The sequence below is a fragment of the Amycolatopsis sp. NPDC004772 genome (assembly GCF_053601215.1).
Genome location: NZ_JBSGBK010000038.1, coordinates 1 through 55334, shown reverse-complemented (window position 1 = coordinate 55334; position 55334 = coordinate 1). Strand labels below are relative to the sequence as shown.

Genomic DNA, 55334 nt, shown 5'->3' with positions numbered 1-55334 from the left:
GGCTCACCACTCTGCCGCCGCAACCGGATCGACGCCTAGGTCGCCATCCGTGTTACTAGCCGATCCGGTGAGGAAACAGCTCGTCCACTGTGGACCGATCTCATGCGCTTTCCAGCCTATCGCCGTCGAGGGGGTGCGGAACCCCTCGTGGTGAATCTGTGGACAACTCGCCGATGATCGGTGGCCCTGTGGACAACTCGGGTCGATCGCCCGTTTCTGTCGGAGCCGTCGTGCATGATCGAAAGCGCAAGAAGATACGGCCTGGAACCAGCATCGTCGAAGGGAGGTGAAACGAACGGCGGTGCGTGTCATCCAGGCTGCAGTGCCTCCAACGCCTCGCGCAGCTTACCGGAGACCGGCGTCGGCCGGCGGGACTCGCGGTCCACGAAGACGTGCACGAAGTGCCCTTCGGCGACCAAGGACTCGTCGGCTGTGTACATCCCGATTTCGTAGCGGACGCTGGACTTCCCGAGGTGCGCGACCCGCAATCCGACCCTCAACGAACCAGGAAAGGACACCGATGCGTGATACCCGCAGTGCGACTCGACGCACAGCCCGATCACCGCCCCGGCTTGGATGTCGAGGCCTCCTTGCTCGATGAGCCAGGTGTTGATCACAGTGTCCATCAGCGAGTAGTGGACGACGTTGTTCACGTGCCCGTAGACGTCGTTGTCCTTCCAGCGCAACGGAACCGTCTGCCAGTGCGGGTACTCGCTCACCACAGCGACACCGACTCGCGCAGGATGCCCGACAGGTCGTCGGCGGATGCCTCTCGTGGCGCGGTGGCCAGCAGACGCTGCTGCTTGAGCGTTCCCTCGACGAGGGAGTCCACATCGGACTCCGTGTAACCCACGGCACCGATGCCGTCCGGGATGCCGATCTGGCGCATCAGGTCGATCAGCACCGCGGGCAGGTGGTCGGCGAAGTCGCCGGGCCACTCGAAGTCGGGCGCCAGCAAGCGTGCGACCCGCAGGTGGCGGTCCGGGGCTGCGTCGAAGGTGAAGCGGAATGCGGCGGGCGCGGTCAGCGAGACAGCCATACCGTGCGGGACCATGGGTTCTTCGCCCGGGTACCCGTCCGGGTGGAAATCCCTGACCTGGCCGGCGATCGGGTAGGCGTTCGCGTGCGGGATGTGCACGCCGGCGTTGCCGAAGCCGAGGCCGGCGAACGTCGCGGCCAAGGCCATGGCTTCGCGGGCCTTGAGGTCGGAACCGTCGCGCACGGCGGCCGGGAGGGCCCACGACAGCAGCCGGAGGGACTGCTCGGCGAACATGTCGGCCAGCGGGTTCGAGCCGCAGTACGGCACGCGCTGCTCCGGGCGCTTGCGGTCGAACTCGGTGTACGGCTTGGCGGTGTAACTCTCTGCCGCGTGGCAGAGGATGTCCATGCCGCTGGCGGCCGTCACACCGGGTGGCTGGCTGACCGTGAGCCGCGGGTCGACGACCGCCAGGGTCGGGCGCAGCCGCAGGTGGCTGATTCCGCTCTTGACGCGCAGGGACAGGACGTCCAGGACGCAGACCGTGGTGCTCTCCGAGCCCGTACCGGTGGTGGTGGGGACCGCCACCAAGGGCTTGAGCGGCTGGGCCGGTGCGCGGCCGCCGCCGACGGGGGCGTTGACGTAGTCCATCAGGTCGCCGTCGTTGCTCGTCAGGAGGTTGGCCGCCTTGGCGGTGTCGATGGCCGACCCCCCGCCGACGGCGACGAAGGCGTCGTATGGACCCGTTCCGCGGGCGAAGTCAACCGCCTTCTGCATGCTGACATCGGTGGGTTCGACGTGTACGCCGTCGAAGATCTCGGTCTCGATGCCGTAGCCCGCGATGCCGTCGGCTACGCGGCGGGGCCAGCCTGTCGCGGCCACCTGCGGATCCGTCACCACGAGCACGCGGTGGGCGCCGTACTGGGTGAGGTCGTAGCCGATCTCGTCGCTGGCGCCGGTGCCGTACTTCAACGCCGGTGCGCCATAAGTAAAAACAGTTTCATGTTCGGTTGCGGCCAAGTCGGTGGTCCTCGCTCCCTTGATCGGCTTGCAGTCGGTCAAAGCGGACATTCGGCCTATCCTTGTCCGGTTTCGGTGAAGATCACTTGACTGCACTGAACGGTGCCCGCCTAAGCTCTCCTCATTAGATACCAACTGGGAGCGACCGTCGCCCAGACGGCCGTGCGGATCCTGACCGAGGCGCGTGTCCGCCGCGTGTACGCGGTGGTCGGTGAGTCGTTCCTGGAACTGCTCGACGCCCTGCAGCGGGAGCGGGAGATCACACTGGTCTCGGCGCGCCACGATGCAGGCGCGGCGTTCATGGCGGAGGCCGAAGGGAAGCTCACCGAACGTCCTGCTGTGCTGCTCGCGAGCCGGGGACCGAGTGCGGCGAGCCTGGCCATCGGCGTCCAAACGGCGTACCAGGACGAGACGCCGATGGTCGTGCTGCTGGAGACGCCGGCGACTGAGCCGGTGTGGTCGTCTTCGGGGGAGCTGCCGACGTCGGACCTCACGGCCATGTTCGAGTCGATCGCCAAGTCGACATTGCGGGTGACCGACCCGGACGGGCTGCCGGGGCTGCTCGCGCACGCGCTGACGACGTCGCAGGAAGGGCGGCCGGGGCCGGTCGTGCTCGGTGTGCCCTGCGACATCTGGGGGATGCCCTACGACGCGGCGAAGCCGATGGCGCGGGTGCGGCCGCCGGCGTCCGGGACGCTGGGCCGTTCGGCTGACGCCGTGGCGCAGCTGGTGGACGAGGCGAAATATCCCGTGGTCATCGTCGGCGGGCGGGCGCGGTCGGCGCGGGACGAGCTGATCGCCGTCGCCGATGAGCTTGCGCTGCCCGTCTACAACGCCTTCCGGCGGCAGGACGCCTTCCCGGAAAACCACGCCCGGTACGCCGGTCACCTGGGGCTGGGCATCCCGGCGCGGCAGCTGGACGCGCTCGAGCGCGCGGACCTCGTGCTCGCGCTCGGCACCCAGCTCGACGAGGTGACCACCCAGGCCTACCGCTACCCGACGGCGCAGCAGACACTGGTCATGGTCGGCACCGGCATCGACGTCAGCCCGAAGCGGCGGGGACTCACCTTCCGCGTCGACTCCGAGGTCGAACCGTTCCTGCGGGAGCTGCGGGAGGTGGCGTCGCCGCGGACGCGGCGGGCCTCGGCGGCGAACGCGGCCGTCCACACCTTCATGACCCCGCCCGACACCAGTGGGAACACGCGGGTGCACCCCGTGGACGTCGTCCGCGCGCTGCGGAAGCTCGCGCCCGAGGACACCATCGTGACCAGCGACGCCGGCAACTTCGCGCAGTTCATGCACCGCTACTGGTGCTTCACCGCGCCGCGCAGCCAGCTCGGTCCGAGCAACGCCGCCATGGGCTACGCCGTTCCGGCCGCCGTCGCGGCGAAACTGGCCGAGCCGCGGCGGACCGTCGTGGCCATGGTCGGGGACGCCGGGACGCTCATGACCGGCCAGGAGATCGAAACGGCCGTCCGGTACCGGGCGCCGGTCATGGTGGTCGTCTTCCAGAACGGCGTCCACGGCGCGCTTGCCATGCATCAGGCACGCACCTACGGCCGGCTCACCGGGGTCTCCATCCCGCTGACCGACTTCGCTTCGTGGGCGCGTGGGCTGGGCGCGGCCGGGTACACCGTGGACGATCGTGAAGAGCTCGAGCCGATCATCGCCAGCGCTCTGGTGCGGCAGCGGCCGTGCGTCATCGACGTGCGGACGGACCCCGATGTCGTGACCCCGGACGTGCGGCTCTCGGCTCTGCTCGGGCAGGCTCGTCCGCAACCTCCCGCCCAGTAACGGTTTTGCTCTGTTTCGTTCCGGAAAAGCTGGGAATGTCGTGTGGTAGCAGGGCGTTGGCTCGGGTAGCCTGACGGTGTTCCGGTGGTGGTTCGCCGCTGAACCTTCCCGGCCGGGTCCCGGCGGGAGACAACCGGTTTCTGTCGGTGCCGCATGGCACCATCACGGTCATGACCCGCGCCGAAGCGGGCAGGGAACGAGGGGAGTTTCGACGTGACCGATCACCAGCACGCATCCGAACCGCGGAAGTCCTCCGGCGTCGTACCGGTGCTGTTCAGCGCCAGCTCAGAGGCCCATGACGACGCCGTGGTCGCCGCCGATCGGGACGCCGCCTGGCGCTCGCCGTTCGCCACCGAGGGGCTTCGCCCGGCGAGTGGCGAATAGCTCACCCCGCCCGGGTGAAGACTGCTTGTCCGCCCTGGTCAAGGTGTGCTTTACTGCTTATGGTCTCGACTTTTGTGTTCGTGATGAGTCACGCTCGCAGAATTCAGCGGGCGTAGTGTCTCCTCGCCGAGGAAGCAAACCGTCCGGGTGCTGACCCGGGTCGCCGAAGTGGCTTCCTGTTTTGGTGTTACACATGGAGATTTTTGATGACTCAGGGCACTGTGAAGTGGTTCAACTCCGAGAAGGGGTTCGGCTTCATCACCCCCGACAACGGTGGCGGCGACGTCTTCGTTCACTACAGCGAGATCCAGGGTAACGGCTTCCGTACCCTCGAGGAGAACGCTCGCGTCGAGTTCGAGATCGGCCAGGGCCAGAAGGGCCCGCAGGCCACGTCGGTCACCGTGATCTGACTTTGATCTTGGGAAAGGGCCGTCACCCGTTCGAGGTGGCGGCCCTTTTCGTACGCTGCGCACCATGATCGAGCACGGTTACACCGTTTCCAGCATGAACTGCGGCCACTGCGCCCAGTCGGTGACCGAAGAAATCGCGGCGCTGCCCGGAGTGGCCGAAGTGGACGTCGACGTCGCGGCCGGCCGAGTGCTCGTGCGAGCGGAAACCGCGCTGGCCGAGGACGACGTCCGGGCTGCTGTCCGCGAGGCGGGCTTCACCTACGAAGGCGTCGCCGACCTGGTCCGGTAGCCCGTTGCCGGGACCCACCTGCGGTTGGTTCTTACCCGCCCGTCGCTCCGGGTAGGACTGTCCACTGAAGATCACTGGGTGAGACGCGCAGTGTGATCTCCGTCGCTTCGGCCGCGTGCCCGCGCTAAGACTGCACCACCAGCACTGCAACGCCCTGCAACCCTTCCGCTCCGCCCGATCGCGGAGTCTCCTGTTCTCCGGTGACAGAACGGGAGGTCAGGTGGGTGAAACGGTGGCGGGGATCGTCGCGAACCCCGCTTCGGGGCGGGACATCCGCCGGCTGGTCGCGCAGGCGTCGGTGTTCCCCACCGCGGAGAAGGCGAACATGGTCCAGCGGCTGCTGGCGGCGTTCGCTGTCACCGGGCTCGACCGGGCCCTTGTCTCGACCGACCTCGGCGGCATCTCCGCCGCGGTCCTGCGTGCCCTCGGGCGCGGTGGCTCCTGGCCGAAGGTCGACTTCTGTGAGGACGACGCTCTCACCGGCACCGCCGCGGACACGACGAACGCCGTGCGCCGCATGGTCGAGGCCGGTGCCGGGGTCATCGTCGTCCTCGGCGGAGACGGGACCGCCCGGGTTGCCGCCAAGGCTTGCGAAGACGTTCCGCTGCTTGCCCTCTCCACCGGGACCAACAACGTCTTCCCGCAGGTGCGGGAGGCGACCGTCGCCGGCCTGGCCGCGGGGTTGATCGCCACCGGGCAGATCGACCCGGACCTCGTCACCCATCGCGTCAGTGTGCTCGAAGTCGTCACCAAAGCCCGCAGGGAGATCGCGCTCGTCGACGTCTGCGTGTCGCTGAGCAGGCACATCGGGGCGCGGGCGCTGTGGGACCCGTCCTCACTCACCGAGCTGTACTGCACCTTCGCCGAGCCGGACGGAATCGGCCTCACGAGCGTTCCAGGCCAACTCTGTCCCAGCCCTCGGTCGAGCCCGGACGGTGTCGCGCTGCAGCTCGGGCCGGTCGGGGAGACGCCGTACGTCGTGCACGCGCCGATCGCACCCGGGCTCGTGCGGCCGGTCGGCGTGCGCGGGTGGGGGCTCCTCCGCCCCGGGGTGCGTGTCGAGCTCGCTGCGGCGGGCGGTGTCATCGCTCTCGACGGTGAACGCGAACTCGAACTCAAAACCGGTGAGAGCGCGTTCGTGGAGCTCAAACCAGACGGGCCTTGGGTCGTCGACGTCCGGGCCGCGATGGCGGAGGCGGCGCGAAAAGGGCTCCTGCGCACGGACACCGAACCGGGGAAGGAGCGCCGGAGATGACGGACGCCCTCCAGGGTGCGTATCGCGTGATGCGGACCATCCGGGCCGTCGAAGAGCAAGTCCGCGCGAGCGGGCACCCCTACGCCGGCGAGGAAGCCCTGGCCGCGGGCGTCTGCCTCCACCTCGACAGCCGTGACGCCATCGCGGGCACGCACCGCGGGCACGGGCACCGCATCGCCAAGGGCGTCGACGTCCGGGCCGTCCTGGCCGAGATCCGGCACGACCGGCTGCTCACGACGAACACGCGAGGCGGCGTCCCCCTGCTGATCTGCGGTGCCGCGATCGCCGCGAAACAGCAGGACCTCGGTGGCGTCGGCGTCGCCTTCCTCGGAGACGGCCCCGGCACGACGCTCGAGGCGCTGAACCTCGCGTCGGCCTGGCACCTCCCCGCCATCTTCGTCACCGAGGACACCGGTTACGCCGATCGGGTGGCCGGGCTCGGTGTGCCCGGGGTCGTCGTCGACGGATCCGACTTCTTCGCCGTGCACGAAGCGGCCGGAGAAGCGGTCGGCCGGGCCCGCGGCGGCGGTGGCCCGACGCTGATCGAGGCCGGCTTTCCCCGGCACGTCGGGGACTGCCTCCAGCGGTTCCGCACTCGCGTCACCGACAGCGGTGAGCTGCGCGAACAGGTCCTCGACGCGATCGACGCCGAAGTCGCCCGGCTCATCCAAGCCTCGATCTCCGCCCCGAAATCCGCCCCGGACGAGCTGGAGACCGACGTCTACGTCTCGTACTGACCGCACGAACGACCCGGGGAAACCGCGACGTGCGCCACCTACCGATCATCCGGCCGAAACGGCAGACTCCGAGGAGGCACAGCACTAGGAGCGGCGGTTGGGGCAGCGAGACCTCGAGGCGGCGTTGCCGGCCGGGGCGGATCCCCGGCGGCACGCCCGTGTCCTCGCGCAGGTGCACGAAGCGGCCCTGAACGGCCAGGCGCTGCCCAGCAAACTGCGCCCCGTCATCGGCGCGTCCTGGCAGCGGATGCGCCGGCTCGGCATGGACCCCGACAGCCGGGCCGCCGCGCCCGTCCTGAGCTTCGAGCAGCTGGAGACCCGTCGCCGCGCGAGCGGGCTGGCCGACGCGCTGCCGATCCTGCGCGGCGGCCTGATCAGCCTCGCCGAGCAAGCCGCGCACATCATGGTGATCGCCGACGCCGGTGGCGCCGTCCTCTGGCGGGACGGCAGCGCCGCGGTCCGCCGCCGCGCCGACCGGCTCGGGTTCGTCGAAGGCGTCGACTGGCAGGAGGAAGCCGTCGGCACCAATGCGATCGGCACCGCGCTCGTCGCGCGCAGCCCGATCCAGGTCTACTCGGCCGAACATTACGTCCGTGCTCAGCACTCCTGGACGTGCGCGGCCGCGCCCCTGCACGACCCGCGCGACGGCAGGCTGCTCGGCGTCGTCGACCTCTCCGGGCCGGCCTCGACCGTCCACGCGACGACGTTGGCGCTGGTCGACGCCGTCACGCGGCTCGCGGAAGCCCAGCTGCGCACCACCCACCGCACCGAACTGGAGAGACTGAGGGGCTTCGCCGTCCCTGTCCTCGCGAAGGTCGGCGGCCGCGCCATGGTGGCCGACGAACACGGCTGGGTCGCCGCGGCCGCCGGGCTCGCGCCGGTCGACCGCGTCGCGCTGCCCACCGGCCTCGGGCCCGGACGGGCCTGGCTGCCCGCGTACGGCGGCTGCTCGGTCGAGCCGGTCCCTGGCGGCTGGCTGCTCCGGCTGACCGAGAACGACGCCGCGCCGCCCACCCGCGTCGTGCTCGACGTCCGGTCGCCGCGCGAGCCCGAGCTCACCGTGGCCAGCGCGGCCGGGACCTGGACGCACCGGCTCAGCCCGCGCCACGCCGAAGTCCTCTACGTGCTGGCGAGCCGCCGCGACGGCCGGTCGGCGTCCGAGCTGTCGGCCGACCTCTTCGGCGACGCCGGCCGGACCGTCACCGTCCGAGCCGAAATGTCCCGGCTGCGACGGCACTTCGGCGGCATCCTCGGCGCGAAGCCGTACCGCTTCGCCGACGACGTCGAGGTCGTGGTGCGGCGGCCACCGGACCCCGAAGCCGTGCTGCCGCACTCGCTCGCCCCGGCCATCCGAGGCTGACTTCCCGGCGAAGCGGGATCATGGACGCCGTGCCGAAACGCCTGCCCGACACCATCGCGCCGAGCTGGCTGGTGGTGCAGCTGCTCGGCACGCTCTTCTTCGCCGCCACCCTCCTCACCGCCCGCGAAACCGACCCGCGCATCTGGACCGCGTACGGCGTCGCGACCGCGGGCTGGCTGGGCTTCGTCCTGCAGACACGGCGACGGCCGAAGACAGCGGCCGCATTGCTCGCCGCCGCCAGCGCGCTGCCGGCGGCGATCGTCGGCTGGGCGGGGGACTCGTCGGCCATCCTGCTGTCCGTCATCGCTCTCGGCCGGCTCGCGACGCTCACCTCGGTCAGCGTCGGCACGATCCTCGCCGCCGGCCTCCTGGACGTCGCGCTGGCCGTCACGTCGCACGCGCTCGCCGGGTACTCCCTCGGCGAGTCGCTCGCCGACGCCGGCGTGATGCTGCTGCTGGTGCTGCTCGGCCTCAACCGCCGCCAATACGAAGTGCAGGCGACCCAGAGCCAGGCGCTGCTGGAGCAGACGCGGCTCGCCCAAGCCGAGCACGCCCGCGCCGCCGCGCTCGACGAACGTGCCCGGATCGCCCGCGAACTCCACGACGTCCTCGCGCATTCCCTTGGCGCGCTGGGTGTGCAGCTCGAACTCGCCGAAGCACTGCTGGCCGAAAAGTCCGATGTAGACGGTGCATTGCGATCCGTCCGGCGATCGCGGAGTCTCGCTGCGAACGGGCTGGCCGAGGCGCGCGACGCCGTCGCCGCGTTGCGCCAGGATGTCCCGCCGCTGACCGAAACCCTCGCCGCGGTGGCCGCCGCGCACGCCCGCGACCACGGCGTCGCCGTGGACTTCGCCGCCGACGGCGCACCGCGGCCGCTCCCGTCCGCGGCGGTCGTCGCCCTGGCCGGAGTCGCACGCGAAGCCTTGACCAACGCCGGTAAGCACGCCCCCGGCGAGGACATCCGGATGCGGCTGAGCCACGCGCCCGGCGTCGTCCGGCTCGACGTCCGCAACACGCTCGCGGCGTTCACCCGGACAGGTGAAGGATTCGGCTTGGCCGGCATGCGTGAGCGGCTCGCCCTCGCCGGCGGAACGCTGACGTCGGGCCCCGGCGACGGCCACTGGCGCGTCCTGGCGGAAGTCCGGACCTGATCACCGGTGTGCCCGGGAACACATCCGCCCAGATCACGTGCTGATGACAGCGGGCGGTGCCGGTGGCTGCGCGCGCGGCGACTCGGCTACCTTCTGCGGGTACGGCTCACAGCGATCTTTTTCGGGGGCTCCGGGAGGCGAAGCCCCCGGCCTGGGGCGATGCCCCGGATGGCAGGGGGAGGAATTCGGGGATGACCAGCACCGCGACGGCCCCGGCGCCCGCGCCGGGAGCTCCGCCGTCGCCACCGGACAACCGCGACCGCACCGGGGGCCGCAGCGGCCTGCTCGGGCTGCTCGACCTGCCGGGCCAGGGGGGCCGCGCGGTCATCCGGTCGGCCGCGACCACGCCCGGCCGGCTCACCGTGATCGCCGTCGGGCTGGTGCTGCTGGCGCTGGTCGCCGGGCTCGTCGCGACGCTGTCGGTGCAGGACCGCGACGACACGATCAGCGGCGTCATCGACCGCCGCGAGCCCCTGGCCGCCGCGTCGCAGCAGGTCTACCGCTCGCTCTCGGACGCCGACGCGACCGCCGCGAGCGCGTTCCTCTCCATCGGCACCGAGCCGCCCGAACTCCGCCAGCGTTACGAGCGGGACATCGCCGAAGCCGGCGCCGCGCTCGCCAAGGCCGCGTCCGACAGCGCGGACGTCGCCGCCGCGGCCGCCCCGGTCGACATGCTGAACCAGCAGCTGCCCGTCTACACCGGGCTCGTCGAGACGGCCCGGGCGAACAATCGGCTCGGCTACCCGGTCGGCGCGTCCTACCTGCGCGAGGCGTCCGAGCTCATGCGGGCGAAGATCCTGCCTGCCGCCCAGGACCTCTACCGCGTCGACACCGAGCGGCTCATCGAAGAGCAGGACAGCGCCACCGGATTCCCGTGGCTCGCCACGATCCTGGTGGCCGCCCTCCTGGCCGCGCTGATCGTCGCCCAGGTCTACCTGACCCGGCGCACCAACCGGCTGCTCAACGTCGGGCTCGTCGTCGCGACGGCCGCCGTCGTGGTGTCGCTGCTGTGGGGCGCGGTCGCGCTGATCGTGCAGGGCAGCCTGGTCGGCAGCGGCCAGGACGACGGTTCGCACCGCGTCGATGTTCTCGTCCGAGCGCGGATCGCCGCGCTGCAGGCCCGCGCAGACGAAACGCTGACGCTGGTCGCCCGCGGCGACGGCGGCACGTACGAGAAGGACTTCAGCGCCAAGGCGGTCCAACTGGTCGGCGAAGACGGCCAAGGTGGTCTGCTCGGCGAAGCCCGCGGCCTGATCAAGGACGGCGCCGGCGCCACGAAGATCGCCGACGCGTCGGCGGCCGCGACAGACTGGCTGAAGGCGCACCGGCAGGTGCGCGCCCAGGACGACGCCGGGGCGTACCAGGAAGCCGTCGACTCCGCCGTGCAGGAAGACGCGAAAGGTGGCTCCGCGCCGGCGTTCCGGCGGCTCGACGACAGCCTCCAGGCGGCCATCGACGTCGGACGGCAGGACTTCGTCGACGACACCCACAACGGCGACCGCGCACTGACGCTCCTCGCGCCCGGTTTGGCCGTGCTGGCGATCGTCGCCGCGGCGGGTGTCACCATGGGGATCCGGGAGCGACTGAGGGAGTACCGGTGAACAGGCGCGGGAACACGGTCCGGGCGGGTGTGCTGGCGGTCGTCGCGCTGCTGGCGGCGTCCTGCGGCAGCCCCGGGAAACCGGTCGACCCGGCGCCGGTCGGCAACGCGGCCTGGCCGCAGCCCGCGCACGTCGGCGGCCCGGACGCGACGGCGGGCGGGACCTCCGACACGAGCTGCAACCCGCTGGCCAGCCTGTCGCCGACCAGCACGACCGTCCCGGACAACTCGACGATGTCCGACATCCGCAAGCGCGGCAAGCTGATCGCCGGCGTCGACCAGACCACCTACCTGTTCGGCTTCCGCAACCCCACCTCGGGCAACCTCGAGGGCTTCGACATCGACATGGTCAACGCGGTCGCGAAGGCGATCTTCGGCTCGGCCGACGGCCACGTCCAGTTCCGCGCGATCCCGTCGTCGCAGCGTGAAGAGGTCCTGAAGAAGCACCAGGTCGACATCGTGGTCCGGACCTACAGCATCACCTGCGCGCGCAAGAAGGACGTCGAGTTCTCCTCGGTGTACTACGTGGCGGGCCAGAAGATCCTGGTCACCAAGGAGTCGAAGGCGCAGAAGCTGGCGGACCTGAGCGGCAAGCGGGTGTGCGCGACCAAGAAGTCGACGTCGCTGGCGAAGATCGCGACGGATCCCGCCAAGCCGGTGCCGGTTTCGGTGGACAACTGGTCGGACTGCCTGGTGATGCTCCAGCAGGGCCAGGTCGAAGCGGTGTCGACCGACGACACCATCCTCGCCGGGATGGCCGCCCAGGACTCGACGCTCGAGGTCCGCGGCGAGCGGCTGACCCAGGAGAACTACGGCATCGGCGTGCCGAAGGACCACGAGGACATGGTCCGGTACGTCAACGCGGTGCTCGACCAGCTCCGCGGCAACGGCGTGTGGCAGGACAGCTACCGCCGCTGGGTGGAAGCCCGGCTCGGCCCGGCTTCGCCGCCGTCGCCCCAGTACCAGCAGTGAAGGTAACTCAGCGCGACTAGGATCGATCTCCGCACGTCGCAGGGGATCCGGGAGGTAGCAGTGTCGGAGGAGCCGCGCCGTCCTCGGCACGCCGCGCCGGACGACGAGCCGCAGCAGGTGGCCACGCCGAGCTGGCAGCCGCCGCCACCGGTGCGGTGGGAGACGCCGGAGCCGTCGATCTCGGGCCGCCTCGACGACGGCGAACCGGCCGGGCAGGCACCCGGGCGCCGCCCGCCGACGCCGCCGCGCGGGCAGCCCCGCCCGCTGATCCCGGGCGCGGAAGATCCGACCCGCCCGCCGGGCAGCATCGCCCCGGTCGCGCCGCCGACGCAGGCGTTGCGCCCCGACGGAGGGGCGCCGCAGCCGCCGAACGTGCCGGTGGCGCCGAACGTGCCGGTGGCGCCGAACGTGCCGCAGCCGCCGAACGTGCCGGTGGCGCCGAACGTGCCGGTGGCGCCGAACGTGCCGGTGGCGCCCTCGGCGCAAGCCATGCGCCCGAACTCCGACGCGCCGCAACCGCCGACGCAGGCCGGGCGGCCGAGTCCCGATGCGCCGCAGCCGACGCAGGCCGTGCGCCCGAATTTCGATGCGCCGGTCGTCCCGTCGGCGCAGGGCGTGCGCCCGGATCCTGATGCGCCGCAGCCGACGAGCGTTCTTGCCGCGCCGGCGCCGGAAACCCAGAGCATCATGCCGCCGGTGCCGCGGCCGGACACCGGGCCCGGGGCGCCGCTGCCCGATCCGGGCACCGAGAGCGTCCTGCCCGAGCGCACCAGCGAAGGCCGGCACACCGGCACCGGCACGGGAACGGGCACCGGAACGGGGACCGGCAGCGGCTCGGACTCCCGGTCCGGCGCGTTCCCCGGCACTTCGCGGCGGACGTCGTCGCGGACGTCGCGGTCCCGTCGCGGCCGGCTCGGGGCCGGGCTGGTCGAGGTGCCGCCGGTTCCCGCGCGCGATCCCGCGTCCGCGGTGCTGACGAATCCGGTGGTGTCGGAGGAAAAGCGGTTCTGCGGCAGCTGCAACGCGAAGGTCGGCCGCGGCAAGGACGGCAAACCCGGTTCGCCGGAAGGAAAGTGCGAGAACTGCGGTGCGCCGTTCTCGTTCCTCCCGAAGCTGCAGCCGCACGAGCTCGTCGGTGGCCAGTACGAGGTCCTCGGCGCGATCGCCTACGGCGGTCTCGGGTGGATCTACCTGGCGCAGGACCACAACGTCAGCGACCGCTGGGTCGTCCTCAAAGGACTGATCGACACCGGGGACGCGACGGCGATGGCGGCCGCGGCCAACGAGCAGCGGTTCCTCGCCGAGGTCGAGCACCCGAACATCGTCAAGATCCACAACTTCGTGCAGCACCCGGACGCCCACAGCGGGACGACCACCGGCTACATCGTGATGGAGTACGTCGGCGGCCAGTCGCTGCGGCAGCTCGCGCTGGCGCACCACCGGGAAAGCCGCCGTCCGGAGCCGCTGCCGATCGGCCAGGTCATCGCCTACGGGCTGGAAATCCTGCCCGCGCTCGGCTACCTGCACAGCCAGGGCCTGCTCTACTGCGACCTCAAGCCGGACAACGTCATCCAGACCAACGAGCAGCTCAAGCTGATCGACCTCGGCGCGGTCCGCCGCACCGACGACTACGAGAGCCCGCTGTTCTTCACCACCGGCTACAGCGCACCGGAACTGCCGACGCAGGGCGCGTCGGTGGCGTCGGACCTGTTCACCGTCGGGCGCACGCTCGCCGTGCTCAGCTTCGAATTCACCGGCTACACCAGCAAGTTCAAGACCACCCTGCCCGGCCCGGACGCCGTCCCGCTGTTCGCGCTGTTCGGTTCGTACCACCGGTTCCTGCGGCGGGCGACGCACTCCGACCCGGACCGGCGGTTCCTCTCCGCCGAGGAGATGTCCGACCAGCTCACCGGGGTGCTGCGCGAGATCATGGCGCTCGGCACCGGCAAGCCGCGGCCCGGCGTGTCCACGGTGTTCGGCCCGGAGAGCCGCACGTTCGGCGTGCAGCTGGTGGTGCCCGAAACCGGCGCCAGCGTGCCGCTGCCCGGCGCGGACGAGGTCGTCGCCGGGCTGCCGATCCCGCAGGTGGACACGGACGACCCGGCGGCGGGCGTGCTCGCCACCACCACCGCGCTCGACCCGCGGGCCGCCATCGAGGCGCTGGCCGGCGCGCCGCGGGAGTCGATCGAGGTGCGGCTGCGGATCGTGCGCGCCCGGATCGAGCTGGGCGAGTTCGCGGAGGCCCAGCGGCAGCTGCAGGCCGCGCAGTACCTGGCCATCAAGAACGGCTTCCCGCACGACTGGCGGATCGACTGGTACCGCGGCCTGATCGAGCTCGCGGGCGGCCGTTCGCGGGTTGCGCACGTCGCGTTCGAAGCGGTGTACGACGACCTACCGGGCGAGATCGCCCCGAAGCTCGCGCTGGGCATCAGCGCCGAAGGCGTCGGCGACTACTTCGCCGCCGCGCGGTTCTACGAACTGGTCTGGCGCACCGACCGCACCTACGTCAGCGCCGCCTTCGGCCTCGCCCGCGTGTACCTGGCGCAGGGCGCGCGGGCGAGCGCGGTCGAGGTGCTCGAAACCGTGCCGCCGTCCTCCACCCACTACGTCGACGCGCAGGTCGCGGCCATCAAGATCAAGACGACCGCGACCAAGGCCAACGGCCGCGAAACCCCGGTCACCGAGCACGACCTGCTCGACGCGTCGGCCCGGCTCGAGCGGCTCCGCTTGGACGCCGAACGCCGGACGCAGCTGTCCGCCGGTGTGCTCGAAGCCGCACACGAATGGCTCAAGCAGGGCAAGCCGACGCCGGGCGCGCGGGTGCTCGGGTGCCAGCTCGAGGAACGCGAGCTGCGGTTCGGCCTCGAACGGTGCTACCGGGCGCTGGCGCGGCTGGCGGGCACGGTCGACGAGCGCATCCAGCTGGTCGACCGTGCCAACGCGATCCGCCCCCGCACCCTCACCTGACGCCCTCGTGAGTGGTAAGGCGGGTTAGAACCCTCCTTACCACTCACGACCAGCAGCGGAAGAGGCTCAGGGGTTGATCTCCCAGTCGCGGGCGCCGCGCTCCCGCTGGTTCTTCTCGTGCTGCGCGGCCAGCTTCTCCAGCGCCTGCGAGTCACCGTGGGTGCTGAAGTGCTCGAAGCCGACGACGACGAACAACGCCCGCGCGCTGACCGCGATCGGGCCGTCCTCGGCGTCGAGGCGGCCGTCCGCGCTGACGTAGATCTTGCGGCCCGCGATGCCGTCCAGCCGGGTCTCGATGAACAGCGTCGAACCGACCGGCACCGGCCGCCGGAAGTCCGTCTCGAGCTTGCCGGTCACCGCCGGGCGGCGCATCAGGTTGCCGACCGTCGAGCCGAGCGCCTCGTCGAACGCGCAGGCCAGCAGCCCGCCGTGAGCCAGCCCCGGCGCGCCCTGGTGGGCCTTGGTGACGGTGAACCGCGAGTGCACCACCTGGCCCTCGCCGACGGTCGAACGCAGCTGCAGCCCGGCGTCGGCCTCGTCGCCGCACCCGAAGCACTCCCGGAAGTGCACGCCGAGCTCGGTGCCCGGTTCCGGCGCCTTCGGGTGCGGGACCGCGGGCTCCACCGCCACCGGCGGCCAGGGTTGAGGAACACGACTCATGCGCTGACGTTAACCGGCGGGTAACCGCCCCTCGCGCGCGCCCCGGCCGCCCACCTCTCTCAGTAGCCGGAAAGTTCCCCACCGTAGACAATTCACGGCTCAGACTGCCGAGGTGGGAGAGCCGGTCAAGACTGGGCTGATGAGCTCGAACGGCCCAATGGGCACTGCACGGGAGGAGTCGTCGCCGGCATGAGCGAACCAGCAGCAACGACGGGCAAACCGTCGGTGGACGAGAGAACCGTCAAGCGCGCCGTGTGGGCGTCGGCCATGGGCAACGCCACCGAGTGGTACGACTACGGCGTCTTCACCTCGGGCGCGATCGCGGTGAGCATCGGCACCCAGTTCTTCCCCGGCGAGGGGAACGCCGTGCTGAAGTCGCTGGCGCTGCTCGCCGTCGGGTTCATCGTGCGGCCGTTCGGCGGGGCGTTCTTCGGGCCGCTCGGCGACAAGCTCGGCCGCAAGCGGGTCCTCGCCATCACCATCCTGCTGATGTCCGGCTGCACGTTCCTGGTCGGCGTCCTGCCGACGTACGCCGGCAGCTACAGCATGGGCATCGCGGCGCCGATCGCGATCCTGCTGCTGCGGATCATCCAGGGCTTCTCCACCGGCGGCGAGTACGGCGGAGCGGCGACGTTCATCGCCGAGTACTCCCCGACGAAGCGCCGCGGCTTCTTCGGCAGCTTCCTCGAACTCGGCACGCTGGCCGGTTACGTGCTCGGCAACCTCGTCGTGCTCTCGGTGACGCTGTCCCTGTCGGCCGACCAGGTCGACGCGTGGGGCTGGCGGATCCCGTTCTTCGTCGCGCTGCCGCTCGGCCTGATCGGGCTCTACCTGCGGAACAAGCTCGAGGACACCCCCGAGTTCCGCCGGATGGAAGCTGCGGGCGAGGCGCCGAAGAAGGCACCGCTCAAGGAGATCTTCGTCCGCAACTGGCGGATGATCCTCAACCTGATCGGCATCGTCCTGCTGCTGAACGTCGCGGACTACCTGCTGCTGACGACGATGCCGACGTACTTCACCGACACGCTGAAGATCAACGACAACACCTCGACGCTGATCATCATCGCGGTCGAAGTCATCCAGATGGCGATCATCATCCCGCTCGGCGCGCTGTCCGACCGGATCGGCCGGAAACCGCTGCTGCTCACCGCGGCCATCGGGTTCCTGGTGCTGAGCTGGCCCTGCCTGAAGCTCATGCAGTCCGGCAGCATCCTGTGGCTGTTCGTCGGGTTCCTGATCGTGGCGATCCTGCTGGTGTTCATGCTCGCGGTGATCGGTTCGACGTTCCCGGCGATGTTCCCGACGCGGGTCCGCTACGGCTCGTTCGCGATCGGGTACAACGTCTCGACGTCGCTGTTCGGCGGGACCTGCGGCGTGATCGTGACGGCGCTAATCAAGAGCACCGGCAACGAGGACTGGCCGGCGTACTACCTGATGGCGGCGGCGTTGATCGCGATCCTCCCGATCATCAAGATCCCGGAGACGTCGCAGGTGCCGATGGACGAGATCGACACCGAGGACAGCGGCGGCAAGCCGGCCTCCGCGGCCGCTCAGCGCTGAGCGGCCGCCGGACAGCCGTGTGCCCCGCCCGGATCACCGGGCGGGGCACACGTGCGCCGGAGGGTCAGTTCGCGTCGTGGCGAGGAGTGAAGCGCTTGCGGGACCAGGCGGCGAGCGCCCCCGCGACCACGACGGCAATTCCGGTTTCGACGATCAGTGCGGCGAGCACCATGTGCTTCCTCCTCGGGTTCTCGGGCCGGCGCGAGGCGTCCGGCTGAGCAGGTTGTCCGGTGTCCGAGCGGAACACCACCGGACATATCGCCACCAACCCGCCGGATATTTCGCCGGAAACCCACAAAAGCGCGGTGATCTGCACCACGGCTAACGCGTGGTCGTCGCCGTCGGGGCCGCGGGCCTGGTCGCGTCCGGGGTCGAGGAAGGCGTGGGCACCCGCCCTGGGCGGGACGTCTCCCGCGGGCCCGCGGACGGCGCCTGCGGAACCGACGTCCGCGACGAGCGGGACCGGGTCTGGCCCGGCTCGGCCGTCGGCGACTCCGGCGCGATCGACGTCGCCGGCACCTCGGCCGACGTCGGGGGAGTGGTGCCGATCGTGGACAACCCGGGGCCGGCGGGCTGCACCGGCTCCGGCGGCCCCACCCGGTGGCCGGCCAGGAAACCGGCCACCGCGAGGACGACCGCCGTCGCGGCCGAAGTGCCCACGACGGCGAAGCGCTTGCGCCGTCGCCGGACCCGGCCGCCGCGCTCGATCACGTCGGCGGCTTCGAGGCGCATCGGCGGCTGCGGGCCGCCGGCCGCGCCGGTCAGGATCGCGCGGACGTCGTCTTCGGGGTCCATGTTCGTCACCTCCCCTCCGTGGGTGCGCTGAAGGTCAACGCACCGTAATGCGGACCGAGCCGCTTGCGCAGCGTGGCCAGGCCGCGGGAGGCCTGGCTCTTCACCGTGCCGGTGCTGCAGCCGAGCGCCTTCGCCGTCTCCTCGACGCTCAGGTCCTCGAAGTACCGCAGCACCAGCACGGCGCGCTGCTTGGGGGCCAGCACGGCCAGAGCCTGCCGGACCAGTTCGTCCTGGGGGCTCGCGGCGGGCTCCGCCGGGAGTTCCGGCGGAGCGTCGGTGAGCCGCTCCCGTTTCCACCTGCTGCGCCGGTGCTCGGCGAGGAACGTGCGCAGGACGATCTTGCGCGCGTAGGCGTCCAGCGTGTCGTGCCGCGACAGCCTCGGCCAGGCGAGGTAGAGCTTGAGCAGCGCGGCCTGCGTGAGGTCTTCGGCCTGGTGCCAGTCCCCGCAGAGCAGGAAGGCGGTCGATCGCAGGCTGTGCGCGCGCTCGCCGAAGTACCGGGCGAACTCGCCGTCCCACGGCGAGCCCGGCCCGGTCGACGGACGGGAGCGGGAGATCACCTGGTTACCGGGTCTCCCACACGGCCGGCAGGTGCAGGTCACCGGTGGGGCCGGCCGGGACGGCGCGGGGGACGCGCGGAGCCTGTCCGGTGCGGGCCGGCCGGGACGTCTCGCGCGGTGCGGGAACGGCGCTCGGCGTCTGCGGGCGGGTCCGGGTGGGCTCCGGGGCGGGGGCCACGGTCGGCTCGCCCGGCCGGGTCACCTGGGTCTGGGTCGGGGCCGGCGCCTGCGCCTCCGAAGCCAGCGCGATGCCACCGGTCAGGGCGCCACCGGCGAGCACGAGCGCGCCGAGGGTCAGGGCGATGCGGATACGCAAGACAGCTCCTCATTCTCGCGGGCGCGGCTGGGATCGCTGCGCCTCTGCCCTTAGTCATGCGGCGGGTGATCACCGGGGTTGCATCGGGTTTCGGGAATCTCGGGGGAAACGCGAACGGCCGGGAAGCCCGCAGGGGACTTCCCGGCCGCCCGGTGTTCGACGTCGGCTCAGTGGGCGAGCGCCGACAGCTTCTGCCAGCTCGCCCAGTCGTAGGTCCAGTCGCTGTAGTCGCCGTCCTTCGCGCTCAGCGTCTGCGTGCTGCCGGTGATCTCGACCGGGTCGCCGGTGAGAGCGCCGTCGAAGTACTCCTTGGCCCGCGCCGGCGAGAGGTTCAGGCAGCCGTGGGAGATGTTCTTCTTGCCCTGGGCCCAGACCGACGCCGCGAGGCCGTGGATGAACTCGCCGTTGTTGGAGATCCGGACCGCCCACGGCACGTTGACGTCCGTGTAGTTGTACCGGGGGTTGCTCATCGAGTAGGTCGCGTGCTTCGACATGACGACGTGCACGCCGCTGTGCGTGACGCGGCCCGGGTCGGAGTCGAGGCCGTAGCTCACCGGGTAGTCGGCGATCTGCTGGCCGTCGCGGATCACCTGCATCGTGTGCTGCGTGGTGTTGCCCTTGACGATCTGCGACCGCCCGATGGCGAAGCTGGCCGAGACGTCCTGCTTGCCGTACACGCCGTCACCGATCTTGACGCCGTAGATCTTGGCGTTGACCTTCACCTGCGTGTTGGGCTTGAAGTACTCCTTCGGCCGCCAGTGCACCGAAGCGTCGCCGGGCATCCAGGCCCACGAGCCCTCGGTCTTCGGCGTGGTCTCGACCGACAGCGCCTTCTCGACGGAGGCCTTGTCGGTGACGCGGCTCGGGAAGTTCAGCGCGATCGGCATCGCGATGCCGTACGTCTGGCCGTCACCGACGTTCAGGCTGGCCGCCATCTGCCGCTTCGGCTTGACCGTGGTGAACGCGCCGGCGATGGGGACGTTCTTGCCGTCGGCACCCTGCACCTGGCCGGTCCAGGTGTAGGTCTTGCCGTAGCCGAGCTGCTCGGTGGTGTTCCAGGTCTTCTTGTCCGGCGACGTCTGGCCCTGGACCTGCTTGCCGTCCGGGTTGGTCAGCGTGACGGACATGATCGTGCCGTCGGTGACCTGGACGCCGACCGGTTCGCCGGGCGCGACGTCCTGGGCGCCGCCCGCCGGAGTCACCGTCAGCTTGGCCGGTTGCGCGGTGGGGGCGGGCGAGCTGGTCGGGCCCCCGCCCGACGAACCGCTCGCCGAGACCGTCGGCTCGCTGCTGCACGCCCCCAGCGTGAGCACGGCGACCAAGCCCAGTGCCACGGCAGCGCCCCGGCGCCGCGTGGAGATCCTCACCGTCACACCCATTCCCCTTTGCCCCATTTGGTGCTTCCCCCTTCGAGACGCCCCGTGGACCAAGTACGTTGAGCAACCTTGGCGTGACTAACGTCACAATGGCCGGGAGGGGCTTTCACGGAGGGGGCACGGCCGACTCCGAGCCGTATCCGGTGATCACGGTGTCGCTGTGCTGCGCCAGACTAGCCGGTGGGTACGACAGAACCGGGCGGGTGCCCTACGACGTTCCGGTGACCTTGGTGCGCAGAGCCGGTTTTCGCCTCGATCACGGGGTTCAACTTTGGCCAGATCCCGGTAGTCTGCTCTCAGGCCGTCGTTTTGCGTGTTCGTGGCTTCACACTCGCGGAACTTCTGACGCGAGCCATGGAGCCGACCCGCTCTTGACTCGTCTCGTTGGAACCGCCCGGGACGGTCGGGGTGCCGCTTCGGTGGCATTCGAAGCGGATCTGTGTAACGAGGAGTACAGCGGTGGCGCAAGGCACTGTGAAGTGGTTCAACGCGGAGAAGGGCTTCGGCTTCATCGCGCAGGACGGCGGCGAAGGCGACGTGTTCGTTCACTACTCGGAGATCGAGGGCCGCGGTTTCCGCACCCTCGAGGAGAACCAGCGAGTGGAGTTCGAGGTCGGCCAGGGCCAGAAGGGTCCGCAGGCCCAGAAGGTCCGCGCGATCTGAAACTGAGGCTGAACAAGCCTCACAGGCCCGTTGCGCGTTTCAAGGCCTGAGCGAAGGGCCCCCGGCTTCCGCCGGGGGCCCTTTCTCATGGGGTCTGGTGGCGCGTCAGCGGCGTGCCACGGCCGGCGCGTCGAAGGCGTCGGCGGGGAAGTGGAACTCGTCGGTGAGGTCGCTGACCTCGCCGACGGCCTGCTGCCGCTGGTCGTGCAGGGAGGAGGCCTGGCCCTCCCAGTTGAGGCGTTCCAGGATCCATTCCTGGGCCAGCGCCTGCGGGGAGATCTGCCGCTCGGCGGCGATGTCCTTGAGCTGCTGGTTGGCGACGAGACTCATCCGCAGCTGGATGACCTGGGCTTCTCCGAACCGCTTGCCGGATCCGGTGCTCTCGAGGTCGTTGTCGGGGGCCAGCGCCGCCAGGTACGACGTGAGCTCAGTGTCCTCGACAACACCGTCGTCCACGGGCTTCGCGGCACCACGATGACGCCCGGAAGACGCGGCGGCTTTCAGGTTCGTGCGGCTGCTCAAGCGGCCAAGGGAGGGAAGAGGCACGAGGGCCACGATAACGTTTGGATCTCGCCACACAAACCACTGTGAGCTACAACACGCCACAAACATTCCCCATTCAGCCCAACCCCCACCCATTCAGCCCAACCCCCCACAACAAAGAGCAACCCCCAAATAACCCACCGAGTCGATCACCCCAAAACACCCCCGCCGAGGCGTCGCGAGCCATCGGATCGGGGCAAAAGGATGACGAGGGCACCCGCCAACGCCACCGACAGGGACCGCGGGTCACCAGAGGCGGGGTCATCAGACGCGGGGTCACCAGCAAGCGAAGCGCCAGCTTCGCGAGGCAAACAAGGTCCGACTCACCACCCGACTCGGCCAGACCCGCCAGGGCGCGCAGCGCCCGAGGCGAAAACGCAACCACGCTGGGTCGGCAACAGGCCGCACCGTGGGGGGTCCGGGGGGCTCGGCCCCCCGGGTCAGCACGCCGAAATGCTTGGGGAGGCGCAGGGCGAAGCCCGAGCACCCCCAAGAAATGGAGGACCCCCGCGCCAGGGGGAGGAACGCGGGGGTCGGAGGGGATCTCCACAGGCGCTGACCGGGGGTGTGTCAGCACTTCGATTGTTGCACGAGTTGGGTGGTTGGGCGAGTGGAGAGCGGGAAATTTCCCGGTGTGGTGTCACTTTGGGCGGGGGTGACGTTCGTTCGGGTGGGGTTCGTCTCCGGGTGTGCTGATTGCGCTGCGTTGAGCGGAGCGTGGCCTCAGGTTCACTCTCCGGGGGGCTGTGTGTGGTGGCCGGTGCTGGTTAGCCTCGCGGCCAAGTTGTTGTGAGCCGTGTGGAGGGGCTATGAGCGGGTCTGTTGAAGTGCGGCAGTTCCTCCTTCGGTACGAAGGTGCCGATGGGGGGAGTGCGCCGTTTGCCGGTGCGTTGCCGGCGCAGCGGAGTGGGGCGGCGGATGCGCAGCGGGTGTCGGATGATCAGGTCCGGCGGGCTCGGCTGGCGGTGGCGCATGGGGCGTTGGGGGTTGAGGACTGTGTCGAGTTGTTGGAGATGCTGGGGTTGAACCTGGATGAGGACGGGCAGGCGCCGGTTCAGCGTTGAGCGGGTGGGTCCGGCGTGGTGCGCCGGGCCCGTCCGGTGATATTTCCGCTGGTTGTGCTGCTTTTCTGGGAGTAATTGCCGGGTGGTCGTGTGCTGTTTGACGCAGGTTTCGTAACAGTGTTACGGTTGCTGTGTCGAAAGGGGCGGACATGACGACGGTCGAAGGTGTGGCGGGTCTAGCGAACCGGATCAGGCCGGTGGTGCAGGTGCTGGGCGGCAAGTTCATGACGTCGCCGGAGCTGGCCGCGGTCGAGGCGGAGGTCGGGCTGCCGCCGCGTTCGTTGTACGTGCGGGGGCGGTCGGCGGTGCTCGGGGACGTCCCGCCGAAGGTGGCCGCGGAGCTGTTCGGCATCTTCCCGCACTGGCTGTTCGAGTACGTCCTGCCGCCGGCGACGGCCGCCCTCGACGCGCCCGCAGCGGTCCGCGCCTACGCCGAGTCATCGGCCCGGTGGTCGCGCGTCAGCCTTTCGGCCGTATCGGAGCCCGCCCGCTTGGCGGAGCTGTTGTTCCGGGTCGTGGACGCCGCCGACGCGAGCGGCCTCGCGCTTTTCGCAGGATGGAAGAACACCGAGCGTCCGACGGGGGACGTCGAGCGCCTCGGCTTCGCGTTGATGGTCTTCCGCGAACTGCGCGGCGGCCTCCACTTCGCCGCCTTGCGGGCGCTGGGCCTGTCGATCCCGGAGGCGGTGATCGCGGACCCGGAGGGCGGCCGCGCGCGCCTCCTGCGCACGGCGTGGCCCGAGGACGCGGCCGACGAGCTGGTGACGTCGGCGGAGCGCAAGCCGGACCTGCGCGAACGCTGGCAGCGAGCCGAAGCGCTCACCGACGACCGGATCGGCGAACTGCTGGCGTCGGCGCTGCCGGAGCCGGAGCTGGCCGAGTTCGATCGCCGCCTGGCGGATCTGGCGGCGTTTGCGCAGGTCTGAGCTTCGCCGAGGGCTTAAGGAACCCCCGGTGCAAAGCGGTGGCGGCGTGCCCTATGCTTGTAATCGCTCCCAGGGGAACCTGAGAGCGCGGTCGGTCGGTCACCCGAAACCGGCCGGGCTCCCATCGTTCAGCGGCCTAGGACTCCGCCCTTTCAAGGCGGCAACGCGGGTTCGAATCCCGTTGGGAGTACGCAGTACAGTAGTGAAGCAAGGCCCTGTGGCGCAGTTGGTTAGCGCGTCGCCCTGTCACGGCGAAGGTCGCGGGTTCGAGTCCCGTCAGGGTCGCAAGATCGTTCGGCTCCTCGCCGGCGTTCCCGGCCAGGTAGCTCAGTTGGTACGAGCGTCCGCCTGAAAAGCGGAAGGTCGCCGGTTCGACCCCGGCCCTGGCCACACCTCAAAGAAGCCGTCTTGACTCCGGTCAAGGCGGCTTTCTTGTGTCTGGGGCCGATCGTGGCCGTGGCCGTTGTTGGCCGTCGCTAGTTGCACGTGTGGTGCACGGCGGGAGGGTGGCGCTAGGCCGAACGAGTGAACCCCGAGCACCCGTGTCCGGACCGGAGAGCCGGCCCCGACCACCCGGCGAACGGCAGCCCACCCGGGGCCGCCGCCCACACGCCGGGAGCCGGGCCATGCGTTACCTCCTCACCCTGCACATGAACCCCGCCCTCTGGGGCACCCTCACCGATGACCAGAAGAACGCCGTCTACGAAGGACACGGGGACTTCATCAAGCTCGTCACCGAGACCGGCGAAATGGTCGAGACCAAGGCACTCGCCGAGCCCGCCACCACCAAGACCGTCCAGGTCAAGGACGGCGTGGCGCACACCAAGACCGGCGGCTACGTCGAGTCCGAGGCCTTCCTCTGCGGCTACTACGTCGTCGACGTCGAAAGCGAAGACCGGGCCGTCGAGCTGGCCGCGAAGATCCCGGACGCCCAGTACACCGCCGTCGAGGTTCGGCAGGTCGTCCACGAAGGATGACGAACCGGTCCACCATGGACCCATGACCACCGAAGGGGAATGGGGCATCGGCGCCGTCGACCTCGACGCCTACCTCGCGCGCGTCGGGCAGCCTCGGCAGGCGCCGTCCGCGGCCGCGCTCAGCGAACTCATGCGGGCCCACGTCGATGCCATCCCGTTCGAGAACGTCGACGTCGTTCTCGGGCAGCACCAAGGGATATCGCTCGACGTCGTGAGCGCGAAACTCGTCGGGCGGCGGCGAGGCGGCTACTGCTACGAACAGAGTGGCCTCTTCGCTGCCGTCCTCGAACAGCTCGGGTACCCCGTGCACCGGCTCTCCGCGCGCGTCCAACCGCGGCGGCCCGGGCCCTACACGCACATGACCCTCGTCGTCGACGTCGACGGCGAGCAGTTCCTCGCCGACGTCGGGTTCGGAGCCGGGATCCTCGCGCCCATGCCGCTCGTCGACGGCCACGAGGTCGACCAAGCCGGGTGGCCGCACCGCATCCGGCGCAACGGCGAGTGGTGGACGCTGCAGAAGGGCGACGAGGACCTCCTCGAATTCCGCCTCAACGAGATGCACCCCATCGACTACGAGGTCTACCACCACTACACGTCCACGCACCCGAAGTCGCCGTTCACCGGGCGGCTGGTCGTCATGCGGATCGAGCCCGGCCTCGGCCGCAAGCTGCTCGGCCGCGAACTCACCGTCGAAAACCCCGATGGCCACAGCGAAACCACCACCATCACGCCCGACGAACTCGACCCGGCCCTCAAGGACCTCGGCATCGAACTGACGGCGGACGAACTGGAGCGGCTGAAGCGGGTCTACTGACCGAACAGCTCGGCCGCCGGCACCGGGCGGCCGAGGTGGTAGCCCTGCGCCTGGTCGCAGCCGAGCGCGCGGAGCAGCTCCACCTGCTCCGCCGACTCGACGCCCTCGGCGATCACCGTCAGGTCCACCGCGTGGGCCATCGCGATGATGCTCGTGACGATCGCCTCCGCGTCCCGGGACTCGGCGATCCCCGTGATGAACGAGCGGTCGATCTTCAGCGTGTCCAACGTCAGCCGGCGCAGCTGGGCAAGCGACGAATAGCCCGTGCCGAAGTCGTCGATCGCCAGCAGCACGCCCAGGGACCGCAGGGCCGCCAGCACTTCGCCGGCCGCTTCCTGGTCGCGCATCAACGCGCTTTCGGTGACCTCCAGGCACAGCGCGCCGGCCGGCATGCCGGTGGCCGCCAGCGCGTCCTGGACCGCCGGCACCAGGTGCGGGTCGTCGAGCTGGCGGGTCGACAAATTGACCTTCAACGTCAGGTCCAGACCTTGGCGAGCGCGCCGCGAAGCGAGTTCGCGGGTCGTCGCGCGCAGCATCTCCTTGCCGATCACGTTGATCAGGTCGCTCTCCTCGGCGAGCGGGATGAACTCCGCCGGCGAAATCGGGCCCTGCCGGGGGTGCGTCCACCGCAGCAGCGCCTCCACCGCGACCATCTCGCCGGTCCGCAGGTCGACGACCGGCTGGTAAGCGGGCCAGAGCTGGCCGTCGTGGACCGCGTCGCGCAGGTCCTGCTCCATCCGCAGCCGCCGCTGCATCCGCTCGCGCAGGCCGGCGTCGAAGAAGTGGTGGCGCCCGCGGCCGAGCGTTTTCGCCTGGTACATCGCGATGTCCGCGTCGCGCAGCAGGTCCTCCGCGCTGCGGCGGTCGTCGCGGCCGACGAGCACGACGCCGATGCTCGCGTCGAGGTGCAGCTGCCGGCCGAGGACGCCGAGCGGCTCGGCCAGCGCGGCCCGCAGGTGCTCGGCCAGCGCCCGGACCTCGCCCGGATCGGTGACTTCCGCGGTGACGACGACGAACTCGTCGCCGCCCAGCCGGCCGACCAGGTCGTCGCGGCCGGAGCTGCGGCGCAGGCGTTCCCCGACGATCCGCAGCACCTGGTCGCCCACCGAGTGCCCGAGCGAGTCGTTGATGACCTTGAACTTGTCCAGGTCGAGGAACAGCACGGTGACCGCGCCGCGCTCGCGGACGTCGAGCCGGCCGAGCACCAGGGTCCGGTTCGCCAGCCGGGTCAGCGGGTCGTGGGTGGCGTCGTGCGCGAGCTGCGCGCTGATCGCGCGGGTCTCGGTGATGTCGGTGAACGACGTGACCACGGCCATCGCCGCCGGGTCGTCCGGGGCGAGCAGCCGGGAGGTCAGCGACACCCAGACGTCGCGGCCGTCCGGCCGCCGCAGGCGCACGACAAGGCCGTTGTGCGTGACGCCGGTCCGCCGCGTCTGCACCGACGGCATCTCGTCCGGCGGGATCCACCGCCCGGACTCGGTGAACAGCGTCAGCGTGTGGCACGGGACGCCGAGCAGGTCGGCTTCGGCGACACCCAGGATCCGGCAGGCCGCCGGGTTCGCCGCTTCGATCAGCCCGCCCGGGCCCATCACCAGCACGCCTTCGTCGAGGGAGGCGACCACCGTGCGGTAGTTCTGCTCGGCCCGCCGCCGCGCGGTTTCGTCGGCGCAGACGAGCACGTACCCGTCGTTCATTTCAGCTGCCGAGACGCGGACGGCCAGGGGTGCCCCGTCCCGCCGCCGGTGCACCGCCTCCGCGACACCGCCGCCGCGCCGGATCTCCGGCAGGTCGAGCGACGCGCCGACGAGCTCGCTCGCCCGCCGCCCGACGGCCTCCGCCGCGGTCCAGCCGTACACCGCCTCGGCGGCCGGGTTCCAGCTGGTCACCACGCCTTCGCCGGTGGTCGCGATCAGTGCGTCGCTGACGTGCGAGACCAGCGCGGCCTGGTAGCGGAGGGCGTCGGCGGCCGCCTTCTTCGCCGTGATGTCCCGCATGACGACCTGGTAGGCGCCTTCGCCGAGGCGCACCACCACCGTCTCGACGGCGAACTTGCTGCCGTCCAGCCGCGACATCAGCGCTTCGACGGGCTCGCTCGCCTGCCCCGGCTCGGTCAGCCGGGCGAGCTCGCCGGTCACCGCGGCCCGCGCGTCCTCGGCGACGAAGTCGGTGAACCGGCGCCCGATGACCTCGTCGGCGGACCGCGCGGCGAGTGCATCGAGGGCGGCGCGGTTGGCGTAGGTGAGGACGCCGTGCTCGTGGACGCAGATCGCGTCCGGACTCAGCTCCACCAGTTCGGCGAGCGAGTCGGCCTGCATGTGCGTCCGTCCCCCGTGAAGTCGGCGTGTGGCCCGTCGATTACACCACCGACTCCCGCCCCTGCCTACCCGGCGGAATCCGGGCTCGGCCTGGGGATGCGCGCCCGCAGCCACGGCCCGCACACCAGCAGCCCGAAGTGCGCGGCGAACGCGTGGCCGAGCAGCGTGACGATCGAGTCGAGGCTCACCGGGTCGTCGCTCAGCCAGATCGCCGCGATGAACGCCTCCACCGCGGCCAGCGCAAGCAGGCGCGCTCGCCCGCGCAGCAGGAACACGAGCGCGCCGGCGGTGGTGAAGAAGCCGTAGCTGACCCCGATGTCGAGCCAGTGCCCGGCCGAGCCCGGCAGCACGTGCGCACTGATCAGGGCCATCACCGGCAGTTCGGTGACGAGCGTGGCCACGATGTGGCCGGAGAAGAACACCAGCGCCGTGCGGCGGGCGCCGAACCGGCGTTCGAGCGGCGCCACGGCGACCGCGAAGATCAGGACATACGGCAGCCAGCTTTCGCCGGGCAGCCAGAACGCGCTGCTCAGCAGCGAAGTCAGCGGCCGGCGCCACAGGTTGTGGGCGTCGGTGCTGGACAGCCGGAGCAGCCGGTCGGTCAGCGCCGGGTCGGCGAACTCGAGCAGCAGCGTCGTGCCCAGCAGGACGACCAGGTAGCCGAAGGCGAACGGCGTCGTCCTCGGGTTCGGGACGTACCGGAGCAACGCCCACGGGCTGCGGCGCGCGACGGCGATCGAGGGGACCGGCCGTTCCGCTTTCAGCAGCATGGACCGAGCTTCGGTGGTCATGCTGGGAGTATCACGAGCGTCAGCTTAGAAAACGCTGTGGATGTCACTCACCGTCGAAACTCGCATTACGTGACGAATTTTTGCCGGTGTTTCACCCGTTCGGGGGGCTTTTACGGTAAGAATACGGCCACGATGTCGGCCGAAAGGCCTCTCGGGAAGGTCTGTCGGGGTGAACGACGAGGTATCGGTCGCCGAGCTGCTCGTGCGCGAGGGCTGGGGCGACCGTCCGGGACCCGGCCAGTCACGCTGGCGGGTGGTCGCGGTGATGCTCGCCGTCATCGTGGGCTGCGGCGCGGCCGCGGCGCTGGTCGCCTTCAGCGGCAAGGAACGCCAGGACGCGTCCCCGGTCGACCAGATCCAGGTCATCCCGTTCCCGCAGCGCACCACCGGGCTGGGCGGCGCCGACCAGGCCACGGACTCGCCGCCGGACGGTGGGATCGGCGGCGGCACCGGCGGCGACGTCGTCACGGCGTCGAACGAGCACCGGGGCACCGTCACCGAGGTCCCGGGCCGCGACCCGGCCACCGAGCCCGGCAGCACCGGAACCGCGACACCGACCGCCACGCCGTCCGGCGCCGGCCCCACGACCTCCGGCACCGCGACGACGACACCGCCGGGCAACCCGCCGCCGTCCGGTGGTCACCCGCCGGCCCCGACCACCACGCCGCGGTCCGAACCGTCGTGCATCCTGGGGATCATCTGCTGGTGATCAGGCCAGCTGCTCGGCGAGGTCGCTGAAGTCCGCGGTGTTCCAGCGCTCCGGACGCATCACGATGGCAATGTTCTGCCCGTGCGTTCCGTCGGTCGCGTCGGTGTAGGCCTCGCTCACGCCCGGCGGCAGGTAGCGGGCCGCCATCCCGTGCCGCTCGGCCTTCGTCATCGGCCACGACTTCACCACCGGGCCCTCGACCGAGACGTACTTGTAGACGCCGTCCTGTTGCTGGACGCACAGAGCGAACCGGCCGGCCGCCTCGATCAGCCGGGCCTTCCGCGAGCCGGGTGACGTCATCACGACGACGTCGCCACCCGGCTCGTAGCGGTACCAGATCGGCGTGGTCAGCGGCGCCCGCCCGGGCTCGGCCGCGACGCTGAGCACGCCGACCTGCGGCTCGGCGAGGAACGCTTCGCGCTCGTCCTTGGTCATCTTGAGGGCCATCAGTTCTCCTTAAGGCCATCTTGTTTGCCTTAAGGTTAACGCGCTGAAGCAGCTAAAGCAATTCAGTTTGCCTTAAGGTGGGCGGCCTGGACCATCGCGCGGTAGACGTCGGTGTTGTCGAGAGTCCGGCCGAGCGCCCCGGCTCCCGGCCCGCTCGCTGTCACCGGGGTGTCCGCGCCGGTGTGGTCGCCGGACGTCCAGTCCACCTTGAACCGCAGGGCCGAGCCCGGCACCGGGAACGGCCCGTCCTCGTCGCCTTCGTTCGGCCCGTCGGCGTTCTCGACGCTCAGGCCGCCGGTCTCGTGGTCGCCGCCGACGATCACCAGCGTGTCCGGGTGGGTGCGGACGAACCGCAGCACCTCGGCGACCGTGGCGTCGAGCGCCCGGCCCGCGTCGATCACCGCGTGCGCGTTGTTCTCGTGCGACATTCCGTCGATGCCCTCTTCTTCGAGGAAGAGGAAGAACCCGCGCGGGTTGGCCGACAGCGTGTCCAGGGCCTTCTTCGTCATCTGGACCAGCGGGACGCTGGGCGCGTACTTGCCGACGCCGTCCGGGCCGTAGTCGACCATGTCCTCGTTGGCGAACAGGCCGAGGATCCGTGACGAGCGCGTCCGCTGCAGCTCCTGGGCGTTGCGGACGTAGGTGTAGCCGGTGCGCTGGGCCTGTGTGACGAGGTTCCCGTACGGGCTCCGGCTCTCCTCGCCGGGCTTGTCGGGCCAGGCGCCGGGTTCGCCCTTCGGGAGCCACCAGTCCTCGCCGCCGCCGAGCAGGACGTCGGGCCGGCTGTCGGCGACGTACTGCCGGGCGATGTCGCTCTGGGCGTCGCGGCTGGGCACGTGCGCGGCGAACGCGGCCGGGGAAGCGCCCGTGACTTGCGCGGTGGTGACCAGGCCGGTCGACTTGCCCGCGCGCTTCGCCTGCTCCAGCACGGTCTGCAGGGGACGACCGTCCGTGTCGACGCCGACCGCGCCGTTGCGGGTCTTGTGCCCGGTCGCCAGCGCCGTGGCCGCCGCGGCGGAGTCGGTGACGACCTCGTCCGGGTCGGCCGGGTCGGTGTGCACCAGCCCGGTGACCGGCAGCCGGTTCATCGCGAGGTCGCCGTGCCTGCCGAGGGTGGCCAGCCGGATCAGCTCGCGCTGGCCGGGGCCCATGCCGTCGCCCTGGATGTAGACGATGTTGCGCGCGGGGGCCGCGGCCGGCTCGGCCGCCGACGCCGTCACCCCGCTGCCGAACAGGACCACTGCCGCCACGAGCACTCCGGACCGCATCGCGCCTCCCAGGCTAATAGTTAGGAAACTTTCCTAACATAAGGCGCCGGTAGAGGCGAGGTCGTGACTCTAGGATGGGCGGATGACCCGACCCGGCGGCCGCAGTGCCCGCGTTCGCGACGCCGTGCACGTCGCCGTCGTCGAGCTGCTCGCCGCCGGCGAGATCGACGCGGCCATCCCGAAGATCGCCGAGCGGGCGGGCGTCAACCCGACCAGCATCTACCGGCGCTGGGGCAGCCGGGAGGCGCTGCTGCTCGACGCGGCGGTGACGCGCCTGCGGGCGACGTCACCGATCCCGGACACCGGTTCGCTGCGCGGTGACCTGCTCGGCTGGGCCGAGGGCGTCGAACGCGCGATGCGCGACCGGCACGGCCAGATCCTGCTCCGCGCGCTCGTCGCGACCCTGCGCCCGGACGAGAAGCCGCTCGAACACCTCCGTGCCCGCGGCGAAGACCTGCAGGCCACCCTCGACCGGGCCGCGGCCCGCGGGGAGCCGGTGCCGTCGGTCGACGAGGTGCTCGACTACGTCCTGGCCCCGCTCTACCTGCGCGTGTTGTTCCGGCGCCCGGTCGAGCCGGGCACCGGGGCCGAGCTCGTCGGCCGGCTGCTCAGGGCGCGTTGAGCAGGTCCGGCTCCGCGCGGCGGCCGAGGTGGTTGAACAGCAGGTTCAGCGCGAACGCGAGCACCGCCGCCAGGGTGATCGAGCTGCCGCAGATCGTCTGCAGCCAGGCCGGGAAGTGCTTGAAGAAGTCCGGCACGAACGCCGGCAGCAGGCCGACGCCGAGGGCCACCGCGACGATGAACGTGTTGTGGTTGCCGGAGAACTCGACCGTGCGGAGGTTCTGGGCCCCGACCGCGGCGACCATCGCGAACATCACGACCGCGACCCCGCCGACCACCGGTTCCGGGATGGCCGCGATGAACGCGCCGACCTTCGGCACCAGACCCATCAGCACCAGGATCCCGCCGGTCACCGCGACCACCCAGCGGCTGCGCACACCGGTCATCCGCACCAGGCCGACGTTCTGCGCGAACGCCGTGTCGGGAAAGGAGTTCATCACCCCGCCGAGCACGGCCGACACGCCGTCGGTGGCCAGGCCCCGCGCGAGGTCGGCGTCGGTGGGCGGGCGCCCGGTGAGCTCGCCGACGGCGATCATGTCGGCCGTCGACTCGGTGAACGTCACCAGCATGACCACGCACATCGAGAGGATCGCCGCGACCGGGAACGTCGGCGCGCCGAAGTGGAACGGCGCCGTGAGCCCGAACCAGCCGGCCGCGCGCAGGCCGTCCCAGTGCACCAGCCCCATCGGGATCGCGGCGACCAGCCCGATGGCCAGCGCGAGCAGCGGCCCGATCTGGTTGGCGAACCCGCGCAGCACGCGGGTGAACAGCACGAGCAGCGCGAGCACGCCGAACGCCAGCCCGAGGTGCGACGGCGCCGCGTAGTCCGCCGACGTGCTGTCGTGGCCGGCGATCATCGCCGCGCCGGGGCCGAGCAGCGAAACGCCGATGACCAGCAGCAGCGTCCCGGTGACCAGTGGCGGGAAGAACCGGATCAGCTTCGCGAACGGCCGCGCGATGAGCAGCCCGAACACGCCGGAGGCGAGCATCGCGCCGTAGACCGCGGGCAGGCCGTACTGGGACGCGATCAGGATCATCGGGTTGACGACGGTGAACGTCGCGCCCGCCACCACCGGCAGCCGGATGCCGAGCAGCTTCCCGATGCCGACGGCCTGGATGAGCGTGGCGATGCCGGCGACCAGCAGGTCGGCGTTGACCAGCAGCCCGATCGTCGCCGGGTCGAGCTCGAGCGCGCTGCCGACGATCAGCGGCACCGCGACCGAGCCGGCGTACATGATCGACATGTGCTGGAGGCCGAGGAGGGCGAGCCGCCCGGCGGGCAGGCCCCGGTCGACCGGGTGGACCGCGGATTCCGTCATGAGCGGACGGTAGCAAGCCGCGGGCGTGATGATCATGGTTCGGGGGGCGGCGCAACGGCCGGGAATGTGTGACCATCGGTGCATGACTTCGGGTGGCATTTCCCAGGTGGGCCCGCCGTTTCGCGCCGATCACGTGGGGAGCCTGCTGCGGCCCCCGGTGCTGCGCGACGCGCGAAGGCGGCACGAAAGCGGTGAGATCGGCGCGGAACAGCTCCGCGCGGTCGAGGACGACGCGATCCGCGACGTGATCAAGATGCAACGGGCGGCCGGGCTGAGTTCGGCCACCGACGGCGAGTTCCGGCGCGGCTCGTGGCACATGGACTTCATCTACGCGCTCGGCGGCATCTCCAAGAGCGACCAGCGGCTGCACGTCAAGTTCCACAACCTGGCGGGCGACCTCGAGTTCAGCCCGCCGGGGCTGCAGGTCGACGGCAAGGTGCGGCTCGACGAGCCGATCTTCGCCGACCATTTCCGGTTCCTCCAGTCCCATGTGGACCCGGGCGTGACGCCGAAGCTGACCATCCCGTCGCCGAGCATGGTCTACTACCGCGGCGGCCGGGCCGCGGTCAGCGAGACCGTTTACCCCGACCTCGAGGAGTTCTTCGCCGACCTCAGCGCGGCCTACCGGCAGCAGGTCACCGCGGTGCACGGCCTCGGCTGCCGGTACCTGCAGCTCGACGACACGAGCCTCGCCTACCTGAACGACCCGGCGCAGCGGGAGCTGGTCGCGCGGATGGGCGGCGACCCGGACACCCAGCACCTGCGCAACATCGCGACGATGAACGCGGCCCTCGAAGGCCGTCCCGAAGATCTCACCGTGACGACCCACCTGTGCCGCGGCAACTTCCGCTCGTCGTGGGCGGCCGAGGGCAGCTACGAGTTCGTCGCCGAAGCGCTGTTCGGCGAGCTGGCCGTCGACGGCTTCTTCCTGGAGTACGACGACGAACGCTCCGGCGGCTTCGAGCCGCTGCGGTTCGTGCCGAAGGACAAGAAGGTGGTGCTCGGCCTGGTCACCACCAAGCGGCCGGAGCTGGAGGACCCGGACGTCCTGGTGCGGCGGATCGAGGAGGCGTCGCGGTACGTCGACGTCGACCGCCTCTGCCTGTCCCCGCAGTGCGGTTTTTCCTCGACGGAGGAGGGCAACGACCTGACCGCGGACGACCAGCTGCGCAAACTGGAGCTGATCGTCGCGACGGCCGACCGCGTCTGGGGCGTTCACTGATGATCACCTGCGTCGTCGACTACGTCATCGACCCGGCGAAGCTCCCCGACTTCGAGCGGTTCGCCGCCGCGTGGATGCGGCTGGTGCAGCGGGAAGGCGGCATCCACCACGGCTACTTCCTGCCGTCGGAGGGCGCGAGCGACGAAGCCCGGGCGTTGTTCAGCTTCGAAAGTCTGGCGGCGTACGAGCGGTATCGCGGGCTGTTCGGCGTGGACCCCGAGTTCATCGAAGCCGACAAGATCCGCGACGAGAGCGGGTGCGTGGTCCGCTACCGGCGCACGTTCATGCGCCCGCTGCTGCCGGACGACGAACCGGACGACGAACCGGACGACGAAGAAGTGTGAGGCACCGCGCGCAGCGGCCGCCGTCGGTGGTGGATCGGGTCCTGGACCTCTTGGGCGCGTTCACCGCCGAACGGCCGCGGCTGACGCTGTCCGAACTCAGCCGCCGCGCCGGGTTGCCGCTGTCGACCACGCACCGGCTCGCCGGTGAGCTCACCCGGCGCGGTGCCCTTCTGCGCGACGAAACCGGCGCCTACCGCGTCGGGCTGTGGCTGTGGGAAGTCGCCTCCCTCGCCCCGCACGGCGCGGAGCTGCGGGAGAGCGCGATGCCGTTCCTGGAGGACCTTTACGAAGCCACGCACCAGAACGTGCAGCTCGCCGTGCTCGACGGGCCCGAGGTCGTCTACGTCGAGCGGATCTCCGGACGCGGTGCCGTCAACGTCGTGACCCGCGTCGGCGGACGGCTGCCCGCGCACGCCACCGGCGTCGGCCAGGTCCTGCTCGCGTACGCCTCCGCCGACGCACAGGAAGAAGTTTTGGCCGGTCCGCTCAAGACGTTCACGCCCAAGACGATCGGCTCGCCCGCGCACCTGCGGCGGGTCCTGGCCGGCGTCCGGCGCGACGGCTACGCCATCAGCGACGGCCAGATCGAGCTCATCGCCCTGTCGGTGGCCGCCCCGGTCCGGGACGCCACCGACGAGGTCGTCGCGGCGATCTCGGTGGTCGTCCCGGCCGAGGGGACCGATCCGCGGACGCTCGTCCCGGCGGTGCGGGCCGCCGCGCGGGGAATCTCGCGGGTGCTCGGCGCGCCGCGGCCGGGCGGGGAACCACGCCTCGACTGACCGGGGCCCGGTGTGGTCGGATGAGATCGAGGGCTGCCGGATGGGGTGAGGAGAAGGAATGGCCACCGTGCTCGTCGTCGGTGCTGGTCAGAGCGGGTTCCAGGCCGTGGCTTCGCTGCGGGACCGGGGTTTCGAAGGCCGGGTCGTGCTGGTCGGGGACGAGCCGGGCGTGCCGTACCAGCGGCCGCCGCTGTCGAAGGCCTACCTCGCCGGGACGGCCGGGCTCGAACAGCTGCACCTGCGCGGCGAGGACTTCTTCGCCGAGAAGGACATCGAGCTGGTTTCCGGCCGGGTCGCGGAAATCGACCGCGCGGCGGCGAAGGTCCGGCTCGAAGACGGCCGCGAGCTCGGCTACGACTTCCTGGTGCTGGCCACCGGCGCCCGCAACCGGACGCTGCCGGTGCCCGGCGCGGACCTGCCGGGCGTGCTGACCCTGCGCACCCGCGACGACGCCGACCGGCTCCGCGCATCCCTCGAAGGGGCCGAACACGTCGTCGTGGCCGGCGGCGGGTTCATCGGCCTGGAGTTCGCCTCGCACGCCGGGCGCCCGGTGACGATCGTCGAGATGCAGGACAGGCTGCTCAACCGCGTCGCGACACCGGAGATCTCCGCCTACTTCGCCGACTTGCACCGCACCGCCGGGCACACGGTGCTGCTCGGCCAGGGGGTCGCGGCCCTGCACGGCGACTCGCGGGTGCGGGAAGCCGAGCTGACCGACGGCACCCGGCTGCCCGCCGACCTGGTCGTCGTCGCCGTCGGGGTGGTCCCCGACACCGCGCTCGCTGAGGCCGCCGGGCTGCCGGTGCGCAACGGCGTCGTCGTCGACGCGCACCTGAGGACGGCGGACGAGCGGATCTTCGCCATCGGCGACTGCGCCAACTTCCCGTGCGTCCAGGCCGGCGCCGAAACCCGCCTGGAGTCGGTGCAGAACGCCGTCGACCAGGCCCGCTGCGTGGCCGCGGCGATCACCGGCGCCGAGGAGCCGTACGCCAGCCTGCCGTGGTTCTGGACCGACCAGGCGGGCGCCAAGCTGCAGATCGCCGGCCTCCTCGCGGGCGCCGACCGGACGGTGGTCGCGGGCGACCCGGCCGAGGGCAAGTTCTCCGTGCTCTCCTTCCGCGACGACGTCCTGATCGCCGTGGAGTCGGTGAACAAGCCGGCCGACCACATCGCCGCACGCCGCCTGTTCACCGCCGAGCCGAAGCCCGCGTACGCGGACCTCGAAACGAGCGAATTCGATCTGAAGGCCCACCTGAAGGCAGCGTCAACGCGCGGTTGACGCAAGGAGATCGTCAACCTACAGTTGACGGCATGACCCTGCCCTTCAGCGTCAAACTCGACGACCTCATCAACGCCATCAAGAGCAACCACGACCACGACACCCTGGCCCAGCTGACCGACGCGGTCTACCTGGGCCAGCACCTCGGCGAGGTGGCCGACCACCTGATCGGCCACTTCGTCGACCAGGCCCGGCGATCGGGAGCGTCCTGGACCGAGATCGGCGCCAGCATGGGCGTGACGAAACAGGCCGCCCAGAAGCGGTTCGTGCCGAAGGTGGACCCCGGTGGCGACCTGAGCGGGAACATCGAGCGCGTCTACGGCCGCTACACCGACCGCGCGCGGCACGTCGTCGTCGAGGCCCAGAAGGCCGCCGTCGACCACGCCAGCCCGGAGATCGACACCGTGCACATCGTGCTGGGGCTGCTGACCGAGCCCGCCGCGCTGGCGGCCGGGGCGATCCTGGCCCAGGGCGTCCAGCTGGACGCCGTCCGCGAAGCCGCCGAAGCGCGGCTGCCCGAGCCGGTCGACCCGGTGCCGAACGTGGTCCCGTTCTCCGCCGCCGCCAAGAAGACCCTCGAGCTGACCATGCGCGAAGGCCTGCGGCTCGGGCACAACTACATCGGCACCGAGCACATGCTGCTGGCCCTGCTGGAACAGGGCGAAAGCAGCGGCTTCGATGTGCTCGACGGCCTGGGCGTCAAGAAGGACAAGGCCGAGGCGAAGATCGTGGAGGTGCTGGCGGAACTTCTCGCCGCCCGGGGGCAGTGAGGCTCCTGCTGGCCGCCGCGCTGCTCGCGGTGGTCCTGGTGACGCTGCTCTGACCGGGCGGGACCAGGGGGTCTTCCCGGTCAGAGCAGCGGCCGGTCAGGCTTCGGACTCCGGGCGGCCGTCGGCGGCCCAGGCCGTGTGGAACGACCCTTCGCGGTCCACCCGGCGGTAGGTGTGGGCCCCGAAGAAGTCCCGCTGGCCCTGGACCAGCGCGGCCGGCAGCCGGTCCGCGCGGAGGCCGTCGTAGTAGGCCAGGGCCGTCGAGAAGCCCGGCGTCGGGATGCCGAGCTTGACCGCCGTCGAGATCACCGAGCGCCACGAGTCCTGCGCGTCCTCGACCGCCTTGCGGAAGCCGCCCGACGTCAGCAGCGTCGGCAGTTCCGGCTCGTCGGCGTAGGCCGCGGTGATGTCGTTGAGGAACTTCGCGCGGATGATGCAGCCGCCGCGCCAGATCGAGGCGACCTTGCCGAGGTCGATGTCCCAGCCGTACTCGGTCGCGCCGGCCTGGATCTGGTTGAAGCCCTGCGCGTACGCGACCACCTTCGACGCGTACAGCGCCTGCTCGACGTCGTCGGCGAAGCGCTCCAGCGCGGAACCCGACAGCGGTGCCGCCGACGGGCCGCCGAGCCCGCGAGCCGCCGCGCGCAGCGACTTGGACCCGGACAGCGAACGCGCGAAGACGGCCTCGGCGATGCCCGAGATCGGAACACCCAGGTCGAGGCCGATCTGCACGGTCCAGCGGCCGGTGCCCTTCTGCTCGGCGGCGTCCTCGACGACGTCGACGAACGGCTTGCCGGACGCGGCGTCGACGTGGGCCAGCACGTCGGCGGTGATCTCGATCAGGTAGGAGTCGAGCCGCCCGGTGTTCCAGGTGCGGAACACCTCGGCGATCTCGGCCGGCGCGTAGCCGCCCGCGTGCCGGAGCAGGTCGAACGACTCCGCGATCAGCTGCATGTCGGCGTACTCGATGCCGTTGTGCACCATCTTGACGAAGTGGCCGGCGCCGTCCGCGCCGATGTGCGTGCAGCACGGCTCGCCGTCGACCTTCGCCGAGATGTCCTCGAACAGCGGGCCGAGCGACTCGTACGACTCCTTCGAGCCGCCGGGCATGATGCTCGGCCCGTGCAGCGCGCCTTCCTCGCCGCCGGAGACGCCGCTGCCGACGAAGTGCAGGCCACGCTCGCGCAGCGCCTTCTCGCGGCGGCGCGTGTCGGCGAAGTGCGCGTTGCCGGCGTCGATGATGACGTCGCCCTCTTCGAGCAGCGGCGCGAACTCCTCGATGACGGCGTCGGTCGGGCCGCCCGCCTTGACCATGATCACGACCTGCCGCGGCCGCTCCAGCGCGTCGACGAACTCCTGCGCGGAGTACGCCGGGATGAAGTCGCCCTCGTCGCCGAACTGGTCCACCAGCGCGCGGGTCCGCTCCTCGGACCGGTTGTGCAGGGCCACCGTGTGGCCGTGCCGGGCCAGGTTGCGGGCCAGGTTGCGGCCCATGACCGCCAGGCCGGTGACCCCGATGCTCGCCTTCTTGCTCATCCGAATCCTTCCGAAGAACTCTCTCGATTCAGACCCTAGTCCGATCGAGGCCTCAAGGAAGGCCACGGAGGAGCAGCTCACCTAGTTCAGGAGAAGCAGCGGATCGGTCCCTTGTTGAAGGCGAGCATGTCGGTGATCGCCGCCACGAGGTCGATGTCCGCGCCCCACTCGGCGCCGTCGAGCTCGGCGTACGCGCGATGCAGGTTCCCCGGCAGCCGCTCCTGTTCGCTGAGTGACGCGAAGTCACCCAGATCGGTCTCCTTGGCCAGCTCCAGCGGGGACAGCCCGGCCGCCTTCCCGCGCTCGGCCGTCTTCTGGACGAAGGCCAGGTATGCGTCCACTTTGTCCACTACGTCCAGTCCGCACGGGCCGCCGTGACCCGGCAGGATCACCTCCGGGTCGAGCTCGCGGATCACGTCGAGGCCCTGGCGCCACCCGGCCACCGAGCCCATCAGCGCGAACGGGCTGCCGCCGTGGAACACCAGGTCACCGGCGTAGAGGACGCGCTGCGCCGGCAGCCAGACCAGGACGTCGTTGGTCGTGTGGGCCGCGTGCCCGGGGTGGATCAGCTGGATCTCGACGTCGCCGGCGTAGAGGGTGAGCCGGTCGTCGAAGACGATCTCCGGCGGTCGCGGCTCCAGCTCGCCCCAGTCGCTGCCGACGAAGATGCCCTCGAACTTCTGGATGCCCTCGGCGACCAGCAGCTCGCGCGTCTTGCGGTGGCCGACCACGGCCGCGCCGGTCACGAGGTAGTTGCCGTTGGTGTGGTCGCCGTGGTGGTGGGTGTTCACCAGCGTCGTCACCGGGCTGCCGGTGGTCTGCTCCACCGCCGCGAGCAGCGCGCGCGTGCGGCGCTCGGTCGAGCAGGTGTCGATGAGCACGGTGTGGTCGCCGGCGTCGACGAACCCGCAGTTGTTGATGTACCAGGAGCCGTCCGGCTGGACGTAGCCATGGACCCGGTCGGCCAGCCGGGTGACGGCGGCGGCGGAGGGCGAGCGATCGGTCACGGCGCCCACTATGCCCCAGGGCAGGCTCCGCCGGTTGGCCGAATAATTCGGAATTTCACTGGTCCAGGAGAGTGATACCGCAGGTGACTGGCATTCTGCGGCGTTTCCTGGAACGCTGCGCGGTGTCATCATCGAGATCCGCAAGGTGAAGCACTAACCTGGGTGGGTTCGATAGTTCGCGCGCGACGGCGACCGGGAGGCCGCCGTCGCTTGGTAGTGGTCCGGGAGAGCAGGGCGATGGCCAGCACCGTCACCTCGCGCCGGAAGCAGCTCGGGAACGAGCTCCGGCATGCCCGCACCGCGGCGCGGATGACACAGCAGCAGGTCGCCGAGGTCCTCGGCTGCACCCAGGGCAAGGTCAACAAGATCGAGTCCGGTGCCGTCGGGGTGAAGCTCGGGGATGTGCGATCCATGCTGAACGCGTTCGGGATCAACGGCGAAGAGGCCGACACGCTGATGAACCTGGCGCGGGCCGCCGCCGGGCAGCGCGGCCACTGGTCCGGCTACCGCTCGGTGGTGCCGCACTGGTTCCGCACCTTCACCGACCTGGAACCCGCGGCCGCGGAGATTCTCACCTGGCACGGTGAGCGCATCCCGGGCCCGCTGCAGTCCGAGCACTACATGCTCAAGCAGTTCACCGAGGCCGGCGCGACGGACGTGACGTCGCTGGTCCGCAACCGCCTCGACCGCAAGGCGGTGTTCGAGCAGCAGCAGCCGCCCTACTACCGCTTCATCATCAGCGAAGGCGCGCTGCGCCGGGCGCCGGGCGGGTACGCGCCCGCGGTGATGCTCGACCAGGTCGAGCACCTGCTCTCGCTCGAGAAGCACCCGCGCGTCTACGTGCACGTACTGCCGTTCGGTGCGCGGCTGGCCGCGGTGCCCAACGACTTCACGATCATGCGGTTCCCGGACCGCACGCGCGACTTCGTCTACATCGAGCACTCCGCCGGCGGGCTCTACCTCGACGACGTCAAGGACTTCAACATCTTCGTCGACTCGTGGGACAGGCTGCGGGGAGCGGCGTTGGAGCGGCAGGAGACCCGGCAGTTCCTCAAGGAGCTCGCGGAGGGTTACCGCGCGCAGATGCAGCAGCTCCAATAGGGCGAACGGCCGCCTGAGGTATCCCGGCCGGTGAACAACTTTCGGTAGAGTCGGTCTGTTGCGCTGGATTCCCCCGGAAGTGGACATCGTGGACCCCGACTTCCTCCCCGACGTCATCGACCTCGACCGGCCGAACATCGCGCGCATCTACGACTGGGCCCTCGGCGGCACCGCGAACTGGGCGATCGACCGGCAGTTCGGCGAGCAGGCCGTGCAGGCGTTCCCGCTCGCGAAAGCGCTCGCCCGCAGCAACCGCGACTTCCTCGGCCGGGCCGTGCGCTACTGCCTTTCCGAGGGCATCACGCAGTTCCTCGACCTCGGCTCCGGCATCCCGACCGCGGGCAACGTGCACGAAGTGGCTGACGACCACGTCGACGACAGCCGGTGCGTGTACGTCGACAACGAGCCCGTGGCCGTCGCGCACGGGCGGATGCTCCTGGAAGAGGCCGGCGACCCCGAGCGCCACGCCGTGCTGCACGCCGACCTGCGGGACGCCGGCGAAGTCTGGGAAGCCGCGCTGGCCACCGGCGTGCTCGACGCCGACCGGCCGATCTGCCTGCTGACCGTGGCGGTGCTGCACTTCCTGCCGGACGTCACCGGTGTCCGCGAAGCCATCCGCGACTACCGGACGCTGCTGGCGCCCGGATCGGCGTACGTGCTTTCGCACGCGACCGAATCCGGCGTCGAAGGCGACGAGCTGGCGCAGATCCGGAAGCTCGTGAAGCTGTCCGAGCGGTCGAGTTCCCCCGCGGTTTCCCGGTCCCTCGACGAGATCGCCGCGTTCTTCGGTACCTTCGACGTCGTCGAGCCCGGGATCGTGCCTGTGGGAGAGTGGCGCCCGGAGCCCGGCGCCGCCACGGTCCCCCTCGCGAGCGTGGTCGGCGGTGTCGGCCGCAAGCCTGGAGGACGCAATGACTACGCAGGACCCCGAAGCCCCTGAAGGCGTGGACCTGGACCGGCCGAACGCGGCCCGCATCTACGACTGGTTCCTCGGCGGCGACGCCAACTGGGCCATCGACCGCCAGTTCGGCGAGCAGGCGGTCAAGACCTTCCCGATGATCAAGACCGTCGCGCGCGCCGGCCGCGACTTCCTCGGCCGCGGCGTGCGGTACCTGGCGCGCAACGGCGTCGACCAGTTCCTCGACCTCGGCTCCGGCGTCCCGACCGTCGGCAACGTCCACGAGGTCGCGACGGACGTGAACCCGGACGCCCGGTGCGTGTACGTCGACAACGAGCCGGTCGCGGTGGCCCACTCCCAGATCCTGCTGGAGCAGGAGGGTGTCGCGGGACGGCACGCGGTGCTGCAGGGCGACCTGCGCGACCCGGCCGACATCTGGAAGCGCGCGCTCGACACCGGCGTCCTCGACCCGAACCGCCCGATCGGCCTGATCATGGTCGGCGTCCTCTACTTCCTCGGCGCCGACGAGCCGGTGGCCCAGACCATCCGGAAGTACCTGTCGCTGCTGCCGTCCGGCTCCTACTTCCTGTCCTCGCACCTCACCGACGACGGCCTGCACGACATGGCCGACGCGGACAGCCGTGAGACGATCATGAAGCAGTACAACCAGTCGAGCACGCCGCTGCACCTGCGCAGCCGCGCGGAGTTCACGTCGTTCTTCGAGGGCCTGGAGCTGGTCGAGCCGGGCATCGTCTACCTGCCGGAGTGGCACCCGGAGGAGATCGAGTCCAAGGCCACGAAGAAGCTCGCGAACGACCCGGCGTTCGTCGGTCACCTCTGCGGCCTCGGCCGCAAGCCGTGACGGCGGCCGCCTACGACGCGATCGCCGGTCAGTACGCGGAATTCGCCGCCGAGGTCTGGGACAAGCACCCCCTGGAGCGGGCGGTGTGGACGGCGTTCGCGGATTCCGTCCGCGGGCGCGGCCCGGTCGCCGACCTCGGCTGCGGGCCCGGGCACCTGACGGCGCACTTGCGTTCGCTCGGCGTGGACGCGTTCGGCGTCGACCTGTCGCCGGCGATGATCGCGCTCGCCGAGACCGCCCACCCGGGCCTGCGGTTCGAAGTGGGCTCGATGGCGGCGCTGGACCTGCCGGACGCGTCGCTCGCCGGGATCCTGTCGTGGTACTCGCTGATCCACACGCCACCGGCGGAGGTCCCCGCGTACTTCGCCGAATTCGCCCGAATGTCGGCGTCCGGCGGTCACGTTCTGTTGGGGTGCTTCGAATCCGGCGGCGGTCCGCTGACGCCGTTCGACCACAAGGTGACGACGGCCTACAGCTGGCCGCTGGACGAACTGGCCGGGCTGGCGGCCGCGGCGGGCTTCACCGAGGTGGGCCGGGTGTACCGCGAGCCGGTGGCGGGGGAGCGGCCGATGCGGCACGGCGGTCTGCTGCTCCGGAAACCGTAGCCGGAGAAGGCAAGAGCCCCGGTTCCGCAGGAAACCGGGGCTCTTTCGCGGTGGTACGGCAGTTCAGGCGCGCGAGCCGATCCGGCCGCTCATCAGCGGCGTCAGGTCGATCGCGGCTTCCAGCGGGCGGGTCGTGCGGACCCCGTCGGCGTGGCGCCGCAGCGGGAGGTCCTGGTCGGTCGCCCACGTCGTGGTCTTGCGCAGCGGCGCCTGGATCAGGCTGAAGCCGAAGCGGTTCCGCAGCTCGTTCCCGATGCCCCGGCGGCCACGGTGTTCTTCGGCCTCGCGGCGGAACAGCGAGTTCACCCGGACGGCCATTCGTCTACACCCCCAGCTCTCGTCGCGGTGCTTCGGCGCCCCGGAGGGAAAGCGCTTCCGCTTCCGGAGTTCGGACCAGCCTGGTCACGGCCAGCGCGCCGGGTGGCGCACCTTCCTCGACGATCACGCTGTTCCTCCCCCATGAGGTCTTGCGGTGGCGTTGGCTTGGTTGGTTCCGGCTCTGGTCGTTCCGGCTGTTCGGCCCGCCTCGACGACCGCCCGCCGCGGGCAGGCAGTCATTCACCGACACCAGCGCCCCGGCCGATGCGATTAATCCTACTCCTGGAATAATCTTCATGTCGAGGCCGTACCCAGTTGATCACCCGCTTGGCCCTGTGGCTTGCTCCATTGAGACACTGAGTAGCCGGGAGCGGGTGCCTTCGACCAGGTCACGACCGCGCCGCCCATCGATCCTCGGAGGTACGACCCATGGCGGATTATCCGTCGTTCGCGGATTACGATCCGAACACGGCCGTGACCCTGTTCGAAGAGGCCGCCTGGGAGAAGTCGTTCGCCAGCGAGCCCAACGGCGGCAGCTGCGTCGAGGTCAACCTGGGCCGCGACGGCCTGATCGGCGTCCGGGACACCAAGCTCGCGACCAGCCCGGTCTTCGTGTTCGACACCGCCGAGTGGGAAGCGTTCCTGATCGCCGTCAAGGCCGGGCAGTTCGACCTGCCCGCCTGATCGCCCGTACCCCGGAAGACGAATGGTGAAGGCCCCCTTCCCCGCTCTCTACGGTGAAGGAGGCCTTCGCGGCCGTCCGAATACGTCCGGACACCCGATGTGAGGGGAATCTCACCCGATTGCCGGAAGCTCACCCCCGCGCAGCCGGCCGCGGGTCCGGCGCCAGGCCGCCACGACCAGTGCCACGAGCCCGATCAGCGGCAGCGTGCTGATCGCCCAGCTCACGCCCATCGGCGGCCCCGGCTGTTCCAGCACCGGCAACGCGCGCAGCTCGCCGGTGCCGGAACCGGCGGGGCCGTTGACGGTGAAGCGGAAGGTCCAGTCGCCCGGGCGCGGCATCGAGCGGACGTCGAGCCCCCACACCTCGAGTTTGCGCGGGTGCCGGACCAGCGGCTGCTTCCGGTTCTGGCCGCCTTCCGGGTTGAGCATGGTGAGCGTGCCGGACTTGCCCTCGATCCCGCCGTCGGGGATGAAGGTGAAGTCCAGGGACTGCATGGCCTTCAGCGGCCAGGTGCTGAACCCGACGGTCAGCCCGTACGGCCCGGCCTGTACCCGCTCGGTGTGCACGATGTTGACCGGCTCGTAGGCGTTCGCCGGCGCCGCGGTGGCGAAGAGCAGCCCCGCGACGGCGGCCAAGGACAAGAGTGCCCGCTTTATGGGGGTTCCGGGTGGCGGAGCCCCCGGCCGGAGCGGAGCTCCGAATGACACAGCTTTACGCATCAGCGGTTTCCCCCTTCTTCGCGGGCGCCAGCAGGCAGAGCATCCCGCCGAACCGCCACCCGGCGAACCCGCCGAGCAGCCCCAGCGCCGCGCTGAGCACGGCGGTCGTCGTCAGGTACCAGGCCGGCGGCACGTGCGCGCCGGTGTAGAGCAGCGCCCGCTGCAGGGGCAGGCTCAGCCCGAGCAGCAGCCCGGCGATCCCGCCGGCGACCACGGACACCCGGCCCGCGCGCCACCCCCGGCGTCGCCCGGTGAAGTAGACCAGCTCCATCAGCGCGGCGACCGGCAGCAACGCCATCGGGGTCAGCGACGGCATCGCCGGCACCCCGGAAATCGCGTCCCGCAGCGGCAGGCCGACCAGGTCCGCGTACGCCTTCGCCGCCCACGGCGAGAACCACCAGAACACCGCCTGCACGGCCGCGACCAGCGCCGCGGTGCCTGCCGCCCCGCCCGGACGGCGGGTGAACCCGGCGCCGACGGCGACCAGCAGCACCGCCATCATCGACGTCCCGATCGCGACGGCGTCGGCGTAGTCGTCCGGCACCTGCTGCAACCCGAGCGCCAGCACCGGCCCGAAGGTGAGCAGCACGGTCAGCGACGCCAGCGTGCCGAGCCGGCCCCAGCGGCGCTCCCGGGCCGCGGCGAACACCGCGGTCGTGCCGATCAGCGACACCGTGATCGACAGCAGCAGCCCGATGTGCGGCGGCGAGTCGATGACCGCGTCGAAGCCGTAGAGCCCGTGCCACCACTGGTCCCACAGCCCGTACAGCAGGAAGGTCGCCGCGCCGACACCGGAAACCAGGTAGCCCAGCGGGGCCGCGAACGTCCGGCCGAAGACGTTGACCACGCGCCCGCCGATCCGCGGGTCGACCGGCCGCCCCGCGCGCCGCGCCGTCGTCGTCAGCAGCACGACGGCGAGGCTCGCCAGGCCGACGACCGCGCTGCCCGCGTACAGGAACAGGTGCGGCAGCGTGAAGAACGTGTCCGGCCCGACGTCGTCGTGCCACTGGATGTCCCAGGTGAGCCCGACCAGCGACAACAGCGACCCGCCGAGCACGACGTTCGCCGGCAGCAACCCCGTCCGCGCCTGTTTCGCCACCGACGTGGTGCGCACGCCGGATGCGGTGAGATCCATGCCCCCTCCTTAATCGACCGACTACTTGACCAACACGGGAAAGACGATCTGCGCGGGCCCGCCGGGGCCGCGCAGCGAAACGGAAATCTCCCACTGCCCGGACATCGGCAGCCCGACGTCCGTGGCGCGGTACCGGCCGGGCCCGTCCGGCGCGGCGGGGACCGCCGGGAACGCGTGCCCCATCTGCGCCATGACCGGCGCGACCGTGACGGCGTCGGGCGTCGGCCCGGTCACCGTGACCACGATCGTGTTGCCGCCGATGTGGGGCTGTTCCGCGGAGAACTGGACGGTGTAGGGACCCGAAACCACCTGCTGGGCCGTGGGTTTCGCGTCGCCGCCACCCCAGAGCAGCCACGCGGCACCGGCCGCGACGACCAGGGCGACGACGGCGATCAGCAACGTGGGGCGTTTCACCGGCCGGCTCCGGTCGTCGGGACGTCGACCACGGCGGGCACGGTGAGCACCCGATAGCCGCGTTCGGCCTGCAACCAGATCCGGTACCGGCCGGGCTGGGCGAAGGTGTAGGTGAAGCTGACGTCCGGGCCGTATGCGGCGACTGTCTCATCAGGACGGTCTTGCTGGCCTGCGACCGGCGGGATCATGGCGTGGACGTGCGCCCACGTCGGTGCCTTGGCGGCGCTTTCGCCGACGGGGCCGGTGATCGGCCCGGCGATGATCAGGTGGCCGAGCATGCCGAGCCACGGCTGGAGGTCCTGGGCGGGGAAGCGCGCGGTGATCGTCGTCGGCGTCCCGGGACTGATGGTGAGGTCGACCGGCGTGCCGTCGATCGTCCGCGGCCCGGCGCCGGGTGGTTCGGGTGCGGGAGCGGCGGTGCCCTTGAGGTCCACTGTGGACCGAGCCAGCTGGACCCCGCCGCCGCGCCGGGCGAGTTCAGCCGCGACCGCGTACGTGCCCGTCTCCGGATCGGCGAGGTGGACGCGGTAGTCGCCGGGGCCGACGCGCACCGGGTGCAGGTGGCTCAGCCGGCCGGACGGCGAGACGAGCACCAGGTGCACGAGGGCGTTGTCGCGGACCAGCAGGTCGTCGGCCGGGCGGCCGGTGGCGCCGTCGGTGAGACTCAGCTCGAGGTCGTCGTTCCCGGCTCGGACGGCCAGGTTCACCGGCGGCCGCGAGTAATCCACTGTGGACAGCTGGGCGTTCGCGTACGGGTCGGTGACGTTGTCGAACGTCGGGTCCAGCTGGCTGCCGGGCGCGGGTGGCGGGGGAGTGCCCGCCGACAGCAGCGCCCCGGTGACGGCGACGGCGATCGCGGCGACCACGCCGGCGCCCGGGATGAGCGCGAACGCCGTCCGCTTGGCGCGCAGCCCCACGACCAGGGCGATGAGCAGGAAGGCGCCCGCGGCGACGAACCCGCCGTAGGTCGCCTTCTCCCACGGTGGGACCACCCGGGCGGGCACGATGAACGGGATCGTGGCGTTCCGCCCGGTGTCGTCGCTCAGCGAGAGTTCCCACGGTCCCGGTTTGTCGACTTGGAGATTTCCGGGGTAGACGCCCGGCGTGGCCCCGAGGACGACGTCCGCGCGTGAGCTCGGAACGCCGTCGGCCGCGACGGCCAGGTGCAGCGTGCCGGGCGCGGTGCCCTGGTGCGTCACGACGTCCACCCGCAGCGGCGACGGTGTGGTGTCGACGCGCCGGATGATCACGGTGAGCTCGCGCTCGCCGAGCGTCTGGGCGACCTGGACGTCGGTGCCGCTCGGTGCGCCGTCGGCGTGCGCGATCCCGCCGCCGGCCACGATCCCCAGTGCGGCCAGCAGCATCAGCAGTACGGCTCTTGGTTTGCTCCCCATCGTGTGCCGAACCTAACCGGTGGATCCGGTGGCGGGCGTCACGGCGGCGAGGGAACTCCGGTCCCCAGTTCGGGGGACCGGAGGCCCCGGGAGTCTCAGGGGCGGAGGAATTTCCGCAGGTGGGCGACCACTTCGCCGGGCTGCTCCTCGGGCAGGAAGTGACCGCACTCGGCGAGGGCTTGGCCGGTGACGTCGTCGGCGTACTCGCGCCAGATGTCGAGCGTCGGGAGGGTGCCGAGCAGGCCGTTCGCGCCCCAGAGGGCGAGAAGTGGCTGGGTGAGGCGCTTTCCGGCGGCGAAGTCGGCGTCGTCGAGGTCGGCGTCGTCGGGGAAGGAGGCGCGGTAGTCGTCGAAGCCGGCCCGGAGCGCGCCCGGCTGGGAGAAGGCGCGCACGTACTCGGCCTGCGCGTCGGCGTCGAGGGCGTGGCGCTGGTGGGTCCAGCGCTCGAAGAAGTAGCCGAGGTAGGCGGCGATGTTCTGGCCGGCCAGCAGTTCCGGCAGGTCGGGCTGGAGGTGGAAGAGCCAGTGCCAGTACCCCTTGGCGATGCCGGCGTCGAGGCGCTGCCACATCGCGCGGGTCGGGGCGATGTCGAGCACGGCGAGGCGTTCGACCTGGTCCGGGCGGTCGAGGGCCCAGCGGTGGGCGACGCGGCCGCCGCGGTCGTGCCCAACGACGGCGGTGGTGGCGAACCCGAGGTGCTCGGCGAGGGCGGCGATGTCGGCGGCCATGGTGCGCTTGTCGTAGCCGTTCTTCGGCTTGTCGCTGCGGCCGTAGCCGCGCAGGTCGGGGGCGATCACGGTGTGCGTCTCGGCCAGGGGGTCCAGGACCTGGTGCCAGCAGTGCGACGTCTGCGGCCAGCCGTGCAGCAGGAACAGCGGCGGGCCGTCACCGGCGCGCAGGTAGTGCAGGCGGATACCGTTCACGGTGGCCATGCTTTCTAACCGGTTCATAGGGTTAGACGGTAGCGCTGCTTCTAACTGTCTTCAAGGGTTAGAATGACGAGCATGGAGTGGGTCTTCGACGGCGGACGGCCGTGCCTCGACCTCGTCAACACGATGCGCAGCCGGCACGAGTCGGGCGTGGAGCTGCTGACGAGCCCGGACGCGCTGGCGGAGTGGTTCTCGCTGGCGGGCTTGACGACGGGCCCGGTGCCGGTGAAGGCGGGCAACGTCCTGGCGGCGAAGGCGCTGCGGGAGGCGATCGACCGGGTGCTGCTGCCGCCGGAGGAGCCGTCCTCGATGGACGTCGAGCTGGTGAACAACGCGGCAGCCTCGGCACCGGCACCCCCGCCGCGCCTGGCGTTGGCGGGTGGACAGCTGCGCCGCGAGGTCCCGGCCCCGAAGGACCCGGTGGCGGCAGCCTTCGCAGCCCTGGCGGCGGACGCAATCGACCTGGCCACGAGTGAGGCGGAGGTCCGAGTCTGCGCAGCCGACGACTGCGGCCTCCGGTTCTGCGACGCCTCACCCCGCCGCAACCGCCAGTGGTGCTCGATGTCCCGCTGCGGAAACCGAGCCAAAGCCCGAGCCCACTACGCCCGCACCGCTCCCCAGGCGAGGCAAGATGTGGACAACCCGGCCTAGTCACCTCCCTCACCACCGCATTCCGTCAGAGCCACCCGATACGCTGGAGACGGGGGGCGCCCCCGCGGGCCACCGCCCCTCAAATCCCACGTGTCGCCCTCCTCATCACGTGAGTTGCCCCTCCAGTCACGCGAGTTGCGCCTCTAATCACGCGAGTTACGCCTTCAGTCACACGAGATCGCTCTCCGATCACGCGGAATCGGCCTGCGATCACCCGAGTTCGGGCTGCGATCAAGCGAGATCCGCCGTCAATCACGCGAGTTCGGCCTGCGATCACGCAAGATCGCGCCTCAAGCACGCGAGTTGCGCCCTCGACCACCGAAGGCCCAGCCGAGCGGCGTCAAGACCGCTGCGCCGAGCCGGGGCCATTGCCGCCGATCAACCGGTCGTAAACCCTCGGATGCGCGCGGAACCACACGTTGAGCTTTCCGATCCACCGCATGTGCGCGGTCCGCAACCCGGCCGGGATCGGTGTCGCCACCAGCTGCACCGCCGCCGCGAAGCGGTCGAACCGCCGCTGGTCCCGCAACGTCCACTGTAGACTGAGGCGCTCGCGGAGGGCCGGCGGCAACGTCGCCCGGATCAGGAACATCTGGATCCGGGCGTGCCACCGCCACCACGAGTCGGGCAGCCACCGGACCGGCTTCCGCACTGTCCGGATCGTCTCGAAAAGCTGTTCGATCGCCGGATTCGTCGCAAACTCCGCCACCATCGCGTCGTAATACCGCTCGAAAGCCGCCCAATCCGGCGGCAAATCCCGCGAACGCACCCCCAGCATCCGCCCGATGTCACACATCTGCGCGTAGTACTCGTCCAGTTCCGATGTGGACAGACGCCGCCCGAAGAACCGTTGCGCATCAACCGGAACCTTCACCAACGTCGCATGCACCCACGCATACGCCGCGGGATCCAGCGCGCTGTACCGCCGCCCGTCCGTCACACCCGTGAACTTCCGGTGCAACGCACGCAACCGAGCCGCCTCGACGCGTGCGCCCGCCGGCCCTCCGTAGACGTAAATCGACAGCGATGCGCCCGTTCGCATCAGGCGCGTCCACGGGGCCGACGTGTAATCCGAGTGGTCCCGCACCCCCGCCGCGACGACCGGGTGGGCCACCTGGAGCACCAGCACCTGGCCGGCCAGCAGCCCGTCGCGGAAGTCGCCGAAGTACTTCCACGCCGCCGTGCCGCGGACGACCGGGCGAGCCATCAAGCTCCGCGCAGCAACATCATCAGCGGCTCGGCGACCGGCGTGTCCGTCTCGCCCGTCGCCAGGCGCCGCAGCTGCAACCCCGCGATCAGCGCCACCACCGGCCCCGCCAGCCGCCCCGGGTCGGGCACTCCCAACGCGCTGAGGATCGTCACCGCCAGTTCGTCGTACGCCGCGAAGCACCGCGAAGAAGCTTCGTGCAGCTCCGGGTCCCGCGCCGCCTGGAGGTACAACTCGTGCGCGCCGAGCTCGTCCGCGCCGAACGGCAGCTGCGCGATCACGTGCTCCACCACCGACGCCGCCTGCTCGACGCTCAGCCCCTCCGAGCGGTAGCCGTCCACGATCGCGCGGAGCTTCGCCGTCTCGTCCTCGACGAACAGCAGCATCGCCTCGCGCAGCAACGCCGTCTGGCTGGGGAAGTGGTAGGTCAGCGTCCCGAGGGAGACACCCGCGGCGGCGACGATCCGGCGGTTGGTCAGCCCGCCGACACCGTGTTCGCCGACGACGGTCAGCGCGCCGCGCAGGATGGCCTCCCGGGTGCTCACCAGCTTGTCGCGGGATGCCGCTCCGGCCACCGTTCGACCTCTTCCAGTTGCGCGGCAAGTGAAATCAGCCGCTCCTCGGCGTGCGACGGGCCGAGCAGCTGCGCGCCGAGGGGCAACCCGTCCGCCGTCTGCCCGGCCGGGACGTTGACCCCCGGCCAGCCCAGCACGTTCCACGGCCAAGCGTACGGGCACGCGGCGATCATGGCCTGGTCGGTCTCCCAGCCGGACAGCCCGTCGAACGTGCCGATCGCCGGCGGCGGGGTGGCGGTGGTCGGCGTCAGCAGGACGTCGACGCGGCCGAACACCGAGCCGATCCGCCGGTGCAGGCCCGGCTCGAGGGCACGGGCCAGCCGCAGTGCGGGGCCGGCCAGCAGGCGGCCGTGGCCGGCGTTGCTGCGCGTGCGGGGGTCGAGCCCGGCCCGATCGGGCACCCGCAGCGTCCAATCGCGGACGCCGGTGAGCGACCGCGGTAGGAAGGTCAGCCCGATCAGGCCGTAGTCCGGCTCGACCTCGACGATCTCGTGCCCCAGCCCGGCCAGGGACTCGGCGAGCCGGCGCACGGCGGCGTCGACGACCGGGTCGAGGCGGGTCTTGGTGGCGGTGAACGGGATCCGCGTGGACAGCCCGATCCGCAGCTTCCCGGGCTCGCGCGCGGCGGCCGCGCGGAACACGCCGGACGTCCCGGCGGCCGCGTCGAGCAGCAGGGCGGCGTCCTCGGTCGTGCGGGCCAGCGGCCCGAGGACGGTGAGGCCGTGGAACAGCTCGCCGTCGGTCGGGATCCGGCCGCGCTGGGTCTTGATCCCGACCAGCCCGGTCCACGCGGCCGGGATGCGCACCGAACCGGCGCCGTCGGACCCGAGCGCGGCCGCGATGACCCCCGACGCCACCGCGGCCGCGCTCCCGCCCGAAGAACCCCCTGGGGTGTGGCCGGTGTGCCACGGGTTGCGCGTCACGCCGAAGGCCGGGCCCTCGGTGAACGGCCACTGGCCCAGTTCGGGGGTGTTCGTCTTGCCGATGATCACCGCTCCGGCCTCGCGCAGCAGCGCGACCGCGGGCGCGTCGGCCGTCGCGCACGGGAATTCGCCGAGGCAGCCGAACGAGGTGGGCAGGCCGGTGAGGTCGACGTCGTCCTTGATCGCGACCGGCACGCCGAGCAGGGGAGCGCGCTCGCCGGCGGCCAGGCGGCGGTCCGCCTCGGCGGCTTCGGCGAGGGCTTCGTCGTCACGCAGGTGGCGGAACGCGTTGAGCGTCGGCTGGCTCGCGTGCGCCCGCCCGAGCGCGGCCGCCGTGAGCTCCGCGGAGGTGATTTCACCCGCGGCGAGCTGCGCAGCCTGGGTCGCGAGGCCGGTGAAGTCGAGGCTCGTAGCGGTCATGGTGGCCCCCGAAGGTTCTCGTTCGTTCGAACGAACGTTACCGGATACCGACGGTCTTTGGCTACTCGGCCGCTGGACGTTCGCGATGGCGTGCGCGAGGTCGGGCCGCACACTGAGCTCCGCTTCGCGGTGCTTTAACCCCCTATAGTGGTTAGAAAGCCGAGCCTGGAGGGCCGATGACGTTCGACTTCGCCGGATTCCCCGACGCCGCGCTGGCGGCGATTCCCCGCGTCGACCTGGGTGGCTGGCCGACGCCGCTGCACGAGGCGCCGCGGCTCGGCGAAGCCCTCGGCTTGCGCAACCTCTGGCTGAAGCGCGACGACGTCCACCCGCTCGGCGCCGGCGGCAACAAGCTCCGCAAGCTCGAGTACCACCTGGGCGCGGCCCAGGCGGCCGGCGCGGACACCGTGATCACCTTCGGCGCGCTCCAGACCAACCACGGCCGTCAAACCGCCGCCGCGTGCGCGAAGCTCGGCCTGCGCTGCGAACTCGTGCTGACCGCCAAGGTCCCGCGCGACGGCGAGGCGTACGAACGCGGCGGCAACCTCCCGCTCGATAAGCTGTTCGGCGCGACCGTCCACGTCTGCGCGGACGGCGAGGAGACCGGCCGCACGTATGACCGGCTCGTCGCCGAAGCCCAGGAAGACGGCCGGAAGGTCTTCACGATTCCGGTCGGCGGCTCCAACGACCTCGGCGCCCTCGGCTACGTCCGTGCTACGTACGAACTCGCGAAGCAGCTGGAAGAACGCGGCATCGAGCGCGCTCACCTCGTCGTCCCGCACGCCAGCGGCGGCACTGCGGCCGGCGTTGTCCTGGCCACCGCGCTGCTCGGCGGCCTCGGCGTCGGCGTCGCCTGCGTCAGCCACCCGCTCGACGAGGCCACGGAGAACCTCCGCGACCTCGTCGACGGCGCGGCCAAGCTCCTCGGCGTCGAGCCGCCGCCGTCGCCCTTCCCGCACGCGAGGCTGGGCGATTCCACCCTCGGCCCCGGTTACGGCATCCCGACCGACGCCGTCTGGAACGCGTTACGGCTCTTCGGGCGCACCGAGGGCGTGGTGCTCGATCCGGTCTACACCGGCAAAGTGGCCGCCGCGCTGGTCGAATGGGCGGGCCATTTCGCTCCGGACGACCACGTGGTGTTCCTGCACACCGGCGGCATGCCCGGCCTGTACGGCTACGCGCCCGAATTCGCGGCGGCCGTCGAAAGCTGACTCCAGCCGGGCCGCCAGCCACAGCAGCGTTCCCAGCAGCACGACGTCGGCGAGCAGCAGCAGCCGTTGCGTGACGCCGATCGGGAAGGCGTCGGAGATTTCGCGGAACGGCGTCACCCCGGCCTCGCTCAGCCGCACGAACACGAAGCTCAGGGCGAAGAGCGCGAACGCGCCCGCGGTCAGCCGGATCGACCGGACCAGCGCGACGCGCTCCGACCGGCCTTTCAGCGGCTCCAGCAGCGAGATCGCCGCGCCGGGCAGGCTGCAGAACGCGACCAGGCACGCGTAGAGGTGGATTTCGCCGCTCACCGGGTCGGGCGCCTCGGGGTAGCTGGCCGGGAAGATCGCGGCCGCGGCCAGCCCGAGCGCCCACAACGCGAGCAGCAACCGGGTCGTCCGCGACAACGGCACGCCGGCGACCTGCAGCGCGCCGAGCACGGCGAGCGACCCGATGGCCAGCGAGAGCACGCTCGCCGCGAGCATCCCTTCGCCGCGGTCGGTCACCGTGTAGCTCGACAGCGTGTCATACACCGGATTGCGCGAGCTGACGATGTGCAGCACCACGGCGGTGAACAGGCCCCACCCGATCGCCGCTACCGCGACGAGCCGCCACGGTCTCGTGCGCTTCCCCGTTTCCGTCCCCATGCGTCCAGGTTCGCGGGAAACGCGACCGCCGTGATCAGGGAAGACCCTGATTCGGCCCCTGATTGAAGTCCACGAGGACGAGCGCCTGGTCGTCGTGCCGCTTCGGCCGGGGCCAGCGCTCGCCGTCCGGATCCTGCTTTTCGGCGGTGCGGACGGCATCGAGCACGGCGTCCGGCCCGTCGCCGCGGGTGATCGCCAGAACTTTGCGCCAGTCGAAAAGTTCGTATTGGTCTACGCCGATGGACACACCGTCGCTGGCAAGCAGCACCGCGTCGACATCGGCCCGCGGCCAGCTGCGCCGGACCGAGTGGGCAGCGGCCCCCGGGACGGCTTCGGCGACCCAGAAGCCGTCGTGGGCGTTGCGCCGGCGCCGGACGTCGGCGCCGGTCTGGAGCAGCCCGCGTCTTCGCAGCCGGGTCAGCCGGTCGTCCGAGACGACGTCGACGCCGAAGCCGCCGAACCCGACGACCGGGCTATCAGCCAGGACGAGCGCATCGACCCGGTCTTCGAGCCAGCGCACGGCCGCAACCGTGCTCGACGGCGAACGTTGCGGCTGTAGTTCGTATTCGGCGGTGAGGGCGGCGATCGCGCTGGTCAGCACCTCGGTCAGGTCGGCGTCCGGGGCCGCGCGGAGGTCGTCGGCGAGGCGCCGGGCCAGGCGTTCGGCGTACCAGCCGCCGGGCGGGTGCGAGGGATCCGAAGAAGTGGCGCCGTCGAGGACGAGCACCGCGTTGTCCAGCACGACGACGTGGTCCTCGGTGGGGCGTGGGTGGCCATCGGCGCCCACCCCGGCCCGTTCGGCAATCGCGATCTCGGGCATCACCCGACTGTACGTCGCCCGTCCGGCACGTTCGCGCTGAGCGGGGCTCGGTGAGCCGGCACACTTGCCCGCCCTCCGGCGAAATCGGAGCGCCCTTTCGCAGCTGCTTCACCGGCTCGAACGAGACGCGGACGCCCAAGCCAGCACCCCACCCAGACCTGCCCCGCCACCCCGATCCGAAGCCAGCACGCGGACGGTGGTGCCGGGTCAAGGCACGCTTTCCCGCCTTGACGCGGTACCACCGGC

The 55334-nt window shown here is 70.9% G+C and carries 57 protein-coding genes, 3 tRNA genes and 1 pseudogene; 34 read left to right on the top strand and 27 right to left on the bottom strand.

Going from position 1 to position 55334, the window contains the following annotated elements; all coding sequences use genetic code 11:
- Positions 1-308: 308 nt before the first annotated feature.
- Both ACWEF6_RS23075 and ACWEF6_RS23070 read right to left on the bottom strand, forming a co-directional pair.
- Positions 309-722 carry an acyl-CoA thioesterase gene (locus ACWEF6_RS23075; protein WP_449684840.1) on the bottom strand — a complete coding sequence of 138 codons (414 nt, stop codon included), beginning with the start codon at positions 720-722 and terminating at the stop codon, positions 309-311.
- The gene (locus ACWEF6_RS23070) at positions 716-1948 is read right to left on the bottom strand and encodes a hydroxyacid-oxoacid transhydrogenase (RefSeq protein WP_449684839.1); all 1233 of its coding nucleotides are present in this window, start codon (positions 1946-1948) and stop codon (positions 716-718) included. The genes ACWEF6_RS23075 and ACWEF6_RS23070 overlap by 7 nt, the downstream gene beginning before the upstream one ends.
- A 183-nt stretch (positions 1949-2131) precedes the next feature.
- On the opposite strand from ACWEF6_RS23070, the gene ACWEF6_RS23065 reads away from it, so the two are divergent.
- From ACWEF6_RS23065 to ACWEF6_RS23015, 11 genes are all read left to right on the top strand, one after another.
- On the top strand, positions 2132-3790 hold the full coding sequence (locus ACWEF6_RS23065; RefSeq protein WP_310968495.1) for a thiamine pyrophosphate-binding protein: 1659 nt from the start codon (positions 2132-2134) through the stop codon (positions 3788-3790).
- 213 nt (positions 3791-4003) lie between these two features.
- Positions 4004-4174: a hypothetical protein gene (locus tag ACWEF6_RS23060; RefSeq protein ID WP_310968024.1), complete on the top strand. Its 171-nt coding sequence runs from the start codon at positions 4004-4006 to the stop codon at positions 4172-4174.
- Positions 4175-4380: 206 nt separating this feature from the next.
- On the top strand, positions 4381-4584 hold the full coding sequence (locus ACWEF6_RS23055; protein ID WP_004563013.1) for a cold-shock protein: 204 nt from the start codon (positions 4381-4383) through the stop codon (positions 4582-4584).
- 64 nt (positions 4585-4648) lie between these two features.
- On the top strand, positions 4649-4873 hold the full coding sequence (locus ACWEF6_RS23050) for a heavy-metal-associated domain-containing protein (RefSeq protein ID WP_449684838.1): 225 nt from the start codon (positions 4649-4651) through the stop codon (positions 4871-4873).
- A 220-nt stretch (positions 4874-5093) separates the two neighbouring features.
- On the top strand, positions 5094-6128 hold the full coding sequence (locus ACWEF6_RS23045) for an ATP-NAD kinase family protein (RefSeq protein WP_449684837.1): 1035 nt from the start codon (positions 5094-5096) through the stop codon (positions 6126-6128).
- On the top strand, positions 6125-6865 hold the full coding sequence (locus ACWEF6_RS23040; protein ID WP_449684836.1) for a thiamine pyrophosphate-dependent enzyme: 741 nt from the start codon (positions 6125-6127) through the stop codon (positions 6863-6865). The genes ACWEF6_RS23045 and ACWEF6_RS23040 overlap by 4 nt, the downstream gene beginning before the upstream one ends.
- Positions 6866-6962: 97 nt before the next feature.
- Positions 6963-8225, top strand: coding sequence for a GAF domain-containing protein (locus ACWEF6_RS23035; RefSeq protein ID WP_449684835.1), 1263 nt, complete (start codon positions 6963-6965; stop codon positions 8223-8225).
- Positions 8226-8245: 20 nt separating this feature from the next.
- Positions 8246-9376 carry a sensor histidine kinase gene (locus tag ACWEF6_RS23030; RefSeq protein ID WP_449684834.1) on the top strand — a complete coding sequence of 377 codons (1131 nt, stop codon included), beginning with the start codon at positions 8246-8248 and terminating at the stop codon, positions 9374-9376.
- A 191-nt stretch (positions 9377-9567) separates the two neighbouring features.
- Complete coding sequence (locus ACWEF6_RS23025) at positions 9568-10977, top strand: hypothetical protein (RefSeq protein ID WP_449684833.1); 1410 nt, start codon at positions 9568-9570, stop codon at positions 10975-10977.
- A gap of 29 nt (positions 10978-11006) precedes the next feature.
- Positions 11007-11948, top strand: coding sequence for a glutamate ABC transporter substrate-binding protein (locus ACWEF6_RS23020; protein ID WP_449684857.1), 942 nt, complete (start codon positions 11007-11009; stop codon positions 11946-11948).
- 150 nt (positions 11949-12098) lie between these two features.
- Positions 12099-14915, top strand: a complete 2817-nt coding sequence (locus ACWEF6_RS23015) for a tetratricopeptide repeat protein (protein ID WP_449684856.1) — start codon at positions 12099-12101, stop codon at positions 14913-14915.
- A gap of 66 nt (positions 14916-14981) precedes the next feature.
- On the opposite strand, the gene ACWEF6_RS23010 is transcribed toward ACWEF6_RS23015, so the two are convergent.
- Positions 14982-15575 carry a PaaI family thioesterase gene (locus ACWEF6_RS23010; RefSeq protein ID WP_449684832.1) on the bottom strand — a complete coding sequence of 198 codons (594 nt, stop codon included), beginning with the start codon at positions 15573-15575 and terminating at the stop codon, positions 14982-14984.
- A gap of 225 nt (positions 15576-15800) precedes the next feature.
- On the opposite strand from ACWEF6_RS23010, the gene ACWEF6_RS23005 reads away from it, so the two are divergent.
- Positions 15801-17135: an MFS transporter gene (locus ACWEF6_RS23005; protein ID WP_449684855.1), complete on the top strand. Its 1335-nt coding sequence runs from the start codon at positions 15801-15803 to the stop codon at positions 17133-17135.
- Between the two features lie 64 nt (positions 17136-17199).
- Here ACWEF6_RS23005 and ACWEF6_RS23000 read toward each other — a convergent pair whose 3' ends face one another.
- The 5 genes from ACWEF6_RS23000 to ACWEF6_RS22980 form a co-directional block, all read right to left on the bottom strand.
- Positions 17200-17454 (bottom strand): hypothetical protein, encoded by a 255-nt coding sequence (locus tag ACWEF6_RS23000; RefSeq protein WP_449684831.1) that lies wholly within the window; start codon positions 17452-17454, stop codon positions 17200-17202.
- Positions 17455-17456: 2 nt separating this feature from the next.
- Complete coding sequence (locus ACWEF6_RS22995; protein ID WP_449684830.1) at positions 17457-17930, bottom strand: hypothetical protein; 474 nt, start codon at positions 17928-17930, stop codon at positions 17457-17459.
- A gap of 5 nt (positions 17931-17935) precedes the next feature.
- Positions 17936-18490: a SigE family RNA polymerase sigma factor gene (locus tag ACWEF6_RS22990; RefSeq protein WP_310968013.1), complete on the bottom strand. Its 555-nt coding sequence runs from the start codon at positions 18488-18490 to the stop codon at positions 17936-17938.
- A gap of 4 nt (positions 18491-18494) precedes the next feature.
- On the bottom strand, positions 18495-18806 hold the full coding sequence (locus ACWEF6_RS22985; RefSeq protein ID WP_449684829.1) for a hypothetical protein: 312 nt from the start codon (positions 18804-18806) through the stop codon (positions 18495-18497).
- Positions 18807-18973: 167 nt separating this feature from the next.
- Entirely contained in the window at positions 18974-20185 is a 1212-nt protein-coding gene (locus tag ACWEF6_RS22980; protein ID WP_449684828.1) for a L,D-transpeptidase, read from the bottom strand.
- A 456-nt stretch (positions 20186-20641) separates the two neighbouring features.
- On the opposite strand from ACWEF6_RS22980, the gene ACWEF6_RS22975 reads away from it, so the two are divergent.
- A complete protein-coding gene (locus ACWEF6_RS22975) occupies positions 20642-20845 on the top strand; it encodes a cold-shock protein (RefSeq protein ID WP_003097368.1) in 204 nt (67 codons plus the stop codon).
- Between the two features lie 105 nt (positions 20846-20950).
- Here the strand turns inward: ACWEF6_RS22975 and ACWEF6_RS22970 are convergent, their stop codons facing one another.
- Entirely contained in the window at positions 20951-21391 is a 441-nt protein-coding gene (locus ACWEF6_RS22970) for a hypothetical protein (RefSeq protein ID WP_310968010.1), read from the bottom strand.
- Positions 21392-22197: 806 nt separating this feature from the next.
- Here ACWEF6_RS22970 and ACWEF6_RS22965 point away from each other — a divergent pair.
- The 7 genes from ACWEF6_RS22965 to ACWEF6_RS22935 all read left to right on the top strand — a co-directional run bounded on the left by ACWEF6_RS22965 (position 22198) and on the right by ACWEF6_RS22935 (position 25169).
- Complete coding sequence (locus ACWEF6_RS22965) at positions 22198-22452, top strand: hypothetical protein (protein WP_310968009.1); 255 nt, start codon at positions 22198-22200, stop codon at positions 22450-22452.
- 149 nt (positions 22453-22601) lie between these two features.
- The gene (locus ACWEF6_RS22960) at positions 22602-23378 is read left to right on the top strand and encodes an SCO6745 family protein (RefSeq protein WP_449684827.1); all 777 of its coding nucleotides are present in this window, start codon (positions 22602-22604) and stop codon (positions 23376-23378) included.
- A gap of 117 nt (positions 23379-23495) precedes the next feature.
- Positions 23496-23568 (top strand) — tRNA-Glu (locus tag ACWEF6_RS22955).
- Between the two features lie 21 nt (positions 23569-23589).
- Positions 23590-23663: transfer RNA gene (locus tag ACWEF6_RS22950), tRNA-Asp, on the top strand.
- 31 nt (positions 23664-23694) lie between these two features.
- Positions 23695-23768, top strand: a tRNA-Phe gene (locus tag ACWEF6_RS22945).
- Between the two features lie 236 nt (positions 23769-24004).
- Positions 24005-24355 (top strand): YciI family protein, encoded by a 351-nt coding sequence (locus tag ACWEF6_RS22940; protein WP_449684826.1) that lies wholly within the window; start codon positions 24005-24007, stop codon positions 24353-24355.
- A gap of 22 nt (positions 24356-24377) precedes the next feature.
- Positions 24378-25169 (top strand): arylamine N-acetyltransferase family protein, encoded by a 792-nt coding sequence (locus ACWEF6_RS22935; RefSeq protein WP_449684825.1) that lies wholly within the window; start codon positions 24378-24380, stop codon positions 25167-25169.
- Here the strand turns inward: ACWEF6_RS22935 and ACWEF6_RS22930 are convergent.
- Both ACWEF6_RS22930 and ACWEF6_RS22925 read right to left on the bottom strand, forming a co-directional pair.
- Entirely contained in the window at positions 25163-27484 is a 2322-nt protein-coding gene (locus ACWEF6_RS22930; protein WP_449684824.1) for a sensor domain-containing protein, read from the bottom strand. The genes ACWEF6_RS22935 and ACWEF6_RS22930 overlap by 7 nt on opposite strands.
- Positions 27485-27549: 65 nt before the next feature.
- A complete protein-coding gene (locus tag ACWEF6_RS22925) occupies positions 27550-28275 on the bottom strand; it encodes a rhomboid-like protein (RefSeq protein WP_449684823.1) in 726 nt (241 codons plus the stop codon).
- A gap of 169 nt (positions 28276-28444) precedes the next feature.
- Between ACWEF6_RS22925 and ACWEF6_RS22920 the strand changes: the two genes are divergently transcribed.
- A complete protein-coding gene (locus tag ACWEF6_RS22920) occupies positions 28445-28984 on the top strand; it encodes a hypothetical protein (protein WP_449684822.1) in 540 nt (179 codons plus the stop codon).
- Here ACWEF6_RS22920 and ACWEF6_RS22915 read toward each other — a convergent pair whose 3' ends face one another.
- Both ACWEF6_RS22915 and ACWEF6_RS22910 read right to left on the bottom strand, forming a co-directional pair.
- Complete coding sequence (locus tag ACWEF6_RS22915; protein WP_449684821.1) at positions 28985-29431, bottom strand: pyridoxamine 5'-phosphate oxidase family protein; 447 nt, start codon at positions 29429-29431, stop codon at positions 28985-28987. It abuts the gene before it with no gap.
- 62 nt (positions 29432-29493) lie between these two features.
- Positions 29494-30699 (bottom strand): alkaline phosphatase, encoded by a 1206-nt coding sequence (locus tag ACWEF6_RS22910; RefSeq protein ID WP_449684820.1) that lies wholly within the window; start codon positions 30697-30699, stop codon positions 29494-29496.
- A gap of 82 nt (positions 30700-30781) precedes the next feature.
- On the opposite strand from ACWEF6_RS22910, the gene ACWEF6_RS22905 reads away from it, so the two are divergent.
- Positions 30782-31321 (top strand): TetR/AcrR family transcriptional regulator, encoded by a 540-nt coding sequence (locus ACWEF6_RS22905; protein WP_449684819.1) that lies wholly within the window; start codon positions 30782-30784, stop codon positions 31319-31321.
- Here the strand turns inward: ACWEF6_RS22905 and ACWEF6_RS22900 are convergent.
- Complete coding sequence (locus ACWEF6_RS22900) at positions 31308-32639, bottom strand: nucleobase:cation symporter-2 family protein (protein ID WP_449684818.1); 1332 nt, start codon at positions 32637-32639, stop codon at positions 31308-31310. The two genes, ACWEF6_RS22905 and ACWEF6_RS22900, sit on opposite strands and share 14 nt — an antisense overlap.
- 82 nt (positions 32640-32721) lie before the next feature.
- On the opposite strand from ACWEF6_RS22900, the gene ACWEF6_RS22895 reads away from it, so the two are divergent.
- Genes ACWEF6_RS22895 through ACWEF6_RS22875 form a run of 5 tightly spaced genes read left to right on the top strand, consistent with a single transcriptional unit; the run spans position 32722 to position 37033 of the window.
- Positions 32722-33861: a 5-methyltetrahydropteroyltriglutamate--homocysteine S-methyltransferase gene (locus tag ACWEF6_RS22895; protein ID WP_449684817.1), complete on the top strand. Its 1140-nt coding sequence runs from the start codon at positions 32722-32724 to the stop codon at positions 33859-33861.
- On the top strand, positions 33861-34205 hold the full coding sequence (locus ACWEF6_RS22890; RefSeq protein WP_449684816.1) for an NIPSNAP family protein: 345 nt from the start codon (positions 33861-33863) through the stop codon (positions 34203-34205). The genes ACWEF6_RS22895 and ACWEF6_RS22890 overlap by 1 nt, the downstream gene beginning before the upstream one ends.
- Positions 34202-34984, top strand: coding sequence for an IclR family transcriptional regulator (locus ACWEF6_RS22885; RefSeq protein ID WP_449684815.1), 783 nt, complete (start codon positions 34202-34204; stop codon positions 34982-34984). The genes ACWEF6_RS22890 and ACWEF6_RS22885 overlap by 4 nt, the downstream gene beginning before the upstream one ends.
- Before the next feature lie 58 nt (positions 34985-35042).
- Complete coding sequence (locus tag ACWEF6_RS22880) at positions 35043-36263, top strand: NAD(P)/FAD-dependent oxidoreductase (protein WP_449684814.1); 1221 nt, start codon at positions 35043-35045, stop codon at positions 36261-36263.
- A 32-nt stretch (positions 36264-36295) separates the two neighbouring features.
- Positions 36296-37033 (top strand): Clp protease N-terminal domain-containing protein, encoded by a 738-nt coding sequence (locus tag ACWEF6_RS22875; protein WP_449684813.1) that lies wholly within the window; start codon positions 36296-36298, stop codon positions 37031-37033.
- A 96-nt stretch (positions 37034-37129) separates the two neighbouring features.
- Here the strand turns inward: ACWEF6_RS22875 and gndA are convergent, their stop codons facing one another.
- Positions 37130-38569, bottom strand: a complete 1440-nt coding sequence (gene gndA / locus ACWEF6_RS22870; protein ID WP_449684812.1) for an NADP-dependent phosphogluconate dehydrogenase — start codon at positions 38567-38569, stop codon at positions 37130-37132.
- Positions 38570-38655: 86 nt separating this feature from the next.
- Complete coding sequence (locus tag ACWEF6_RS22865) at positions 38656-39576, bottom strand: MBL fold metallo-hydrolase (RefSeq protein ID WP_449684811.1); 921 nt, start codon at positions 39574-39576, stop codon at positions 38656-38658.
- Between the two features lie 237 nt (positions 39577-39813).
- On the opposite strand from ACWEF6_RS22865, the gene ACWEF6_RS22860 reads away from it, so the two are divergent.
- The 4 genes from ACWEF6_RS22860 to ACWEF6_RS22845 all read left to right on the top strand — a co-directional run bounded on the left by ACWEF6_RS22860 (position 39814) and on the right by ACWEF6_RS22845 (position 43042).
- A complete protein-coding gene (locus tag ACWEF6_RS22860; RefSeq protein WP_013222333.1) occupies positions 39814-40677 on the top strand; it encodes a helix-turn-helix domain-containing protein in 864 nt (287 codons plus the stop codon).
- Positions 40678-40765: 88 nt separating this feature from the next.
- Complete coding sequence (locus ACWEF6_RS22855) at positions 40766-41617, top strand: SAM-dependent methyltransferase (RefSeq protein WP_449676680.1); 852 nt, start codon at positions 40766-40768, stop codon at positions 41615-41617.
- Positions 41589-42437: an SAM-dependent methyltransferase gene (locus tag ACWEF6_RS22850; protein WP_449684810.1), complete on the top strand. Its 849-nt coding sequence runs from the start codon at positions 41589-41591 to the stop codon at positions 42435-42437. Before ACWEF6_RS22855 ends, ACWEF6_RS22850 begins: the two co-directional genes overlap by 29 nt.
- Positions 42434-43042: a class I SAM-dependent methyltransferase gene (locus tag ACWEF6_RS22845; protein WP_449684809.1), complete on the top strand. Its 609-nt coding sequence runs from the start codon at positions 42434-42436 to the stop codon at positions 43040-43042. Before ACWEF6_RS22850 ends, ACWEF6_RS22845 begins: the two co-directional genes overlap by 4 nt.
- Positions 43043-43105: 63 nt before the next feature.
- Here the strand turns inward: ACWEF6_RS22845 and ACWEF6_RS22840 are convergent, their stop codons facing one another.
- Complete coding sequence (locus ACWEF6_RS22840) at positions 43106-43360, bottom strand: hypothetical protein (RefSeq protein ID WP_449684808.1); 255 nt, start codon at positions 43358-43360, stop codon at positions 43106-43108.
- A gap of 429 nt (positions 43361-43789) precedes the next feature.
- On the opposite strand from ACWEF6_RS22840, the gene ACWEF6_RS22835 reads away from it, so the two are divergent.
- Positions 43790-44044, top strand: a complete 255-nt coding sequence (locus ACWEF6_RS22835) for a DUF397 domain-containing protein (RefSeq protein WP_043788437.1) — start codon at positions 43790-43792, stop codon at positions 44042-44044.
- Positions 44045-44155: 111 nt separating this feature from the next.
- Here ACWEF6_RS22835 and ACWEF6_RS22830 read toward each other — a convergent pair whose 3' ends face one another.
- From ACWEF6_RS22830 to ACWEF6_RS22810, 5 genes are all read right to left on the bottom strand, one after another.
- On the bottom strand, positions 44156-44680 hold the full coding sequence (locus ACWEF6_RS22830) for a hypothetical protein (RefSeq protein WP_449684807.1): 525 nt from the start codon (positions 44678-44680) through the stop codon (positions 44156-44158).
- A 76-nt stretch (positions 44681-44756) separates the two neighbouring features.
- Positions 44757-45899, bottom strand: coding sequence for a hypothetical protein (locus tag ACWEF6_RS22825; RefSeq protein ID WP_449684806.1), 1143 nt, complete (start codon positions 45897-45899; stop codon positions 44757-44759).
- Between the two features lie 21 nt (positions 45900-45920).
- Positions 45921-46313: a FixH family protein gene (locus ACWEF6_RS22820; protein WP_449684805.1), complete on the bottom strand. Its 393-nt coding sequence runs from the start codon at positions 46311-46313 to the stop codon at positions 45921-45923.
- Positions 46310-47707 (bottom strand): hypothetical protein, encoded by a 1398-nt coding sequence (locus ACWEF6_RS22815; protein WP_449684804.1) that lies wholly within the window; start codon positions 47705-47707, stop codon positions 46310-46312. Before ACWEF6_RS22815 ends, ACWEF6_RS22820 begins: the two co-directional genes overlap by 4 nt.
- A 95-nt stretch (positions 47708-47802) precedes the next feature.
- Positions 47803-48639, bottom strand: a complete 837-nt coding sequence (locus ACWEF6_RS22810) for an alpha/beta fold hydrolase (RefSeq protein ID WP_449684854.1) — start codon at positions 48637-48639, stop codon at positions 47803-47805.
- A gap of 72 nt (positions 48640-48711) precedes the next feature.
- Here ACWEF6_RS22810 and ACWEF6_RS22805 point away from each other — a divergent pair, with 72 nt between their 5' ends.
- Complete coding sequence (locus tag ACWEF6_RS22805; RefSeq protein WP_449684803.1) at positions 48712-49287, top strand: CGNR zinc finger domain-containing protein; 576 nt, start codon at positions 48712-48714, stop codon at positions 49285-49287.
- A gap of 340 nt (positions 49288-49627) precedes the next feature.
- Here ACWEF6_RS22805 and ACWEF6_RS22800 read toward each other — a convergent pair whose 3' ends face one another.
- The 3 genes from ACWEF6_RS22800 to ACWEF6_RS22790 are packed head-to-tail and all read right to left on the bottom strand — an operon-like array spanning position 49628 to position 52412.
- A complete protein-coding gene (locus tag ACWEF6_RS22800; RefSeq protein ID WP_449684802.1) occupies positions 49628-50494 on the bottom strand; it encodes an oxygenase MpaB family protein in 867 nt (288 codons plus the stop codon).
- Positions 50494-51069, bottom strand: a complete 576-nt coding sequence (locus tag ACWEF6_RS22795) for a TetR/AcrR family transcriptional regulator (RefSeq protein WP_449684801.1) — start codon at positions 51067-51069, stop codon at positions 50494-50496. Before ACWEF6_RS22795 ends, ACWEF6_RS22800 begins: the two co-directional genes overlap by 1 nt.
- Positions 51036-52412: an amidase gene (locus tag ACWEF6_RS22790; protein WP_449684800.1), complete on the bottom strand. Its 1377-nt coding sequence runs from the start codon at positions 52410-52412 to the stop codon at positions 51036-51038. Before ACWEF6_RS22790 ends, ACWEF6_RS22795 begins: the two co-directional genes overlap by 34 nt.
- Positions 52413-52588: 176 nt before the next feature.
- Between ACWEF6_RS22790 and ACWEF6_RS22785 the strand changes: the two genes are divergently transcribed.
- The gene (locus ACWEF6_RS22785) at positions 52589-53623 is read left to right on the top strand and encodes a D-cysteine desulfhydrase family protein (protein ID WP_449684799.1); all 1035 of its coding nucleotides are present in this window, start codon (positions 52589-52591) and stop codon (positions 53621-53623) included.
- 78 nt (positions 53624-53701) lie between these two features.
- On the opposite strand, the pseudogene ACWEF6_RS22780 reads toward ACWEF6_RS22785, so the two are convergent.
- Positions 53702-54268: pseudogene (locus ACWEF6_RS22780) on the bottom strand (DUF998 domain-containing protein); the annotation flags it as partial.
- Between the two features lie 34 nt (positions 54269-54302).
- Entirely contained in the window at positions 54303-55088 is a 786-nt protein-coding gene (locus ACWEF6_RS22775) for a protein phosphatase 2C domain-containing protein (protein WP_449684798.1), read from the bottom strand.
- Between the last annotated feature and the right edge of the window lie 246 nt (positions 55089-55334).

Bases quoted from the DNA above. Each gene is read 5' to 3' on its own strand.
- ACWEF6_RS23010 (WP_449684832.1), bottom strand. From the start codon at position 15,575: ATGAGTCGTGTTCCTCAACCCTGGCCGCCGGTGGCGGTGGAGCCCGCG.
- ACWEF6_RS22810 (WP_449684854.1), bottom strand. From the start codon at position 48,639: ATGGCCACCGTGAACGGTATCCGCCTGCACTACCTGCGCGCCGGTGAC.
- ACWEF6_RS22965 (WP_310968009.1), top strand. From the start codon at position 22,198: ATGAGCGGGTCTGTTGAAGTGCGGCAGTTCCTCCTTCGGTACGAAGGT.
- ACWEF6_RS22790 (WP_449684800.1), bottom strand. From the start codon at position 52,412: ATGACCGCTACGAGCCTCGACTTCACCGGCCTCGCGACCCAGGCTGCG.
- ACWEF6_RS22850 (WP_449684810.1), top strand. From the start codon at position 41,589: ATGACTACGCAGGACCCCGAAGCCCCTGAAGGCGTGGACCTGGACCGG.
- ACWEF6_RS22915 (WP_449684821.1), bottom strand. From the start codon at position 29,431: ATGGCCCTCAAGATGACCAAGGACGAGCGCGAAGCGTTCCTCGCCGAG.
- ACWEF6_RS22890 (WP_449684816.1), top strand. From the start codon at position 33,861: ATGATCACCTGCGTCGTCGACTACGTCATCGACCCGGCGAAGCTCCCC.
- ACWEF6_RS22840 (WP_449684808.1), bottom strand. From the start codon at position 43,360: ATGGCCGTCCGGGTGAACTCGCTGTTCCGCCGCGAGGCCGAAGAACAC.
- ACWEF6_RS22900 (WP_449684818.1), bottom strand. From the start codon at position 32,639: ATGACGGAATCCGCGGTCCACCCGGTCGACCGGGGCCTGCCCGCCGGG.
- ACWEF6_RS23025 (WP_449684833.1), top strand. From the start codon at position 9,568: ATGACCAGCACCGCGACGGCCCCGGCGCCCGCGCCGGGAGCTCCGCCG.
- ACWEF6_RS22860 (WP_013222333.1), top strand. From the start codon at position 39,814: ATGGCCAGCACCGTCACCTCGCGCCGGAAGCAGCTCGGGAACGAGCTC.
- ACWEF6_RS22905 (WP_449684819.1), top strand. From the start codon at position 30,782: ATGACCCGACCCGGCGGCCGCAGTGCCCGCGTTCGCGACGCCGTGCAC.
- ACWEF6_RS23030 (WP_449684834.1), top strand. From the start codon at position 8,246: ATGGACGCCGTGCCGAAACGCCTGCCCGACACCATCGCGCCGAGCTGG.
- ACWEF6_RS22980 (WP_449684828.1), bottom strand. From the start codon at position 20,185: ATGGGTGTGACGGTGAGGATCTCCACGCGGCGCCGGGGCGCTGCCGTG.
- ACWEF6_RS22935 (WP_449684825.1), top strand. From the start codon at position 24,378: ATGACCACCGAAGGGGAATGGGGCATCGGCGCCGTCGACCTCGACGCC.
- ACWEF6_RS22880 (WP_449684814.1), top strand. From the start codon at position 35,043: ATGGCCACCGTGCTCGTCGTCGGTGCTGGTCAGAGCGGGTTCCAGGCC.
- ACWEF6_RS22895 (WP_449684817.1), top strand. From the start codon at position 32,722: ATGACTTCGGGTGGCATTTCCCAGGTGGGCCCGCCGTTTCGCGCCGAT.
- ACWEF6_RS22940 (WP_449684826.1), top strand. From the start codon at position 24,005: ATGCGTTACCTCCTCACCCTGCACATGAACCCCGCCCTCTGGGGCACC.
- ACWEF6_RS23050 (WP_449684838.1), top strand. From the start codon at position 4,649: ATGATCGAGCACGGTTACACCGTTTCCAGCATGAACTGCGGCCACTGC.
- ACWEF6_RS22995 (WP_449684830.1), bottom strand. From the start codon at position 17,930: ATGGACCCCGAAGACGACGTCCGCGCGATCCTGACCGGCGCGGCCGGC.
- ACWEF6_RS22910 (WP_449684820.1), bottom strand. From the start codon at position 30,699: ATGCGGTCCGGAGTGCTCGTGGCGGCAGTGGTCCTGTTCGGCAGCGGG.
- ACWEF6_RS22960 (WP_449684827.1), top strand. From the start codon at position 22,602: ATGACGACGGTCGAAGGTGTGGCGGGTCTAGCGAACCGGATCAGGCCG.
- ACWEF6_RS23055 (WP_004563013.1), top strand. From the start codon at position 4,381: ATGACTCAGGGCACTGTGAAGTGGTTCAACTCCGAGAAGGGGTTCGGC.
- ACWEF6_RS22805 (WP_449684803.1), top strand. From the start codon at position 48,712: ATGGAGTGGGTCTTCGACGGCGGACGGCCGTGCCTCGACCTCGTCAAC.
- ACWEF6_RS22875 (WP_449684813.1), top strand. From the start codon at position 36,296: ATGACCCTGCCCTTCAGCGTCAAACTCGACGACCTCATCAACGCCATC.
- ACWEF6_RS22785 (WP_449684799.1), top strand. From the start codon at position 52,589: ATGACGTTCGACTTCGCCGGATTCCCCGACGCCGCGCTGGCGGCGATT.
- ACWEF6_RS22775 (WP_449684798.1), bottom strand. From the start codon at position 55,088: ATGCCCGAGATCGCGATTGCCGAACGGGCCGGGGTGGGCGCCGATGGC.
- ACWEF6_RS22825 (WP_449684806.1), bottom strand. From the start codon at position 45,899: ATGGATCTCACCGCATCCGGCGTGCGCACCACGTCGGTGGCGAAACAG.
- ACWEF6_RS23040 (WP_449684836.1), top strand. From the start codon at position 6,125: ATGACGGACGCCCTCCAGGGTGCGTATCGCGTGATGCGGACCATCCGG.
- ACWEF6_RS22930 (WP_449684824.1), bottom strand. From the start codon at position 27,484: ATGCAGGCCGACTCGCTCGCCGAACTGGTGGAGCTGAGTCCGGACGCG.
- ACWEF6_RS22925 (WP_449684823.1), bottom strand. From the start codon at position 28,275: ATGACCACCGAAGCTCGGTCCATGCTGCTGAAAGCGGAACGGCCGGTC.
- ACWEF6_RS22800 (WP_449684802.1), bottom strand. From the start codon at position 50,494: ATGGCTCGCCCGGTCGTCCGCGGCACGGCGGCGTGGAAGTACTTCGGC.
- ACWEF6_RS22835 (WP_043788437.1), top strand. From the start codon at position 43,790: ATGGCGGATTATCCGTCGTTCGCGGATTACGATCCGAACACGGCCGTG.
- gndA (WP_449684812.1), bottom strand. From the start codon at position 38,569: ATGAGCAAGAAGGCGAGCATCGGGGTCACCGGCCTGGCGGTCATGGGC.
- ACWEF6_RS22815 (WP_449684804.1), bottom strand. From the start codon at position 47,707: ATGGGGAGCAAACCAAGAGCCGTACTGCTGATGCTGCTGGCCGCACTG.